Source organism: Ruegeria sp. CH5, from assembly GCF_056537025.1.
Genome location: NZ_JBQFQT010000004.1, coordinates 172,569 through 230,239, shown reverse-complemented (window position 1 = coordinate 230,239; position 57,671 = coordinate 172,569). Strand labels below are relative to the sequence as shown.

At 61.2% G+C, this 57,671-nt stretch carries 41 protein-coding genes (2 of these 41 cut by a window edge); 20 read left to right on the top strand and 21 right to left on the bottom strand.

All coding sequences use genetic code 11. The features are described from left to right. From nirB to ACR0JC_RS14020, 7 genes are all read left to right on the top strand, one after another. Nucleotides 1–1,349 carry the 3' portion of a nitrite reductase large subunit NirB gene (gene nirB, locus ACR0JC_RS14050; protein WP_480763975.1) on the top strand. 1,087 nt of this gene lie to the left of the window's left edge, so only the last 1,349 of its 2,436 coding nucleotides appear in the window; its start codon lies beyond the left edge, outside the window; the stop codon is at nt 1,347–1,349. Beyond that, nucleotides 1,346–1,678 (top strand): nitrite reductase small subunit NirD, encoded by a 333-nt coding sequence (gene nirD / locus ACR0JC_RS14045; protein ID WP_170341413.1) that lies wholly within the window; start codon nt 1,346–1,348, stop codon nt 1,676–1,678. Before nirB ends, nirD begins: the two co-directional genes overlap by 4 nt. Beyond that, nucleotides 1,678–4,338 carry a nitrate reductase gene (locus ACR0JC_RS14040; RefSeq protein ID WP_170341411.1) on the top strand — a complete coding sequence of 887 codons (2,661 nt, stop codon included), beginning with the start codon at nt 1,678–1,680 and terminating at the stop codon, nt 4,336–4,338. The genes nirD and ACR0JC_RS14040 overlap by 1 nt, the downstream gene beginning before the upstream one ends. A 226-nt stretch (nt 4,339–4,564) precedes the next feature. Next, nucleotides 4,565–6,664 (top strand): hydantoinase/oxoprolinase family protein, encoded by a 2,100-nt coding sequence (locus ACR0JC_RS14035; RefSeq protein WP_480763974.1) that lies wholly within the window; start codon nt 4,565–4,567, stop codon nt 6,662–6,664. Beyond that, nucleotides 6,661–8,310, top strand: coding sequence for a hydantoinase B/oxoprolinase family protein (locus ACR0JC_RS14030; protein WP_170341408.1), 1,650 nt, complete (start codon nt 6,661–6,663; stop codon nt 8,308–8,310). The genes ACR0JC_RS14035 and ACR0JC_RS14030 overlap by 4 nt, the downstream gene beginning before the upstream one ends. Then, entirely contained in the window at nt 8,307–9,389 is a 1,083-nt protein-coding gene (locus tag ACR0JC_RS14025) for a pyridoxal phosphate-dependent aminotransferase (RefSeq protein WP_170341406.1), read from the top strand. Before ACR0JC_RS14030 ends, ACR0JC_RS14025 begins: the two co-directional genes overlap by 4 nt. Further along, nucleotides 9,386–10,144 (top strand): maleate cis-trans isomerase family protein, encoded by a 759-nt coding sequence (locus tag ACR0JC_RS14020; protein WP_170341404.1) that lies wholly within the window; start codon nt 9,386–9,388, stop codon nt 10,142–10,144. The genes ACR0JC_RS14025 and ACR0JC_RS14020 overlap by 4 nt, the downstream gene beginning before the upstream one ends. Nucleotides 10,145–10,193: 49 nt before the next feature. Here ACR0JC_RS14020 and ACR0JC_RS14015 read toward each other — a convergent pair whose 3' ends face one another. Beyond that, complete coding sequence (locus tag ACR0JC_RS14015) at nt 10,194–13,070, bottom strand: ATP-binding protein (RefSeq protein ID WP_170341402.1); 2,877 nt, start codon at nt 13,068–13,070, stop codon at nt 10,194–10,196. A 151-nt stretch (nt 13,071–13,221) separates the two neighbouring features. On the opposite strand from ACR0JC_RS14015, the gene ACR0JC_RS14010 reads away from it, so the two are divergent. Together ACR0JC_RS14010 and ACR0JC_RS14005 are read left to right on the top strand one after the other, a co-directional pair. Next, the gene (locus ACR0JC_RS14010) at nt 13,222–13,503 is read left to right on the top strand and encodes an Os1348 family NHLP clan protein (protein ID WP_170341400.1); all 282 of its coding nucleotides are present in this window, start codon (nt 13,222–13,224) and stop codon (nt 13,501–13,503) included. Between the two features lie 6 nt (nt 13,504–13,509). Further along, on the top strand, nt 13,510–15,477 hold the full coding sequence (locus tag ACR0JC_RS14005; protein ID WP_170341398.1) for a RiPP maturation radical SAM C-methyltransferase: 1,968 nt from the start codon (nt 13,510–13,512) through the stop codon (nt 15,475–15,477). A gap of 43 nt (nt 15,478–15,520) precedes the next feature. Here ACR0JC_RS14005 and ACR0JC_RS14000 read toward each other — a convergent pair whose 3' ends face one another. From ACR0JC_RS14000 to ACR0JC_RS13970, 7 genes are all read right to left on the bottom strand, one after another. Further along, nucleotides 15,521–16,666: an iron-containing alcohol dehydrogenase gene (locus tag ACR0JC_RS14000; RefSeq protein ID WP_170341396.1), complete on the bottom strand. Its 1,146-nt coding sequence runs from the start codon at nt 16,664–16,666 to the stop codon at nt 15,521–15,523. Nucleotides 16,667–16,732: 66 nt separating this feature from the next. Continuing rightward, nucleotides 16,733–18,115: an aldehyde dehydrogenase family protein gene (locus tag ACR0JC_RS13995; RefSeq protein WP_170341394.1), complete on the bottom strand. Its 1,383-nt coding sequence runs from the start codon at nt 18,113–18,115 to the stop codon at nt 16,733–16,735. Nucleotides 18,116–18,209: 94 nt separating this feature from the next. Beyond that, a complete protein-coding gene (locus ACR0JC_RS13990; protein WP_170341392.1) occupies nt 18,210–19,562 on the bottom strand; it encodes a glutamine synthetase family protein in 1,353 nt (450 codons plus the stop codon). A gap of 86 nt (nt 19,563–19,648) precedes the next feature. Beyond that, nucleotides 19,649–20,680: a TRAP transporter substrate-binding protein gene (locus ACR0JC_RS13985; RefSeq protein ID WP_093963096.1), complete on the bottom strand. Its 1,032-nt coding sequence runs from the start codon at nt 20,678–20,680 to the stop codon at nt 19,649–19,651. 70 nt (nt 20,681–20,750) lie between these two features. Next, entirely contained in the window at nt 20,751–22,076 is a 1,326-nt protein-coding gene (locus ACR0JC_RS13980; protein ID WP_170341390.1) for a TRAP transporter large permease, read from the bottom strand. Continuing rightward, complete coding sequence (locus tag ACR0JC_RS13975; RefSeq protein WP_170341388.1) at nt 22,076–22,594, bottom strand: TRAP transporter small permease subunit; 519 nt, start codon at nt 22,592–22,594, stop codon at nt 22,076–22,078. The genes ACR0JC_RS13980 and ACR0JC_RS13975 overlap by 1 nt, the downstream gene beginning before the upstream one ends. A 16-nt stretch (nt 22,595–22,610) precedes the next feature. Next, nucleotides 22,611–23,396 (bottom strand): N-formylglutamate amidohydrolase, encoded by a 786-nt coding sequence (locus ACR0JC_RS13970; protein ID WP_170341386.1) that lies wholly within the window; start codon nt 23,394–23,396, stop codon nt 22,611–22,613. A gap of 104 nt (nt 23,397–23,500) precedes the next feature. Here ACR0JC_RS13970 and ACR0JC_RS13965 point away from each other — a divergent pair, with 104 nt between their 5' ends. The 3 genes from ACR0JC_RS13965 (at nt 23,501) to ACR0JC_RS13955 (ending at nt 27,606) form a co-directional block, all read left to right on the top strand. Then, complete coding sequence (locus tag ACR0JC_RS13965) at nt 23,501–24,376, top strand: MurR/RpiR family transcriptional regulator (RefSeq protein WP_170341384.1); 876 nt, start codon at nt 23,501–23,503, stop codon at nt 24,374–24,376. Nucleotides 24,377–24,577: 201 nt separating this feature from the next. Then, nucleotides 24,578–26,302 (top strand): type I secretion system permease/ATPase, encoded by a 1,725-nt coding sequence (locus ACR0JC_RS13960; protein WP_170341784.1) that lies wholly within the window; start codon nt 24,578–24,580, stop codon nt 26,300–26,302. After that, nucleotides 26,299–27,606 carry an HlyD family type I secretion periplasmic adaptor subunit gene (locus tag ACR0JC_RS13955; protein WP_170341382.1) on the top strand — a complete coding sequence of 436 codons (1,308 nt, stop codon included), beginning with the start codon at nt 26,299–26,301 and terminating at the stop codon, nt 27,604–27,606. The genes ACR0JC_RS13960 and ACR0JC_RS13955 overlap by 4 nt, the downstream gene beginning before the upstream one ends. Nucleotides 27,607–27,611: 5 nt before the next feature. Here ACR0JC_RS13955 and ACR0JC_RS13950 read toward each other — a convergent pair whose 3' ends face one another. Then, complete coding sequence (locus tag ACR0JC_RS13950; RefSeq protein WP_254430771.1) at nt 27,612–29,651, bottom strand: dockerin type I domain-containing protein; 2,040 nt, start codon at nt 29,649–29,651, stop codon at nt 27,612–27,614. Between the two features lie 229 nt (nt 29,652–29,880). On the opposite strand from ACR0JC_RS13950, the gene ACR0JC_RS13945 reads away from it, so the two are divergent. The 5 genes from ACR0JC_RS13945 (at nt 29,881) to ACR0JC_RS13925 (ending at nt 39,362) form a co-directional block, all read left to right on the top strand. Continuing rightward, on the top strand, nt 29,881–33,705 hold the full coding sequence (locus tag ACR0JC_RS13945) for an Ig-like domain-containing protein (protein ID WP_480763973.1): 3,825 nt from the start codon (nt 29,881–29,883) through the stop codon (nt 33,703–33,705). Nucleotides 33,706–33,769: 64 nt separating this feature from the next. Then, on the top strand, nt 33,770–34,594 hold the full coding sequence (locus ACR0JC_RS13940; protein ID WP_170341376.1) for a SapC family protein: 825 nt from the start codon (nt 33,770–33,772) through the stop codon (nt 34,592–34,594). Next, nucleotides 34,536–35,918, top strand: a complete 1,383-nt coding sequence (locus ACR0JC_RS13935; protein WP_367647295.1) for a TolC family protein — start codon at nt 34,536–34,538, stop codon at nt 35,916–35,918. Before ACR0JC_RS13940 ends, ACR0JC_RS13935 begins: the two co-directional genes overlap by 59 nt. A 32-nt stretch (nt 35,919–35,950) precedes the next feature. Next, on the top strand, nt 35,951–38,068 hold the full coding sequence (locus ACR0JC_RS13930) for a type I secretion system permease/ATPase (RefSeq protein WP_480763972.1): 2,118 nt from the start codon (nt 35,951–35,953) through the stop codon (nt 38,066–38,068). Then, nucleotides 38,052–39,362 carry an HlyD family type I secretion periplasmic adaptor subunit gene (locus tag ACR0JC_RS13925; RefSeq protein ID WP_170341370.1) on the top strand — a complete coding sequence of 437 codons (1,311 nt, stop codon included), beginning with the start codon at nt 38,052–38,054 and terminating at the stop codon, nt 39,360–39,362. Before ACR0JC_RS13930 ends, ACR0JC_RS13925 begins: the two co-directional genes overlap by 17 nt. Here the strand turns inward: ACR0JC_RS13925 and ACR0JC_RS13920 are convergent, their stop codons facing one another. The 12 genes from ACR0JC_RS13920 to ACR0JC_RS13865 all read right to left on the bottom strand — a co-directional run bounded on the left by ACR0JC_RS13920 (nt 39,363) and on the right by ACR0JC_RS13865 (nt 54,587). Continuing rightward, nucleotides 39,363–41,129: an ABC transporter ATP-binding protein gene (locus tag ACR0JC_RS13920; RefSeq protein ID WP_170341368.1), complete on the bottom strand. Its 1,767-nt coding sequence runs from the start codon at nt 41,127–41,129 to the stop codon at nt 39,363–39,365. Nucleotides 41,130–41,342: 213 nt separating this feature from the next. Further along, the gene (locus ACR0JC_RS13915; protein WP_170341365.1) at nt 41,343–42,044 is read right to left on the bottom strand and encodes a response regulator transcription factor; all 702 of its coding nucleotides are present in this window, start codon (nt 42,042–42,044) and stop codon (nt 41,343–41,345) included. After that, nucleotides 42,044–43,909 (bottom strand): PAS-domain containing protein, encoded by a 1,866-nt coding sequence (locus tag ACR0JC_RS13910; protein ID WP_437342837.1) that lies wholly within the window; start codon nt 43,907–43,909, stop codon nt 42,044–42,046. The genes ACR0JC_RS13915 and ACR0JC_RS13910 overlap by 1 nt, the downstream gene beginning before the upstream one ends. Nucleotides 43,910–44,016: 107 nt before the next feature. Beyond that, nucleotides 44,017–44,775, bottom strand: a complete 759-nt coding sequence (locus ACR0JC_RS13905) for a methyltransferase domain-containing protein (RefSeq protein WP_170341360.1) — start codon at nt 44,773–44,775, stop codon at nt 44,017–44,019. Further along, a complete protein-coding gene (locus tag ACR0JC_RS13900) occupies nt 44,772–45,389 on the bottom strand; it encodes a pimeloyl-ACP methyl esterase BioG family protein (RefSeq protein WP_170341358.1) in 618 nt (205 codons plus the stop codon). Before ACR0JC_RS13900 ends, ACR0JC_RS13905 begins: the two co-directional genes overlap by 4 nt. Next, nucleotides 45,386–46,672, bottom strand: coding sequence for an adenosylmethionine--8-amino-7-oxononanoate transaminase (gene bioA, locus ACR0JC_RS13895; protein WP_170341356.1), 1,287 nt, complete (start codon nt 46,670–46,672; stop codon nt 45,386–45,388). Before bioA ends, ACR0JC_RS13900 begins: the two co-directional genes overlap by 4 nt. Continuing rightward, entirely contained in the window at nt 46,669–47,289 is a 621-nt protein-coding gene (gene bioD, locus ACR0JC_RS13890; RefSeq protein ID WP_170341354.1) for a dethiobiotin synthase, read from the bottom strand. Before bioD ends, bioA begins: the two co-directional genes overlap by 4 nt. After that, complete coding sequence (locus ACR0JC_RS13885; protein ID WP_170341352.1) at nt 47,286–48,416, bottom strand: 8-amino-7-oxononanoate synthase; 1,131 nt, start codon at nt 48,414–48,416, stop codon at nt 47,286–47,288. Before ACR0JC_RS13885 ends, bioD begins: the two co-directional genes overlap by 4 nt. Continuing rightward, nucleotides 48,413–49,393 carry a biotin synthase BioB gene (bioB, locus tag ACR0JC_RS13880; protein ID WP_170341349.1) on the bottom strand — a complete coding sequence of 327 codons (981 nt, stop codon included), beginning with the start codon at nt 49,391–49,393 and terminating at the stop codon, nt 48,413–48,415. The genes ACR0JC_RS13885 and bioB overlap by 4 nt, the downstream gene beginning before the upstream one ends. A gap of 116 nt (nt 49,394–49,509) precedes the next feature. Beyond that, nucleotides 49,510–51,126 carry a bifunctional aspartate transaminase/aspartate 4-decarboxylase gene (locus ACR0JC_RS13875; RefSeq protein ID WP_170341348.1) on the bottom strand — a complete coding sequence of 539 codons (1,617 nt, stop codon included), beginning with the start codon at nt 51,124–51,126 and terminating at the stop codon, nt 49,510–49,512. 19 nt (nt 51,127–51,145) lie between these two features. Further along, complete coding sequence (aspT, locus tag ACR0JC_RS13870) at nt 51,146–52,831, bottom strand: aspartate-alanine antiporter (protein WP_170341346.1); 1,686 nt, start codon at nt 52,829–52,831, stop codon at nt 51,146–51,148. A 220-nt stretch (nt 52,832–53,051) separates the two neighbouring features. After that, nucleotides 53,052–54,587 carry a sulfatase-like hydrolase/transferase gene (locus ACR0JC_RS13865; RefSeq protein WP_170341344.1) on the bottom strand — a complete coding sequence of 512 codons (1,536 nt, stop codon included), beginning with the start codon at nt 54,585–54,587 and terminating at the stop codon, nt 53,052–53,054. A 197-nt stretch (nt 54,588–54,784) separates the two neighbouring features. Here ACR0JC_RS13865 and ACR0JC_RS13860 point away from each other — a divergent pair, with 197 nt between their 5' ends. The 3 genes in view from ACR0JC_RS13860 to ACR0JC_RS13850 are tightly spaced (at most 5 nt apart) and all read left to right on the top strand, a layout consistent with a single transcriptional unit that may run on beyond the window. Further along, nucleotides 54,785–55,909: an ABC transporter permease gene (locus tag ACR0JC_RS13860; protein WP_170341342.1), complete on the top strand. Its 1,125-nt coding sequence runs from the start codon at nt 54,785–54,787 to the stop codon at nt 55,907–55,909. 1 nt (nt 55,910) lies between these two features. Then, nucleotides 55,911–56,726 carry an ABC transporter ATP-binding protein gene (locus tag ACR0JC_RS13855; protein WP_170341340.1) on the top strand — a complete coding sequence of 272 codons (816 nt, stop codon included), beginning with the start codon at nt 55,911–55,913 and terminating at the stop codon, nt 56,724–56,726. Nucleotides 56,727–56,731: 5 nt separating this feature from the next. Then, a protein-coding gene (locus ACR0JC_RS13850; RefSeq protein WP_170341338.1) for an MlaD family protein crosses the window boundary here: on the top strand, nt 56,732–57,671 show its 5' portion. It continues 377 nt past the right edge of the window; 940 of the gene's 1,317 nt are visible here — the first part of the coding sequence; its start codon is at nt 56,732–56,734; its stop codon lies beyond the right edge, outside the window.

Here is a 57,671-nt window from a genome sequence, read left to right as displayed (position 1 = left end):
TCATGTATGGCGACACCGCCGATGGCAGCTGGTTTTTCGGCCTGATCAAGGACGGCACCGACATCGACGAGATGCGTGACACGCTGATCTTTGGCCCGGCCTACCAGGGGGGCGACACCGCGGACCCTCTCTCAGCCGTTGCAGCATTGCCGCCTGAGGCGGAGATCTGCGGCTGCAACGGCGTATGCAAGGGCACCATCGTCGAGGCGATCGCCGCCGGGGCCACCGATCTGGCCGCCGTGCGCGCCAGCACCAAGGCCAGCGCATCCTGCGGAACGTGCACGGGTCTGGTCGAACAGGTCCTGCGGGTCACGCTTGGCGATGAGTTCCAGATGCCGGCGGCGCAACCGATCTGCGGGTGCACTGACCTGACCCACGAGGACGTGCGCCGCCTGATCAAGGCGCAAGAGCTGAAAAGCCAGGCCGCAGTCTGGCAGGAGCTGGGCTGGGAAACGCCCAATGGCTGCCATGTCTGCCGGCCGGCGATCAACTATTATCTGCTGGCCGACTGGCCGCTGGAATACCGTGATGACCCGCAAAGCCGGTTCGTCAACGAACGCAAACACGCCAACATCCAGAAGGACGGCACCTTCAGCGTCGTGCCCCGCATGTGGGGCGGCATCACCAACCCGGCCGAGCTGCGCGCCATCGCCGACGCGGCCGAGAAATATGACGTGCCCACCGTCAAGGTCACCGGCGGTCAGCGCATCGACCTGCTGGGCGTCAAGGGCGAGGACCTGCCCGCCATCTGGGCCGACCTGAACAAGGCCGGCCTGGTCTCGGGGCACGCTTATTCCAAGGGTTTGCGTACGGTCAAAACCTGTGTCGGCACCGATCACTGCCGCTTCGGAACCCAGGACAGCACCGGCCTTGGCATCAAGCTGGAACAGATCCTGTGGGGCTCGTGGACACCGCACAAGCTCAAGCTCGCGGTCTCGGGTTGCCCGCGCAACTGTGCCGAGGCGACCTGCAAGGATATCGGCGTAGTCTGCGTGGACTCGGGCTATCAGATCGGTATCGGCGGGGCGGCCGGGATGGACGTCAAGGAAACCGAGCTGCTCTGCCAGGTCCCGACCGAGGACGAGGCGATCGAGGTTGTGATGGCCGTCACCCAGGCCTATCGCGAGGGCGGCAAGTATCTGGACCGGTTGTACAAATGGCTGGCCAAGGTCGGCATGGACTGGGTCAGGGCCAATGTGGTCGACGACCTCGAAAACCGTCGGGCATTGGTCGAGCGGTTCGAACTGTCGCAGAGCATCTATCGCAAGGATCCCTGGGCCGAGCATGTGCGCGACAAGGCGCCGAGCTATGCCCCGATTGCAGATTTCACCCTGGAGGCCGCGGAATGAGCTGGATCGACATCGGACATATCGACGACGTGCCGCTGCGTGGCGCGCGTCTGGTGAAAACCCGTCTTGGCTGCATCGCCATCTTCCGCACGGCCGAGGCCGAACTGTTCGCGGCCAGCAATGCCTGCCCCCACCAGGGCGGCCCGCTGTCCGAAGGCATCGTGCATGGCCAGTCGGTGACCTGCCCGCTGCACAACTGGGTGTTCGACCTGAATACGGGCGAGGCCCAAGGCGCGGATGAAGGCCGGATCACCACCTATCCGGTTCGGCTGGAGGGCGGGCGCATCCTGCTGGACGCCCGCGCCGTCACCGAGCGGAGCGCCGCGTGATGGACGGCTCGAACCTGCCCGAGGTGCGATCCACCTGCGCCTATTGCGGCGTGGGCTGCGGCGTGCTGCTGCGCCCGGACGGGGCGGGAGGTCTGACCGTGCGGGGCGACCCGGACCACCCGGCGAATTTCGGACGGTTGTGTTCCAAGGGCACAGCTTTGGGTGAAACGGTCGGGCTGGAGCACCGCCTGCTGACCCCGCGCGCCTTTGGCAGGGACGTGGGCTGGGACGACGCCCTGCAGCTGGTGGCCGACAGGTTCCGCGAAACGATTGCGGCGCATGGTCCCGACAGCGTGGCCTTCTATGTCTCAGGGCAGTTGCTGACCGAGGATTACTACGTGGCCAACAAGCTGATGAAGGGCTTCATCGGATCGGCCAATATCGACACTAATTCGCGGCTGTGCATGGCCTCGACCGTGGCCGGGCACAAGCGGGCCTTTGGCACCGACACCGTGCCCGGCACCTACGAGGATCTGGACCAGGCCGATCTGGTGGTGCTGGTCGGGTCGAACCTGGCGTGGTGCCACCCGGTTCTGTACCAGCGCGTTCTGGCGGCAAGGCAGGCGCGCGGCACCCGGATCGTGGTGATCGACCCGCGGCGCACCGCCAGCTGCGATCAGGCCGATCTGCATCTGGCGCTGAACCCGGGCAGCGACGTGGCGCTGTTCAACGGGCTGCTGACCGAGATTCATCGGCGCGGGGCCGTGGACCCGGACTTCTCGGAGCAAACCTCGGGTCTGGAAGCCGCTCTGGAAACGGCCGGAAACGACCAGATCTCGGAAACCGGCCTGACCGCCGAAAAACGCGCCGCATTTTTCGATCTATGGATCAATACCCCGCGCGTGGTGACGCTCTTCAGCCAGGGAGTGAACCAATCTTCCAGCGGGACTGACAAGGTCAACGCCATCCTGAACTGCCATCTGGCCACCGGTCGGATCGGGCGGCCGGGAATGGGCCCGTTCTCGGTCACCGGCCAACCCAACGCGATGGGCGGGCGCGAAGTGGGTGGTCTGGCCAACACGCTGGCTTGCCATCTGGACATCGAAAACGCCGATCATCGCGCCGCGGTTCAGGCGTATTGGCAATCCCCTGCAATACCGCAGTCTCCGGGGCTGAAGGCCGTGGACATGTTCCGTGCGGTCGAAGATGGGCAGATCAAGGCCCTTTGGATCATCCACACCAACCCGGCGGCAACCATGCCCGAAGCTGACAGGGTCAGCCGCGCAATCGCCGCCTGCCCGTTCACGGTCGTCAGTGATCTGACGTTGAATACCGATACGGCGCGTCTGGCCGACGTTGTGTTGCCGGCCGCTGGGTGGGCCGAAAAGAACGGAACGGTCACGAATTCGGACCGAACCATCAGCCGGCAACGCGCCGTTTTGCAGTCACCGGGCCAAGCGCGCCCGGATTGGGACATCCTGGCCGAAGTTGGCCGCCGCATGGGATGGAAAACCGCGTTCGACTACGCTTCACCGGCCGAGATATTCCGGGAATACGCCGCAATGTCCCAAATCGCCGCGCAGTTCGGGAAAGACTTCGACATTTCGGGCTTCTCCGACATTGACGAGGCGGGCTATGCCGAATTGGAACCCACCCGCTGGCCATTGGGTCGCAAGGGTGCAGGTGGGAGATTTTTTGGTGACGGACACTTCTTTCACTCCGACAGGAAGGCCCGGATCGTTCCCGTTGCTCATCGGCGTCCGGCAGCCCTGCCCGGACCGAAATATCCCTTTGTGATGAACACCGGACGCACACGGGATCAATGGCACACCATGACCCGGACCGGTCTTTCAGCCCGCCTGTCCGCGCATCTGGCCGAGCCGTTTGTGGACATTCATCCCCAGGACGCCGCCCGCAAGGGGATATCCAGCGCCGACCTTGTCGAGGTCACCAGCCGCACTGGGCGTGGTATTTTTCGCGCGCGCATCACCCAAGATGTTCGCATCGGTCACGTCTTTGCTCCCATCCATTGGACTGCGGAAACGGCCCCTTCGGGCCGGGTGGACATGCTGGTTCCCGGCACCACTGATCCGTTTTCCGGACAACCCGAAAGCAAGGCCACACCCGTTTCGATCTCGGTCATGCAGGCAGCGTGGTACGCCTTTGCCGTCTCCAGGAAACCCCTGAAACCCTCGGTCGCCTACCGCGCGACGGTCCGAACGGACAACGGTTACCGGACAGAGCTGGCTGATCATGCCCGGATACAGGATTGGGAACAAACCGCCCGCGAGTGGTTTGCGCTGACCGATGCGGACGCGGTCTCGGCAGGTGATCCGGCCCGCGGGTCATTTCGCATTGCGTTGTCGCAGAACGGATGCACGCAAGCGGCACTGTTCGTGTCGCCACGCCCCCTGCCCCTGATGCGGGACTATCTTGCGACGATGCCGGACATACCACCTGCACAGGTTCTGACCGGCCGCGCACCCGCAGATGCCAAGGACACCGGACCGATCATCTGCGCCTGTTTTGGCGTCGGGTTGAAGACGATCGTTGACGCGATCTCGTGCGGGAAAGCGATCAGTGTCGACGCTATCGGCGCGGCGTTGAGCGCCGGAACAAATTGCGGGTCTTGCCGGCCTGAATTGGGTGCCCTGATCGACCGGTATTCCCCGGATGCCGCGGACAACCTAAGCCGTCAATTGCAGGGAGACGTCGCCTAGCCCGGTCGCATTTCTGTTGACAGGTGATCCCGCTATGGGCAGCATTTTTCCATCGGATCGACAACCAGAGTGATCAAGCCGTGATTGACTGCACCAAAGATACCCAAGGCCGCCGGGCAACCGGTTGCAACCTCGTCGTCTGACGAGGGACGGGTTTTTTCGCAGTCTTCGGATGCTGAACCAGCAGCCCGAAACGATCTAAAACTTCTGCCCATGGCTTCATTTTATGCACAATCACGCTGGGCTTCGGCTGGCCGTCGATATTGGCGGCACATTTACCGATACCGTTCTGATGGACGGGCAATCCAATATCCTCGCAACGACGAAAACTCCGACGACACCGGACAACCCAACCGTCGGCGCCTTGATTGGTGCAAAGCGCGTTCTGGATGACGCCAATGCCGGTTTCTCGCAGGTTTCCGGGTTCATTCACGGCACCACTCTGGCCACCAATGCCCTGATCGAGCGGCGCGGCGCCACGGTCGCGACAATAACCACCGACGGGTTTCGGGACATACTCGAGATTGGGTATGAACGTCGCTACAGCCAGTATGACATCAATCTGGTCAAGCCCGACCTGCTGGTCCCACGCGCTCGTGCCTTCACGATCGGCGGGCGCATGGATGCACGTGGTGACGAACTGACACCGCTGGATGTCGCCGGAATGGACGATCTGGTACGCCAGATTGAGGATAGCGACGCCCAAGCCGTGGCGGTATGCCTGATGCATTCCTATGCCAACCCAAAGCACGAGCTGGCTCTGCGGGACCAATTGCTCAGGGCGCTCCCCGACCTAGCCATCTCGCTCTCGCACGAAGTCAGCCCCGAGGCGCGCGAATTTGACCGTCTGTGCACCACCATCGCCAACGCCTATATCCAGCCCCAGATGGCCGGGTATCTGGCCGAGTTCCAATCCCGCTTCGCCGCAGAGGGGCTGACCTGTCCCATTCTTATGATGACGGCCGGCGGTGGCATGACAACATTGGAAACGGCCGCCCGCCTGCCGATCCGGTTGGTCGAATCCGGCCCGGCCGGCGGGGCTATCCTTGCCGCACGGATCGCGGCTGAAACCGGTGCGCGCGCCGTAACCAGCTTTGACATGGGGGGGACGACGGCCAAGCTGTGCCTGATTAATGCTTTCCGCCCGCAGACAGCGCGCAGGTTCGAAATCGCAAGGGCCGCGCGCTTCATCAAAGGTTCAGGCATGCCGGTGCGCGTCCCCGTGATCGAGATGATCGAAATCGGCGCAGGCGGCGGCTCGATTGCCAGGGTCGATCGGCTGGGCCGCCTGCAGGTTGGCCCCGAAAGTGCCGGCGCACAGCCAGGCCCTGCCGCCTTCGGCAATGGCGGCAGGGCGGCGACCGTGACAGACGCCGATGTGGTGCAGGGCCTGATCGAACCCGGCCGGTTTGCCGAAGGCCGACTGACGATTGACACAGCTGCCGCCGAACAGGCCATCACCGTGGAAATCGGGAGCGCGCTGGACCTGGCACCGGACCTGGCCGCACGTGGTCTCAGCGAAATCGTCGACGAAAGCATGGCCGCCGCAGGTCGGATGCATGCGGTCGAGTCCGGAAAAGAGTTGGCAACCCGAGTGATGATCGCCTTTGGCGGCAATGGGCCATTGCACGCAACGCGAGTGGCCCGGCGATGTCAGGTCGACCAAATCGTGATCCCGAAGGACCCGGGCGTGGGGTCAGCGGTCGGATTTCTATATGCGCCGGTCGCCTTCGAAATCGTCCGGTCGCGCTATGCCACGCTGGACCAGCCGGATCTCGACGGTCTCAACGCCTTTTTTGACGAAATGACAGCCGAGGCGCTGACCGTGGTCCGTGCCGGTGCACCTGAAGCCGAGTTGTCGATCCGAAAACAGGCTTTCATGCGGTACCACGGCCAGGGTCATGAGATCGAGATCGCGCTTCCGGATCGGGCACTTGGGCCTGCAGACATCGAAACCCTGCGCCGGGATTTCGAATCCGAGTACAGCCGGTTGTTCCGCCGCGCGGTACCGGGAATGTCGATCGAGATTCTCAACTGGTCCGTCGAGGTGTCGTCACCCGCCCCTGCCCTCAGCCGGGTTCCTGACGCAGCCCACCAGCGCACGGTGCGCCCGTACGGCCATCGACGCATTCTGTGTGATGTCAGCGGGCATTGGTGCGACGCCGGTATCTACGATCGATCCGGGCTTGAACCCGGCGATAGCTTGCGCGGACCGGCGCTGATTACCGAGCCTCAAACCACCACATTCGTCAGCGCGGATTTTCAGGCCAGCGTCGATGGCGGCGGCAATCTCTGGCTCAACCGGATACAGGAGGACGCCGAATGAACACGACGAATACCCGTCTGCAGGTCATGTGGAACCGGCTGCTAGCGGTGGTCGAAGAACAGGGCCAGGCGCTGATCCGCGCCGCCTTTTCTCCGATCGTTCGTGAATGCGGCGACATATCCGCCGGCATTTTTGATGTACGCGGCCGTATGCTGGCCCAGGCCGTTACCGGAACGCCGGGCCACATCAACACGATGGCCGAAGCGGTTAAGACCCTGTGCGGGCGATACTCCAGCTCCGAAATGAAGCCGGGCGATATTTTTCTGACCAATGATCCTTGGATCGCATCCGGCCATTTGAACGATTTCCTGCTGATGATGCCGGTTTTTCATCGTGGCAACGTGGTTGGGTTTACGGCCTGCACCTCGCATCTGGTCGACCTTGGCGGTTTGGGCATGGGTCCCGAAGGCTCGGATATCTTTGATGAGGGGCTTCGAATCCCACCGTGCAAACTGGTCGACCAAGGTCAGTTGAACGCGCTGCTGATGGATATCGTCAAAGCCAACTCGCGCGAGCCCATCGCCAATGAGGGCGACATCTACGCATTGATCGCATGTTGCGAAACGGGCGCAGCGCGTCTGGCCGACATGATGGTCGAATTTGGCATCGACACTTTGGACAGTCTGGCCGATTACATCATCGAAACCTCGCGCCGCGGCACGATCGAGGCCATTTCGGCGCTGCCGAAGGGCACGTGGCACAATGTGCTGACCGTCGATGGATACGAGTGCGAGATCGATTTGCACGCAGCCCTGACCATCAAGGATGACCGGGTTCTGGTCGACTTTTCGGGCACATCGGGCCTGTCGCGCAAAGGCATCAACGTGCCGCTCAACTATGCAACGGCCTATACGGTATTTGCCCTGCGCTGCATCATCGGCCCAGACATCCCCAACAACGCAGGCTCTTTGGCGCCATTCCACGTGACGGGACCGGCGGATTGCATCCTGAATGCGCAGCCACCCGCTCCGGTGGCCATGCGCCATACGTTGGGACAGATGACCCCGGATCTGGTCTATGGCTGCCTGTCGCAGGCTCTGCCGGGCGCCGTGCCGGCCGAAGGCGCATCATGCATGTACGACCTGCCTCTGCGCCACGCACCCGAGGCGGTTTCCCGCGGTGGCACGCAGTTTGCTCTGGAATTGGTGTTCAGCGGCGGAACCGGCGCAAGGCCAAGCCTGGATGGCCTGTCGGCGACGGCCTTCCCCTCGGGTGTCTGGGGCAGCCAGATCGAGACAACCGAGGCTGTCGCGCCTGTCCTGATCACGCGTCGCGAATTGCGCCAGGACAGCGGTGGCCCCGGTCGCCTCCGCGGCGGATTGGGGCAGAACATCGAAATACGCTCCTCCACCGGCGAGGATTTTATGCTGTTCCTTTCGGTCGAACGCATCGCAAACCCAGCCAAGGGACGGCACGGCGGACTGGCGGGCGCGCCCGGTCGCATCCGTCTCGGCCCCGACGGCCCGGACTTGCCGGGCAAGGGCGAGGTGCGAATTGGCGGCGGCGAAACGCTGATCTTCCAAACTCCGGGCGGCGGCGGATTTGGGCCACCCGATGAAAGGTCACCCTTGGCTGTTCGACAGGATGTGCGGGACGAGCTTGTGAGCGCCCGGGCCGCGCAGCATGTCTATGGAGTAAAGCCATGATCCGTCCCGTTTCCCATGTCGCTGCCATGTCACCTTACGCGTTGGCTCAGCTGGATCCGCCGGCAGGACAGCGCCTTGTGTCGCTGTCGCAGAACGAAAGCCTGCGCCCGCCGAGTCCCTTGGTCGGACAGGCCGTCGCCGAGGCGGCCGCAAACGGGCACCTCTACCCGGACCCAGACTGGACGGCATTGCGTGCGCGACTGGCCGAGCTTCATAATCTGCCCGGGCAAGGTGTGTTGTGCGGGAACGGGTCGATGGAGTTGATTGCGGGTCTGGCGCTTGCCTTTGCCGGACTAGACGCCGCCGTTCTTGCCCCTGCGAACGCATACCCGTTTTTTCGTACCGTGGCTCAGTTGGCTCGCGCCCGTTTCGACACCGCCGCCGAGGTGGACGGATTCGTATCCGTCGACGCGCTTCTGGCAGCCGTGCAGCAGGATACTAGGGTGGTATTTGTAGCCAATCCCGGCAACCCGACAGGCACCCGTATCTGCCGCCGCGATCTGCTGCGGCTTCGGGAGGGGTTGCGGGACAACACCCTGCTTGTGATCGACGAGGCCTATGGCGAGTTCGCCGATGATTTGAACGAGCCGATGTTCGACCTTGTCGCGCGGGGGGACACGGTCGTTCTTCGAACTCTGTCCAAGGCCTACGGGCTGGCCGGGTTTCGCGTGGGTTGGGGCCTGTTCCCACCGCAGATCGCCGTCCAGATACGCAAGGTGATGAACCCAAACAACGTGTCGGTGTGCGGACAGGCGGCCGCCTTGGCCGCACTGAACGATCAGGACTACATGCACGAAACATGTGCCCTCACGGTCGAACTGCGCGACCGGTTCGCCGATCGCCTTCGGTCCGCCGGGTTCGACGTTCCCAAAAGTCATACCAACTTTCTTCTGATCCGCTTTGCGGACCAATCCACCGCGACCAGAGCCGACAAAGCCCTGCGGAAAAAAGGCGTTTTCCTGAGGCCGCAATCCGGCGCGGGACTGGCCAATTGCCTACGTGCCACCATCGGTCAGACTGCCGACCTCGAACTTATGGCCGCGATTCTGGAACGTTGGGCAGAGGAGTTTCAGCCATGACACAGCCAAATTTCCACCCATCCAGGGGCCGGGCCCGTTTCGGTATTCTCGTGCCGTTCACGAACACCAATCTCGAACCCGACATGACGATGCTGCGGCCCGAGGGCGTTTCGCTGCACTTTGCCCGGATGGGTGGCTATGATCAGGAAGAAATACCCGATGCTGCCCAAATGCACGGTCTTGGCGCTGCCGATCTGGAGGAGCCGCTCAGGCTTTTGCTCGGTGTCCGGCCGGATGTCATTCTTTATGGGTGTACCTCGGCAACGCTGACCCATGGCCCGGCCTTCGATCGCGAACTTGCCGACCGTATCAAGACCAGCAGCGGGGCGCAGACCGTTACGGCCGCGGGCGCCTTGGTGCATGCGCTGCGTGCGCTGGGGGCGACACGTATCGGCTTTGCCTCTCCCTATGTCGCGGACATCAATGACTTGGCAATCCGGTTCCTGGCCGAGACTGGCATTTCAACCGTGTCGCGGTCCGAAGTGACAGGCCAGCTGGACAATTACGGCCAAGGCGCCCTGACCCCGCAGGCGGTGTTTGACCTGGGTTTGGCTGCAGACTGCCCCGAGGCCGAGGTGTTGGTTTTGTCCTGTACGGACATGCGCAGCATGGAAATCATCGACCGGCTTGAAAAAACTGTTGGCAAACCCGTCGTCACTTCAAATCAGGCGATGGCATTCCAAGCAATGCAAATGGCCGGGATCACCACACCACCGGCCGGATTTGGCCGGCTGATGCTGAACCTGCAAGACTGAGGTCGAGCGCCAGAATGCGCAGTATTTTCAGCCGAGGCTTTTGGGGTGTTCAAATCTTAAACGCCCTCAATGCCTTGGATTGCTCGTGCTGGAAATACCCGTTGCGGTCACACAGGTCGTTCAAATCGGATTGCAGTTCCTTGGCCTCTTTCGTTCTGCCTTCCTGCACCAGAACCTGCACTTCGGCCGACAGCAGCCAGGCGACGAAGGCTTCCATCTCCATGTCACGCGCCAGTTCAAGACCTCGGTTCAGGACCAGCCGGGCATCCGGAAGTTCACCCAACACCGACTGCACCCGAGCCAGGGGAGCCGCTGCGAAACAGCACAAAACATCGATTCCAGCATCGTCCGACACGCGCAAGGCGCGGCGCAACGCAATGGCGGCGTCAGCCGGTTCATTTCGCTGCCAGCACCAGATCCCCCGCGCGATCAGCGCAAAACTCAGGTCATAGGCCTTGCCGGTTTCTTCGGCGATCGACAGCACCTCGCGGATACCTGCATCCGCTTCGTCAAACCGATGCATCATGCTGTTGGCGTTGGCACGGGTCGCAAGCCCGAGCACCGAAATCGACCCGGTGGTGCCCGCTTCGGCCACACGGAACATCGTCTGGAACAGATCCGCATGTTGATCAATCGCCGCCCGTGCTGCCGCGAAGTTGCCGTGAAACCATGCAGCCTGGGCCAGCGCAAAGGCCGCGTTTGCCTGCAGGCGCGGATCTTCGGCGTCGGTTGCGGTCCGCAGCGCGCGCTCAGACACCTCCATTGCTTGCCGCACATCCGCCAAGATCGTCAGCATGATCGCCTGGTCGACCTGAAACGCAACGCGCGCGGATGTGTCCCCCAACGCGTCGGACAAGGCTTCCGCCTCGCGTGAGATGGTCAGGATACGGTTGAAGTTCCCGCTGGCCACCAGCGAAACGCGCAGACCGCGCCGGGCGCGTAGCCCGAGGTCAACAGCCACCTGAGTGCCGGTCCGCTTTTGAACTTGGTCGATGCACCGCAGGGCGTTTTCGAAATATGAGACGGCGGCCTCAAACGAAAACAGCTTGATCGACATCTCGCCGCACCGCGTATAAGCCTCGGCAGCCTCCAGCCATAACTCGCCTTTGTCCGCGTGACGGGCGATGGACTGTGCCACGTCCAGATCGTCGGATGTGCCGCGGCTCAGCAGCGTTTCATGGATCGCACGGTGCAGCCTTGCGCGGCGCTGGCGTGGAATACTGCGATACCCGACCTTCTGCACCAACGCATGGCTGAACCGCAGCTGCTGGCCGTCCTGAGATTCCGGCAGCTCAAGAAAACCGCGCTCAACCAAGGTCGAAATCTGGGTTTTGGCGTCGAAGCCCAGCCGTTGAAGCGTGTCGGCCAGAACGCCCCAGGTCCACTGCAACCCGCCGACGGCAACCAGCTGCAGAGCTTTGCGGTCCTCGCTTTGCAGGGCATCAATCCGGGAGGCGATCAACGGTTGAACCCGGGCGGGGATCTCGATGTCGCCCAGGCTGTCCATCGCTCCGTCCTTGAACCCGGCTTGCGACATGCGGTCCCGCATGTGGTGGGCAAATTCTTCAACGAAAAGCGGCGTGCGGCCGCTCATGGCTTCGATGTATGAGCCCAGCTGACCATCGATGTCGCTCTGACCCAGCAAGCGCGTGATCAGGTCCTTGCAGGCCGCCTCGCCCAGCGGGGCGACCGGAACGACCTTGAGCAAGCCCACCGGGTCATTCGTGAACAGGTTCGCGTTGCGCGATGTCAGGAGGATCAGAACATTCGTTCCCCGCACCTGCCCCAGCAGGTTGTCGATGACGTCCAGAGTCCCCTGGTCGGCCCAATGCAAATCCTCGAACAACAGAAGCAGGGGCTTGTCCTGCTTTATCGACAGAACCAGCCGCGACAGCATCTGGTTCAATTGCCTCCGTCGGCGAGACGGGTCCACTGCCGAAAGCGCCGGTTCCGTTTGGAAACGGCTGAACAGCGAATACAGGGCCGATCGGGTATGCGCATCCAGGAACTTGGTTCCGCCCAGAACCTCGGACAGCTTCTGGTCCAGTTCGGCATCGGATTTGGTGTCCGACAATCCCAACCGGGCATTGATCACGCGGGTGATCGGCAGATACGCAGCTTCCTGATCCAAGGAAAAGCAGTTGAACTCCAGAACCTGGTGCGCGCCTAGGGGCCAGTTCTCGACCAGCTCATGCAGCAGCCTGGATTTGCCAACGCCAGCCGCCCCCAACAACAGAACCGAGTTTCCTTTGCCGTCACGCGCCTGGTTCCACGCCGCAACAAGCTCGGCCAGTTCCCTTTCGCGCCCGACAAAAGGCGAACGTTCGCGACGCGCCCGCGCCATCCAGCGCGACACCTGTTCTTTGCGGCCGGTGATTTCGAACAGCTTGATCGGACCCGCACCCCCGTCCAGCTCGAGATCGCCCACATGTGTATGGTCGAACATATCACCGGCATTCTCCAAAACCTGACCGGACACCGTGACCACGTTCTTTCTGGCGGCGGCCTCGATCTTGCTGGCGATGTTCATGACAGGTCCTAGAAAGGCCTGCTCTTCCCCTAGGGTGTGTTGCAACTGGCCCACCAGCAATTCGCCAGAATGAACGCCAACCCGCACATCCAACTGCCGATCGTCCAGCCTGCGGATGCGGTCGATGATCCGCTGGGCGCTGGCTATTGCCTTGACCGCGTGATCCTCGTCCGCGTTCGGTGATCCAAAAACCGCGAGCGCGCCATCGCCGGTGAACAACGTGGTTGCGCCAAACTTTTCGCAGATCGACATGATCAGTTCGATGGCAGGGCCCAGATGGCTGACGGCGTCTTCGGGATCCAAACTGCCGATCATCATGGTCGAACGAACAATGTCGGCGAACAGAACCGTGCACATTCTGCGCTCGGTCGGTTCGATCTGGACCTGTTTCCTCATGTTCAAGCGCCCCCCGACTGCCCGAGTTCAGTATGTCGCTGATCAAGGCCTTTTTCCAGACACCACGCAAGGGTGGCGCGGACCATCCACGGCATTGATATTGAGTAAAAAAACTATTAACAATTGGCCTTGTATTGCGAAAGGAACAATTATGAGTGACCACCATACTCGGGGTTTGACCCTGGAAGATGTTCAGCAGATCATTGGCCGCGGCATCCTTGACGAGGCCTTTCGAAAAGAATTCATCGACAACCCCGAAGGCGTAGTAAACCGCTTGGGAATCTCGCTCGATCAGGATGGCGAGGCGCGCAAGCTGTTGGCCGCGATTGGGAACGTCTTTTCCGGTGAATCCGACCTGAAGTCGGCGATGCAAGACATCAAGAATGCCTACGAAGATACGTCCGACGGTGTGATCCGGCCCCGCTGCGCGTAACTTCGCATGAGCGAAAGCGCGGCCGTCTCCAGTCAGGACCAAGGCGCAGCCCTGCATCAGCTGTGTCTGGTGTCTATGCCGTTTTCTTCGCTGCAACATCCCGGGCTTGGGATGTCTCTTCTCGCACAGCTGGCGCGGGACAACGGCTTTGCGACGACCGAGAAATACTTCAGCTTCGACTATGCCGAGGCGATCGGTCTCGATGAGTATTTCATGCTGTCTGATGGCCGCTGCTATCAGGCGCTGCTGGGTGAATGGATATTCAGCGATCTGATCTACCCGCGCAGCGATCTGGACGCGATGGACTACCTGACCACGGTGCTTGGTGACTATGTATCCGGAGTCGAGTGGCTGGCGTTCATGCAAAACGCCATCGCAGCCCGAAAGCAAGCCGGAGCGTTTGTCGAACGTTGCGCCGATGCGGTGATGGAACAGAACCCGACCGTGATCGGGATTACGTCGTCGTTCCAACAGGTCATGGCCTCGATCGCACTGGCCCGGGCTGTGCGGAAACGGTCAACCGACGTGATCATCGTCATGGGCGGCGCCAACTGCGAGGGGCCGCTCGGGCGCGCGCTTTTGAAGGCGCATCCTGAATTGGACGCGGTCTGCATTGGCGAAGGCGACCATGCCTTTCCCGAGTTTCTGAAAGCTCTGAAGCCCAGCAGACCCTTGCCTGTGGTCGAGGGGTTTCTGAACCGAAGCCAATTGGACAACCCGCTGGAGGATTCTCGACCGCGCCTGACCACGGATCTGGACACGCTGCCCATCCCGGACTTCAACGCCTTCTTTGAACAATTTCAAAGCACTACGGGGCTGTCAGCGCGCCTTGTGCCATCTGCGACGATCGAAACATCGCGTGGCTGCTGGTGGGGAGCGAAACACCATTGCACTTTCTGCGGATTGAACGGTCAATCGATGACCTACCGGAGCAAGTCAGCCGAGCGGGCTTATGCCGAATTCTGCACGCTTGCCGATCTCTATGGCCCGGATCTTGTCGTGGTCGACAACATTCTGGATCACCGCTACCTCAAGACCCTGATCCCGAAACTTGCGCAGGACACCAGACCATTCCTGATGCACTACGAGGTCAAATCAAACCTCTCGCCGACCGTGATCGCCCGTCTGGCCGACGCCGGCGTTCGAAAGATCCAGCCGGGGATCGAGACCTTCGATACTCCGACCCTTGCGCATATGAGGAAAGGGGTCAGCGGAATTCAGAACATCCAGACGCTGAAGCTGTGTGCCGAGGCCGGAGTTTTTGTCGAGTGGTGTTTCCTCTACGGGTTTCCCGGTGAAAGCCCCAAGGCCTTCGAACGGATGGCAAAGCTCATTCCGCTGCTGCATCACCTGCAACCACCCGGCTCGATTGGCCCGGTGCGAGCGGACCGGTTCAGCCCGTATTTTGAACACCCCGAGGCATTTGGGGTCGAGGTCGAACCAGCGAAGCCGTATTCATTCATATTCGACCTGCCGCCCGAAGAAGTCTGGAATTTCGCCTACCATTTCGACATCGTCGACAACGGTCCAAGCCCGCCAGCGCAGCGCGCGGCGTCGACGTTGGATGCTCTTTCTGCATGGCAGAACGAGGCCGGCACGTCAGCCCTCTACATCGAGGGCGACACGGTGATCGACCGGCGAGCGTCAGGCAAACGCGTTGTTCACCAATTGGACCAGGCGGCTCGGGCCATCCTTGACCTGAGCCCAGTGATCATCGGCAGGGCGCTTCTTGGTGATCAGGTATCCGACTTGTACGGGGTGGACGCTTTTGACTCTGCGATGGACCGCCTTGAGAAGCTTGGGCTGATTTATGTCGAGGACAAATCCGTGCTGTCCCTGGCCCTCAGATCGCCTGGCTTCCAGCGGGCGCCGACCTGGTCCGAGATCCGCAATGAGCCAGAACGTGCTTTCGCCGCTCAATTTCCCGCAGAATTCGCAAGTGAACAGGTAGCGGGACCACAACCCGCGGAATGAGATCGGACCCGGAGCGTATCAATTCCCCGGATCCGACTAACACTTATAGAGCGGCCCTGAACAATCCGGTCAGGTTTTCCTCGGTCAACTCGATGGGGTTGCCACCGCACGAGGGGTCGATGATCGCACCCTTGACCAGCTCCGGGATCGCATCCTCGGTCACGCCCAGATCGGACAGCTTGCGCGGGATACCCAGCGAGTCGTTGAACTCCTGCACGAAGGCCCGGAACCCGTCGAACCCGCCCGAAATGCCCAGATAGGCTGAGGCTGCTTCGAACCGGTCGGCGATCACAGGCGCGTTGAACTCCAGTACCGCAGGCATGCAGACCGCGTTGGTGGTGCCGTGATGGGTGTTGAACACCGCGCCGATCGGGTGGCTCATGGCGTGGATCGCGCCTAGCCCCTTCTGGAAAGCCGTTGCACCCATGGCGGCCGCGCTCATCATCTGGGCGCGGGCCTCGATGTCGGTACCATCGGCATAGGCGCGCGGCAGGTACTCCTTGACCAGCCGCATCCCCTCCAGCGCGATGCCCTGGCTCATCGGGTGGTAATGGGGGCTGGAATAGGCCTCAACGCAATGCGCAAAGGCATCCAGCCCGGTCCCGGCGGTGATGAATTTCGGCATGCCCACGGTCAGTTCAGGGTCGCAGATCACCACGGTCGGCAGCACCTTGGGGTGGAAGATGATCTTCTTGGCATGGGTTTCCGAATTGGTGATGACGCTGGCGCGGCCGACTTCCGAGCCGGTGCCGGCCGTCGTCGGCACCGCGATGATCGGTGCGATCGCCTCGGCATCCGCGCGGGTCCACCAATCGCCAATGTCCTCGAAATCCCAGACCGGGCGAGTCTGACCGGCCATGAAGGCAACCATCTTGCCCAGATCCAGCCCCGAACCACCGCCAAACGCGATCACCCCGTCATGCCCGCCCGCCTTGTAGGCGGCCACGCCAGCCTCGAGGTTCTTTTCGTTCGGGTTCGGGTCGACCTCGCTGAACAGGCCCCGGCCCAGCCCGGCGGCCTCGAGAATGTCCAGCGTCGCGGCGGTGATCGGCAGATCGGCCAGGCCGCGGTCGGTCACCAGAAGCGGGCGCTTGATCCCCGCCGCCGCGCAGGCCTCGGGCAGTTCCTTGATGCGGCCCGCGCCGAATTTGATCGTGGTCGGATAGGACCAGTTTCCAACAAGACTCATGTCAGCTTTCCTTGTGTCTAAGGCCTGCCCCGGCGAGGGGGTCGGTCCGGGGCAGGCAAATCGTCCTCAGCCCGTCACCTTCTTCAGGTGATAGGATTTGGGACGTGTCAGGTTGTGATATCCGATGATCGACAGGCCGCCACCACGGCCGGTATTCTTGCACCCGGTCCAGCACAGGCCCGGGTCAAGATAGTCGGCCCGGTTCATGAACACGGTTCCGGTCTCGATCCGGTCTCCGATGCGTTCGGCCCGCGCCACATCGCGCGTCCACAGCGAGGCGGTCAGGCCAAACTCGCTGTCGTTCATCAGGGCGATGGCCTCTTCATCCGAGGACACCTTCATGATCCCCACGACTGGGCCAAAGCTTTCGTCGCGCATCACGCGCATGTCGTGTGTGACGTTGGTCAGGATCTGCGGCGTGAGATAGGCGCCGCCGTCATCCTCGGCAAAGGTCTCGATATGCGCCACAGCACCGACGGCCACGGCCTCGGTGATTTGGGCGCGCACCTCGTCGGCAAAGCGCAAGTTGGCCATCGGCCCTAACGTCGTCTCCGGATCCAGCGGATTGCCCAGCTTGTAGCCCTTGACGATCTCGACCGCCTTGGCGACGAAATCGTCATACAGGCTTTCATGCACGTAGATCCGCTCGATCCCGCAGCAGCACTGGCCCGAATTGAACATGGCGCCGTCGATCAGAGTCTCGACCGCCGCATCCAGATCAGCGTCATCCACGACATAGCCCGGGTCCTTGCCCCCCAACTCGGTGCTGACGGGGGTAAAGGTTCCGGCCGCCGCACGCTCCATCGCCTGCCCTCCGGCGACCGAGCCGGTGAAATTCACGAAATCGAACGCCTTACCGGCGATCAGATCGTTGGTCACGTCATGGCTCAGGAACAGGTTCTGGAACACGTCCTCGGGCACGCCTGCCGAGTGGAAGGCCCGCGCCATCCGCTCACCCACCAACAGGGTCTGCGTGGCATGTTTCAGCACAACCGTGTTGCCCGCGATCAAGGCGGGCGCCACCGTGTTGATCGCCGTCATGTACGGATAGTTCCAGGGCGCCACGACGAACACCACACCATGCGGCACGCGCTTGATGTAGCGCTTGAACGTCTCGTCCTCGCCCACGGCAATATCGGCCAGCGCATCGCGCGCGATGCCCGCCATATAGGTCGCGCGTTCGTTGAAACCGCCGAACTCGCCGCCATAGCGCACCGGCCGGCCCATCATTTGGGCCAGTTCCGGCACGATCTCGTCATTCATCGCACCCACGGCCGCGACGCCGGCCATCACCATATCGATCCGCTCTTGCAGGGGCCGCGCCGCCCAATCCGCCTGCGCCGCCCGCGCCCGACCCGCAGCGGCGAATGCCGCGTCACGATCCAGGGTGTCCCGCTCGGCAAACACCGATCCGTTGATCGGCGAGATACATTTCAACACCTGACCCATTGGTCACTCCATCCTCAAGAAAAGCAGGCCCGCTGCTTCATCTGGCCAAAAATATCCCGGGGAGCGTGAGGGGCTGGCCCCTCACATCCACCCTCTACGCCCGCTCGAACCCGCGGGCAATCTCCCAATCGGTCACCACGCGCTCGAATTCCTCGATCTCGACCTCGGCGGCACGTACATAGTGATCCACCACGTCATCGCCCATGGCCGCCCGCAGCATGGTCGAGCCATGCAATGCATTCCGCGCCGCGCGCAGGTTGCCCGGAATCATGCCCGTATCCCCCTGATAGACATCGCCCTTGGTCGGCGGCTGCAGCTCCAGCCCCTCCTCGATGCCCGCAATCCCTGCGGCCAGCATGCCCGCGATGGCCAGATAGGGGTTCATGTCCGAACCCGGAATCCGGCATTCCACCCGCACCGCCTTGGTGCCATCGCCACACAGCCGGAACCCCGCGGTGCGGTTGTCCACCGACCAGATGATGCGCGTCGGCGCGAATGTGCCCTTCATGAACCGCTTGTAGCTGTTGATGTAGGGTGCCATGAAACAGGTATAGTCGGGCGCGTATTTCAGCAGGCCCGCCATGTAGTTTTTCATCAGGTCCGACATGCCCAGCGGATCGGCCTTGTCAAAAAACGCCGGTTGCCCGTCCGTCCACAGCGACTGATGCACATGCGACGAACTCCCGACCCGGTCATGATGCCATTTCGGCAGGAAGGTCGCAGCATGGCCGTGCTGCCACGCGATCTCCTTGACCGCGTTCTTGGCGATCGAGTGATACTCGGCGGTCTGCATGGCCGGGGCGTATTTGATGTTCAGTTCTTCCTGTCCGGCCTCGGCCTCGCCCTTGGAATTTTCGACCGGAATGCCCGCATCCCACAGGTGATTGCGGATCGGCCGCATCACATGCTCTTCTTTGGTGGTCTGCAGGATGTGGTAATCCTCGTTGTAGCCCGAGATCGGTTCCAGATCGCGGAAACCCTCCTTGCGGATCTGATCAAAGCTCTTCTCGAACAGGAAAAACTCCAGCTCGGTCGCGCACATCGCCTCATAGCCCATGGCCTTCAGGCGATTGACCTGCTTCTTCAGAATGGCGCGCGGAGAATGCGGGACCTCCTCATGCGTGTGGTGATCCAGCACGTCGCACATCACCATCACCGTGCCCTCCAGCCACGGCACCGGGCGCAGAGTGCTGAGGTCGGGCTTCATGACATAGTCGCCATAGCCGCGCTCCCAGCTGGTCGAGGCATAGCCGTCCGGCGTCGCCATCTCGAGATCGGTGGCCAGCAGGTAGTTGCAGCAATGGGTTTCTTCCCAGGCCCCTGCCACGAAATGACCGGCGTGGAATCGTTTGCCCATCAAGCGGCCCTGCATGTCCACCATGCAGACCAGAACCGTATCGACCGAGCCTTCGGCAACCTGGGTCTTGAGCGTGTCGAAGTTGAGCATGAGCCACCTATTTCTGCGCCGGCGCCACCTGCCGGACTGACGTTTTCGACGGCCTGCCCCCGGTATGAGGGCAGGCCGGTTTCACCTTAGCCGTACCGGTAGGGACGGCCAGCCTTTTGCATGTCGGCATTGTACTTCTTGATGATCTCTACAACCTTGGCCTTGGTCTCGGACTCGGCTGCAATCTCATCCCAGAAGGCCACTGCGGCGGCTTCGACCTGCGCCCATTCTTCATCGGGGATGGAGGTCAGCTTCATCTTGTCGCCATTGACACGCAGCGATGCCTCGCCGCCCCAATACCACCACTGGCGGTAGTAATGCGACTGGTCGGTGCAGACGCGGAACAGGGTCTGCAGATCTTCGGGCAGTTCGTTCCAACGGTCCATGTTGGCAAAGAACGACCCTGCCCAGGCGCCCGAGATGTTGTTGGTCAGGAAGTAGTTGGTCACATCCGCCCAGCCGACGGTGTAGTCCTCGGTGATGCCCGACCACGCGATGCCGTCCAGCTCGCCGGTCTGCACGGCGACCTCGATGTCCTCCCACGGCAAGGTCACCGGGACCACGCCGAACTGCGACAGGAACCGGCCCGCCGTCGGGAAGGTGAAGACCCGCTTGCCCTGAAGGTCCGCCAGGCTGTTGATCGGGTCCTTGGTGGCGAAATGGCACGGATCCCACGCACCGGCCGAGATGTGCTTGACGCCCACCTTGGAATACTCTTCGTCCCATATCTCGTTCAGACCGTACTGGTTGAACAGGACGGGAACATCCAGCGAATAGCGCGACGCAAACGGGAAATAGCCGCCGAACACGGTTACTTCGGTGGGCGAGGCCATTGAGTCGTCATCCGACTGCACCGCGTCGATCGTGCCGCGCTGCATGGCGCGGAACAGCTCGCCCGTGGGCACCAGCTGGTCGGCATAGAACAGCTCGATCTGCATCCGGTCGCCGGCGATCTGGTTGAACATCTTGATGGCCGGGTCGATCACATGCTCGGCCAGCGCGGGGCCGGCATAGGTCTGCATGCGCCAGCGGATCGTGGATTGCGCAAGCGCCGGGGTGGCCAGCGCGGCTGCCGGGGCAGCGGCGGCCCCTTTCAGGAATGTGCGTCTGTTCGTCATCTTCTCTCTCCGTTGTCGGTTTCGATGGGCGAGAGACCAACCTCTCGCAGGTGCCCCGGTATGTCCGGGGTCATTTGTTGTAGATGTAGTCGGGCAGCCACAGCGCGATCTGCGGGAAGGTCATGATGATGGCCAGCGCCAGCGTCATCACCATCACGAAGGGCAGGATCGAGCCGTAGATGTCGCGCAGCGAAATCTCGGGCGGGGCCATCGCCCGCATCAGGAACAGGTTATAGCCGAAGGGCGGCGTCATATAAGCGATCTGCGTGGTGATCGTGTACAGCACCCCGTACCAGATCAGGTCAAAGCCCAGTTCCCCCACCAGCGGCACATAGAGCGGCGCCACGATCACCAGCATCGCGGTGTCGTCCAGGAAGGTGCCCATCAGGATGAAGCTCAACTGCATCAGGATCAGGATCACCCAGGGGTTCAGACCCAGCCGTTCGGTGAACAGGGTCTCGATCGCGCGCACGGCGCCCAGCCCATCGAACACCGCACCAAAGGCCAGCGCGGCCAGGATGATCCACATGAACATGCAGGTGATGCCCAGGGTCGAGCGCACCGAGACCTCAAACACCTTGCGCGTCATCCGCCCTTTCAGCACGGCGGCGGCAAAAGCCGTCAGCGCGCCGATGGCAGAGCTTTCGACCAGCGAGGTCCAGCCATTGACGAATGGCACCATCATCGCCGCGAAGATCGCCAACGGCAGCAGTCCCGCGCGCAGCAGCCGCAGTTTTTCCGCCATCGGCACGTCGCGCTCTTCCTTGGACAGGGCCGGGCCGAGTTCCGGGTTTATCCGGCAGCGGATCACGATGTACAGGATGAACATGCCCGCCATCATCAGGCCCGGCAGGATGCCCGCCAACCACAGCTGCCCCACCGGCTGACGCGCGATCATCGCATAGAGAACCAGTACAACAGAGGGTGGCACAAGTATCCCAAGTGATGATCCGGCCTGGATCACTCCGGTCACCATCCTCTTGTCGTAGCCCCGTTTGAGCAGTTCGGGCAGCGCAATCGTGGCCCCGATCGCCATGCCTGCCACGCTCAGCCCGTTCATCGCCGAGATCAGCACCATCAACCCGATCGTGCCGATGGCCAGCCCGCCATTCAGTCCACCCATCCAGACATGAAACATCTTGTACAGGTCGTCGGCGATTTTGGACTCGGCCAGAACATAGCCCATGAAGATGAACATCGGCAGCGTCAGCAGCGGGTACCATTTCATCAGCTTCATCGCGGCCGAAAACCCGATGTCATAGCCGCCACGGTCGCCCCAGAGCAGAAGCGCAGCCACCACGGCCACGAAACCGATGGCGCCGAATACGCGCTGACCGGTCAGCAGCATCAGCATCATGGTCGAGAACATCAGGATGGCGATCAACTCATACGACATCAGATCACCTCGCGCGGGATGTCATCGCCCTTGAGGCGCAGAATATCTTTGAACAGTTCGGAAATGGCCTGCAGCAGCATCAGGATCAGCCCCACGACCATGATCACCTTGATCGGCCACAGATAGGGGCGCCACGCGGTCGGGCTGCGCTCGCCATATTGCAGGGAATAGCTGAGCGAGTCGAACCCGCCATAGATCATCACGCCGAGGTAGAAGATCAGGAACAGCACGGTGAATGCGTCTGTCCAGGCCCGCCGCCGGTGCGACCATTCGCTGTAAAGAAGGTCCATCCGCACGTTCGAACCCATCTGGATCGAATACGGTCCGCCCAGGATGTAATAGGCGACCATCGCAAACTGAGCGACTTCGAGCGTCCAGAGCGACGGCAGGAAAAAGGTCTTCGAGATCGACGACCACAGCAGAATGCCCATCATCACGAAGATACCGTACATCACGACCCGCCCGATCCAGCGGTTCATGCGGTCGATGACCGCAATATATCCCCGCATGAAGCTCATACCTGCACCCCTGCCCTCATGTGTTCTGCCCTGCGTCGGAAAAGGTTTCGACCGTGGCGGCCAAAATTGGCGTCAATAGCCCCACGATCCGATTGACCCCGGTCGGCGTGTCGATCAGATCATTGCGGATCTCGATCATCACGTTGGGCAAGCCCCGCGCGATACCGTGCTCGCGCAGGGTGTGCGTGACACCATCCTCTGGCGAATAGGGTTCGTTCAACGCCACTCTCAGCCTGCAATGCGCCGCATGATTCAGCATGGCCTGAGCCGCACGGTCATCAGAGTCATGCAAAATCCCCAGTTCGACCGCCCGGGTCTTGCCGTTGTAGATTGGTGTGAAACTGTGGATCGTAATCAGAACAGGCGGTTCTGGGCGGCGGTCCAGCGTTTGCGACAAGAGACCCCGGAACGGTTCATAAATGTCGCGAACTCGCTGGGCGCGCTGTTCCGCCGTCAGACCCTGATTGCCGGGCACCGCAAACACCTCGCTGCGCGGAGGCATCGAATCTTCCCGTTCGGGCGGACGATTGCAGTCATAGACCAGCCGACTGACCCGCGAGTGCACGAGAGGCGCATCCAGGGCGCCGGCCAGTTCAACCGCAACCTCCAGTGCCCCTATATCCCAGGCCGCGTGTGAACAGGCCGCCACGTCGTCCAGCCCCAGCCCATCCAAAGCCGCAGGAATGAACCGGCTTGCGTGTTCGCACACCAGAACCGCGCGTGCTTCGCCACGCGCGTTCAAAACGCGTGCGGCGGGCGCTTCCAGCGGGGATAACAGGGATGACTCGGTCTTGGACTGCATGCGTAGCATTTGTTACAGCGGCCTTGGACCTGTCAAGAAAATTTCTGTAGACAAAATTACAATCACTCATATCCTGTAGCAAATTGAATAATATGAGGGCGCCGATGGCCTCTGTCGCCAAAACGGTCAAACAACGCATTCAGGACGAACTTGAAGGCCTGACCCGCTCGGAACGGCAGCTGGGATCGGTCCTGTTGCAGGATTATCCGATGGGTGGGCTGCAATCGATCACCAAGCTGGCAGCGGCGGCACAAGTGTCCACCCCGACGGTCATTCGCATGGCGCGGAAACTGGGTTTCGATGGGTTTCCAGCGCTGCAGGAGGCGCTGCGCGAAGAAGTCGCGGCACAGATCCAAAAGCCGATCTCGAAACGCGATGCCTGGATCGTGGATGATGAAACCGAGCATCCGATCACGCGTTTTGCCCAAGCCGTCTGGACCAATATGCGCCACACGCTAGAGCGGCTGGACAAGTCGATGTTCGACGCGGTGGCGCAGTTGCTGGCCAATACCGAGCGCCATCTGTATGTCGTGGGCGGCCGCATCACCCGCTCGAACGCCGACTATCTGTTCAACCACATGCAGATCATCCGGCCCAACGTGACCATGCTGGGCAACTCGGCCAACGTATGGCCGCAATACCTGCTGGACATGGACGAAAGCTCGGTTCTGGTCATCTTCGACATCCGCCGCTACGAAGCGCATCTGGAGAAGCTGGCGCAAGTTGCGTCCGATCGCGGAGTGACCGTCGTGCTGTTCACCGACCAATGGGGGTCACCCATCGGCAAATCGGCCAACTATACCTTTCACGCTCTGGTCGAAGCTCCATCAAGCTGGGATTCGACGATCGCCCTTCAACTCATTTCGGAAACCCTCATCGCCGAGGTTCAGGAAGCGCGCTGGGAAGAAAGCAAAGAGCGTATAGAGGAGTTGGAGCGCTATTTCTCGACCACACGGATTTTCCGCAGCCACGAGGCGTGAGCCTTGGCTGCCTTCAATCCCATTGTTCCATTGGACCGCGACCTGTAGGGTGTCGGCCAACGCGAGTCTGAAACCTGCTTCCAACCCTTGATGAATCTCTGTCTGGTGGGTTGGGTCCGACAGTGACGGACATCGCGGCGAAACGACCCGGGCAAGTGGTCGAAAAACCAAGAGGCCGAGCCAGTGGAACGCCGCAATTCAATGGATGCATTGCGCACCGACGAAGTCAGGGATGCACGGAACCGAGGGGTTACGTTTCTCGGGATTGCGTTCCTGTTCAGCATCTTCGTCAACCTGCTGATGCTGACGGGGCCGTTGTTCATGCTCCAGGTCTATGACCGCGTTTTGGGGTCTCGCGCCGTTGAAACGTTGACCGCACTATTTTTGCTGGTTGCGCTGCTGTACGCTCTGATGGCCATGCTGGATTTTGCGCGCGGTCGCATTGTCGCGCGATTTGGTGCCCGGTTTCAGTCGACTCTGGACCAACGTGTGTTCGATGCAACCTTGCGCGATGCACTGGTGCCGCAAATCCGTGCAGCTCCGGCAAGAGCGCTGCGCGATTTGGAAGCCATTCAAACGCTGTGCTCCTCGCCCGTTTTGCTAGCGGCCATGGATATCCCGTGGACACCCGTTTTCCTCGCGGCGATCTTTCTTTTTCATCCACTGCTCGGATGGTTGGCCGTAACAGGCGGAGCGGTGCTGATCGTGATCGCAATCCTGAACCAGATGATGACCCATCGCAAAGTGGCTCAGGCACAGGCTGCGTCCGCGTTGGCGAATTCAATGTCCGAAAATGCACGCCAGGCAGCCGAGGTCATTCGCGCCCAAGGCATGCGAAAGGACATAACGCGGCGTTGGTTGACACAAAGATCGGCCGCGCTGTCCCAGAGTATTGCCGCCAGCGACTGGACTGGCAGCTTCACCTCACTGACCAAATCGCTCAGGCTGTTTCTGCAATCGGCTATGCTCGCCTTGGGAGCCTGGCTTGTACTGCAAAACGAAATGACCGCCGGTGCGATGATCGCAGGCTCTATCCTTTTGGGCCGCGCACTCGCGCCGATTGAGCAGGTCGTTGGACAATGGGGCGCGATCGAGCGGGCCCGTAGCGCCTGGTCATCGCTTAGCCACTATTTGGCCCATGTCCCTGTCGAACCCTCCAGAACCCGCCTGCCCACACCGGAAGCCCGTTTGTCGGTCCGGAACCTGACGATCATACCCCCTGGATCCGAAACCCCCACTATCCAAAACGCCTCGTTCGTGTTGGAGCCCGGCCGTGCCCTTGGAGTGATCGGCAAAAGCGGTTCGGGAAAAACCACGCTCGCCAAAGCGCTGTTGGGCCTTTGGACACCTGCTGCCGGAGAGATCAGATTGGGCGGCGCAACTCTGGATCAATACGACCCTGATGAGTTGGGGCGCCACATCGGCTATCTTCCGCAGCATGTCACACTTTTCAACGGAACGGTGGCCGAGAATATCGCTCGCATGTCGCTGAACCCTGATGAACTGGCTGTTGTTGCGGCAGCGAAGAAGGCCAATGCACATGACCTGATCCTCTCACTTGAAAAAGGCTATGACACCGTCTTGGAAGGAGCCAACAGTCAGCTATCCGGAGGCCAGCAGCAAAGGATAGGGCTGGCCCGGGCATTGTACGGCGATCCTGTCCTGCTGGTACTGGATGAACCGAACTCGGCGTTGGACACCGAGGGCACCGATGCCCTGAATGCGGCAGTCCGGGAGTTCAAAGCGGCCGAGCGCGCCGTGATCATCATGACGCACCGACCGATGGCGATTTCAGAGTGCGACCACCTGGCCGTAGTCGAATTGGGTCGGATCGCCAATTTCGGCAGCCGTGACGAAGTGTTGAACGCCATGGTCCAAAATGCGGGTGCAATCCAGAAACAGTTTCGCAAAGCGGGTGAGGCATGACCGAGGTTTCAAGCCCGCCGCCATGGCGGATCACTTTCCCCGCTCTTGTTGGATTCGCCGCGTTGGCCATTCTGGTCGGCGGGCTTGGGGTTTGGAGCGTCAGGACCCATCTGGCAGGTGCAATCGTGACCCAAGCCGTTGTCGAGGTGCAAAGCAATCGGCAAGTTGTGGAACATCCGGATGGCGGTGTCGTAGGCGATATTCTGGTTCGTGATGGCGACCGGGTCGAGCAGGGTGATTTGCTGCTCAGGTTCGATGACACGTTTCTCAAGTCGGAAAAAGTCATCGTGGAATCGCAGTTGTTCGAACTCTTGGCGCGGAAGGTTCGGCTGGAGGCCGAAAGAGACGGGGCAGACGCGAACGCGCTTGCCGACAGGATGCAAAAGCTGGCCGCCGCGGAACCCATCGATCGTGAATTGATTGATGGACAGACCCGGTTGTATTCCGCTCGGTTGGAAACCCTGTCCAAGAAGATCGATCAACTGGGCAAACAAAGGGTTCAGATCGAAAGCGAAATCGACGGGACGAAAGCGCAGCTGGTGGCCCTGCGCAGGCAGCTTGAGCTGATTGGAAACGAGTTGGAGGATCAGCAGAACCTTTTGACACGCGGGTTGACCCAAGCCAGCCGAGTGTCAGCCCTTCAACGTGAAGAAGCCAGCCTGACCGGCGAAATTGGGCGCCTGGAAGCTGCAGTTGCTCGCTTGAATGGACAGATTGCCACTACGGAATTGCAAGTCGTCGAATTGGCCGCCGCTCGTCGGGAAGAGGCCATTGCCGAGTTGCGGCAGGTGCAGTCCGAGGTCGTCGAACTGGCCCAACGCAGGTTATCCTTGAATGAGAGGTTGGCGCGTCTCGACATCCGGGCCCCGGTCTCAGGAACCGTTTTCGGCAGCCAGGTCTTTGCGGTGCAGTCGGTCGTCCAGCCAGCGGAACCTATGATGTATGTCGTCCCCCAAAACACGCCGCTTGTGGTGGCCGCCCGCGTCGGAGCAATACACGTGGACCAGTTGCACGTCGGCCAACCTGTCGCCCTGCGCTTTCCGGCCTTCAATCAGCGTGAGACACCGGAAATCGAAGGTCGGGTCATCAATGTTTCGGCAGACACGCTCAAGGATGAACAAACCGGATTCACCTATTATCGCGCCGATGTTGTTCCCGTTGAGGGCGAGTTAGAGCGTCTGAACGGACAGGTACTCCTGCCCGGCATGCCAGTTGAGGCCCTGATTAAGACCGACGAGCGTACGCCGCTTTCATACCTGATCAAACCGATGGCGGACTATTTCAACCGGTCGTTCCGCGAATAGCCAGCTTAGACCGCCTCGAGATTCCCAAGCAGGATTGACGTCATGTCCACACTGAACACCCCATCCATGGCGGTAACCGCAGCGCCGGTTTGATAGTCGACATTCGTGGGTGTGATTGAGGAAAGATCGGCGGTCTGGTCCAGGTAGACCCATTCCGGCTCATGTGCGGTGGGCAACCCAACGGCAATCTGCAGGATCGCCAGGGCATCCAGTGCATTGACGGTGCCATCCTGGGTGATATCGGCCGCGATGAGGTTTTCGGGGGCTGCAGGTCCCCAGGTTGGTCCCAAACCGACCGCTATCCGCAAAACCTGCAGCGCATCGAGGGCCGTGATCTCTCCGCTGGCATTTGAATAGGACTTGATGATGTCCACATGACCCGGCAACGAACCTGATGGCAAATCAAGATCGAATTGGCCCTGATCGTCGGCCTGTACCGATATCGGGCTGTTTCCAACTAGCGTGAACACGATCTCAGCATCGCTCAGCGCGGGGTTTGAACCGGAAGACTCTACCGTGATTGGACCCGTCACACCGGCCGAGGCCTCGGGCCCCGTGAGCACGCCAAAGTCAACGGGGATATGATCCGGCCCCTCAAAACCGGACCCGAAAATTTCGGCGCTGGTGAGTGTGCCACCGTCGGTCGAAAATAACTCAACGGTTTCATCCATGAACTCAATACGAGCCCCTTGTGCCGTTGACGTCACGGTCAGCTGGCCGGGGTTGCGCAACATCGGGTAGTCGAACAGATCCAACCGATCAGTTCCGGCCTCGAAATCCGTGATCGTCGTCAATCCACTGCCGAACCGCATAACGAAGATGTCCGCGCCGGAGCCGCCCTGCATGGTGGTTTCACTGCGACCGGCAATCAGAATGTCGTCACCGGCACCGCCCTGCAAATCAGTGTCCAGGACGCCTGCGCTCAGCATGTCGTCCTGAGCGGTTCCGGTTACGATTCCATTCCCCTCGATGACATTGCCCAAGGAGTCCAAAGACACTGTCAGCTGGGTTAGCCCTGCATCCTGCTGCGATGCCACAAAGATCTGAAGGTCGCCGCCAAAATGGGCCACCTCGATGGTCTCAACATTCTGAATACCGCTATCCACGGTATCAGCAAAGCTGTCCAGGTAGATCAGCTTGCCATCAGGGGTCATTGTCAGCAGGGTCACTCCGTTGTCTCCGCCGCCGGCAACGACAAAGACACGTCCATGGACTTCGACGACCTTCATGTCCTGAACTGCGCCAAAACGGGTACCCAACGTGTCCAACGCATGATCCTTTGGAACCAGTGTTCCGTCTGCGCGCAGCTCTATCACACTGATGGAGTTGCTGCTGGACCCGGCCACTAGAACCCAGGTTTGTCCATACGCATCAACCGTCTCCAGCGTTGTCGGAGAACTGATCCCAAGCGTTTGGGTCGTCGTGTTGTCCACTTCGATCAGCGTCCCGCTTCCTTGATCGGCGCTGAACACCCGGATCGCATTGTCGGTGGCATTGGCGGTGACGACATACTGGTTGCCGCCCACCGCCGCGGTCTGCATCGCCCCGGCATTACCCGCGACCGAGCCCACATGACTGAGCGAACCATTCGAGTTCACCACGGAGGTGCCGATGAGCCCACTGTCCTGATGGGCCACCGCCAGGTAGTCGACCGCCCCCACCGAGTACTGGACCAATGCGGTGACATCACCGCCTCCGGGAATCGCCGCCGTTTCCTGCAGCGCCCCGATCGTGCCATCCGTATTCAACTCGTACCCGACAAGGCCTGAGGCGTTGTCGACGTCCAGTGCCAACAGGTCGCTTGCGCCCAATACGACCAGAGCACCAAGGCTGCCGACCTGCAACGATATAGTGCCGCTGAAATACTGATCGTCGTGGAATTGCGGAGCCCCACCATCCACAAGCTGCCAGACCACGATGCCGCCGCCAGCCCGGGTCGTGCTGTACAGATACGTAACACCGTTAAACGTTTTTAAAGCCGTATCGCCGATACCTGAATCGAGCGCCGGACTCCCCGTTGCAACCACTCTTTCGAACTGAAGCATCAACTCAGATCACCCCCAATGCCATCGCTGGCAGTCCTTTCAAGGGTGACGCGGTGCCAAGGCAAAGACGAGAACGAAATTGTGGTGAAAACGAGGAATTTGGCTCCAGATTAACTCAATTTTTCAAGGTCCGACCGCATGAAAACCTCGGCAGCAGGAAAGAAGAACAGAACTTGGCTTCTTCGGTCTTGCCGCGCGGGTATCCGCGGCCACCAATTGTGAGGACATGATGACGATGAAACCTGTTTCGCACGAAGTCTCCATCCAGAAGGACTCACCAGATGCAGGGCATGAGAAGCATGTCCGCAAATGGGTCAAAGCGCGTCTGCGCCGATGGGCCGGATCGGGAGTCGGCGGTGGTTTGGCCTCTGCCCTTCTGGCCTTGCCGGCGCTGGCCCAAGCCACTGAGGAGGAGTTGAGCGCATTTCAGTTTGCCGATGTCCTGCCCGGTGTCCAGTCGGTCAAACTGCTGCCCAACGGTGACGTCCAACTGAAGCTATTGGACGGTCGCACAGTCCTGGTTTCCGCGGAAAACGTGCACGTTCTGGACAACGGTTCGATCATGATTGCCGAAGACGTGGCCGTTGAAGTCGCGCAGCTTGCAGTGGCCGCTGAAGCCGCCGGGGCAGCGGCAGCTGGTGGTGGCGGCATGGGAGCCGCAGGCGCGGTGCTGGGTGGTTTGGGTCTGGCCGGTGCGGCCGCCGCTGGCGGCGGTGGCGGCGAAGATGCCGCGACGCCCGAGGAATCTCCGCGCCCGCCCAGTCTGAACCTGTCACAGTTGCAGGGAAATTCGCTCAACAGCACCACCGCCATGGCGTCAGCACCTGACGGCACCGTTTCGGTCGAAGTAACCATCGGGTCGGTCACCAAAACCGTTTCAGCGGGGCCGGACGGCAGTTGGAGCGTTTCGCTTAGCCAAGTCGAGGCGGCAGGGTTGCCTCAGGGGGTCACATCCGTGACGATCCGACACCTGGATGGAGCCGGAGGTGAGATCGATGTCGAAACAGCCACGTACAACATCGACACCATCGCTCCGACCATCGCGGTAACAGGATTTTCCCACGGGGCGGTCATGAATGCGGCCGAGAGCGCGTCATATCTGGAAATCAGTGGTACGACCGATGCGGAAAAAGGTCAGATGGTGACTGTGGGGTTGAACGGTCAGATCTATACCGCAACCGTGTCCGGCGGCACTTGGAGCGTCACGGTTCCGGCCGCCGATCTGGCGTCTCTGCCCGATGGCGCGACCGTCACTGTGACCGCTGATGTGGTGGATCGGGCAGGGAATCCGGCGGCTCAAGCCACCAACAGCTTTGATACTGACTTTTCCGCCCCAGCCATAACAATAGACCCTGTCGCAGGCGGCCAGATTGATCTTGTAGACGTCGGATCGGACCTGACGATTACCGGCACGACGACCGGCGAAGATGGCCAACCGGTTGTGCTGACCTTCAATGGCCAGACTTACAGCGGCATCGCCTCAGGCGGTGCTTGGAGTGTGACCGTTCCCGCAGCCGACCTCGGCGTTCTGGTCAGTGGCAGCCCCATCAGCATCAGTGCCGCGATCAGCGATGCCGCCGGAAACCCGGCCACGCCTGCTGCGGTTTCGGTACCCGTGGATCTGAGCGGACCGTCCATCTCGATTTCGCCTCTATCCGTCGGTGCGGTGTTGAACGCAGTCGAAGTCGGGGCGGATCTGACGATCAGCGGCACGACCGGAAATGTCACCGATGGCCAGACAGTCACCGTAACTTTGGACGGGCAGACCTACACGGGCCCTGTGTCCGGAGGGACGTGGAGCGTGACCGTGCCGAGCGCGGATTTGATTGCCTTGGCCGACGGCGCAACTTTCACCATCACCGCCGACGTGAAGGATGCCGATGGCCTCGTGGCCCCGCAGGCGAGTGCAGGAGTTTCCAAAGACGCAACCGCCCCAACGATCAGCATCGACACGTTTTCGGACGGCGTGGTCATGAACGCGGTCGAACAGGGAACCAACCTCAGCATATCCGGAACGACGACCGCCGAAGACGGCCAGACCGTGACCATAGGAATGAACGGCCAAACCTACAGCGCCACCGTTTCAGGTGGAAACTGGAGTGTCAGCATTCCCGCAGCCGATCTGGCCGGCCTCTCTGACGGTGCCACCGTCACCGTGACCGCCGATGTTTCGGACCTTGCCGGGAACCCGGCCGCACAGGCCACTGGCAGCTTCGACACGGACTTTACGGCCCCCGCCCTGTCAATCTCGACGGTATCGGCCGGGGGCACCATGAACCTGGCAGAGCAATCCGGCGGAATGACGGTCTCCGGCATTTCCGACGCGCCTGATGGAACGGTCGTCTCGATCCAAGTTCAACGAGCGGATGGGACTGTGGATGTCTCCGGCACCGCAACAGTGACGAGTGGCGCGTGGACCTACACCGCTTCACCCCTCGACCTGAGCGGCCTGCAAGATGCCGAATCCTACACGGTTTCCGCGTCAGTCAGCGACGCAGCTGGAAATACACAAACGACTTCGACTGGGTTCAACACCGATTTCAGCGCGCCTACCATCTCAATGAACCCGCTGGAAACCGGATCTGTGCTGGACGTCACCGAAAAGGACAGCGACCTGACAGTATCGGGGACAACGACAGCCGAAGATGGGCAAACCATTTCTGTCGGGCTGAACGGGCAGACCTATACTGCCACCGCTTCGGGTGGGGTCTGGTCGACCACCATTCCTACAGCTGATTTGAACGCTCTTTCTGACGGAACAACTTATTCTATCACCGCATCGGTTTCGGACATGGCTGGCAACCCCGCTTCTCAGGCGGCAGACTCGGTGACCACCGACTACCGACCCATCCTGACCTTGAATGAGGTCGGTGCCAACGACGCGGTTTCGCTGAGTGAAGCGCAATCCAGCGGCCTGACGGTCAGCGGTTCATCTATCGGTCTCGGGGCGGGACAAACCGTTGAGGTGATTCTGAACTCGGTCTCTGTCGGCACAGCCACGGTTGCGGCCAACGGCACGTGGAGCCTGAACGTACCTGCCACGGCGTTTTCGGGTACAACGGCGGGTGACCTTTTGGATTTTTCGGTTTCAGCGACGGTTGCCGGAGGACCGAACCCCCTACCCGCGACAGACATGGCGACGGCTCACGTTCCAGCGGCCTATTTCGTCTCAGAGGCAGATCGCAGTGGGTCGACGATAACCTTCGAAATTCATGCCGAGGCGGACCGGGACACATCCAGCGGGATGGCTTTCACGGCCAACTTGGGTTTTGACCCTGCGGTCGTGACCTATGACACGGGATCCGAGGTCGAAAGCACCGATTTTGATCTGTTTCTGGCAAACCCGAACGGGGCGGCGGTAATCGGTTTTGCCGGCGCCGCGACAAGCGTCAGCGACCTGACCCAGCCTGTCGTAACGTTCACGATGACGGTGTTGGACCTGACGAAGCCGATCGAGTTGACGATCAACACGCCTGACGGTGGCCCGACCCATTGGGTATTGGGAACAGACGGCGCGGACACATTGGCGGGCACGGATATCGACGATGTCATCCGCGGTGGCGACGGTGACGATGTGATCGATCTATCCGGCGCTGGCCGAGATCTTATCGTTTTCGAAGCGGACCCGACAGCGAACGGCACCGACATCGTAACGGGTTTCACCCTGGGGCCTGCAACCGACATGGCCGACGCCATTATGTTCAGCGGGTTGGATGTCTCATCGCTTCGCGGTGATGGAACAGGTGCCGAAACACTAGCGATTGGCGACATGATCGCGACCGACACAGGTTTTGTAGGGCTGACAACCACACTCACCGATCTGACAACCGATACTCTGGAAGCCGCTGCCGAAACGCTTACTGGGGCTCAAGCCGGAGATGAGATCTATCTGCTGGCCAGCGATGGAACTGACAGTGTGCTGGTCAAGGTGGACTATTCCGCCCCAACCTCTGCCACGGTCAACACGGTCGCGCAGTTTGACGGCCTGGGTGATCTGAGCGGTCTGAGCAGCGACAACATACTGCATACCGATCCGACAGGCGCGTCAAGTTGATCCTGACAAACATGAAAAGGTGGGGCCGCCCCGGCCCTTTCTTAACGGACCAGCGGAGACCTCAATGGCAAAGAACGGCCCAGTACCCGTCACTCTCGACAGACATTCCGATCGCTCGTGGCACAGATTTACATCCTACGATTTCGCGCGCTGCAGATTGGAGTGCGAGATCGTAAGTGCGGAAGTCTCAGAAGCAGCCGCCTCATTTCCAATTGCGTTTCGATCCTCTGGGGGCGGGGTATCGCCACATGCAATTCTGGCGACCGCAGCTTCTCCGGAAACACCATTTGTTTCGTACCAAGGACGCTGGCGGGCCACCTATGTTCCTTCCTTGCTGAGATGCCATCCGTTCTCAATCGAAATGGTCGGTGGCGAAGATGGATCGCGCACCAACTCAGGCAAGCTTGTTGTAGATGAAACCACCGGACTCGTGTCCTGTGACCAATCCGGCAGCCCGTTCTTTGCAAAGGACGGCTCGATCTCCTCTGAACTGGAAACGCTGAAGGGCTTCTTCAAGAGCTTTCTGGCCGATCGCAACGCAACCCGACGTGCCTGCGCGCTGATAAAGGAATTGGGCCTATTCGTCGAATTGACCCGTTTTCGGGATGCGGAGTTGCTCGACGGTTGGATGAGCGTGGACTTTCGACGCTTCAACCAACTTGGGCCGGCGCAGACAGCGGTTCTGCAATCTAGCGGAGCGATGCAGTTGATTTACGCTCATCAAGTCTCGCTCAACCATCTTCTGTGGATGCACCACTGCCAGACGCATTCTCCCAAGGTGATCAGCACTCCTGCAAACGGCAGGGACCCCGACCTTATGAGGTTCTTGGATGCCATTGCCGCGGAACGAGACTTGTCGGACGCGGAGGCCAAATATGCCTACCTTTGATCGACTCATCTTACCTCTACTGGTCGGTTCGGTGGCCGTGCTCACTGCGGCTTGTGAGCCGGTTCCGGATCTTGCCCCGATTGAGATGGCTTTTTCAGAAGGATCAACGGGCGCTGGCGCGACAAAGCCGTCGGGTCATCTGACTCGCAGTTCATTCGGCCAGAGAATACGGCGCGCGGTAGAAACCAGCCCGAACCTGGCGCAGAGCGAGACCGGCGTTGACGCAGCCTTTGCAGATATGGACGCGGCAGAAGGAGCCTTTCTTCCGCAGGTGTCACTTGGCGTAAATGCCCGATCGGAACGGGTGGACTCGGATATTGCGGATGTATCGCCATATCTGCGGGTATCACAGCTTGTATACGACGGGGGAGCTGCCGCCGGAGACTTGGCAGCGGCGCGGGCCCGTGTCCTCGTAAGCCGCGGCGATCAGCTTCAAACCGCAGCCGCGACGGCCCTTGCTGCAATTGAAACCTATGTGTTGGTCATCGACCGGCGGAAAATCGTTAAAATCGCTTGGGAAAACGTCCGCCGCCATGAGGAGATCGAGAAACAGATCTCCGACCGCGCCGCGCAAGGGGCCGGTTCCGCTGCCGACGTTCTGACGGCGCGTTCTCGGGTCGCGGATGCCAGGACCAAGTTGGCGGATGCCCGGGCTCAGGCTGATCGTGCCAATGCGCGGTTCCAAGAGGTGTTCGGTACCCCACCAGGCAAACTGGATCCCCCTGTCCCAGCGCCCAACCTGTCGAGAAGCGACGCCGTCATCGTGATGGACAGCCCGCAGGTTCGACGCGCAGACGCTGCGGTTCTGGCGGCACAGGCAGACCGCTCTGCCGCAACTGCGAGGCGTCAGCCGGACGTGCGGGTTTCGGCATTTGCCAACCAGGACGACAGCAGGGACGCGAATTTCGGCGTAGACCTCTCGGTCAACTACGAGCTGGACAGCACCGGTCAACGGCGGGCTGCAATTGCCGCCGCCGAAGCGCGGGTCAAACAAGCGGAATATGCCCGTGAGGTTCTTGTTCGGGAAATCCAGCGCGAGCTAGGTTTCATTCGATCCGACCAAAAGGCCGGCGCCCAGCGTCTGCGCGAGGCCCGCATCGCAGTTGCCGCAAATGCCGACAGCGTTGCCGCCACTCAAGAGCAATTCCAGATCGGGCGCAGCAGCCTAATCGAAATACTGGACGCGCAGCGCGATTTTGTGAACGCCCAAGAGCGACTGATCCTGGCGGAGCAGAATTTCTTCCTAACGAACTACGCCGCGCTCAGCCTTACGGGCGACATCATTGATCTGCTCGGCATCCAGCTCAGAACATGGGGCAACTGACCATGACCCAACGCAGCCAGCCTCGTACATCCTTGCCCCTCACCAACTTTGAGGAATGTCTGCTGCATGTGGCGGCAGAGCTTGGCCGGCCATTGACCAAAGCCAGCCTTTTGGCGGCCCAATCCTCGGTCTCTGGTGGGTTGAAGGTGCAGGACGCGATCGCACTGGCCCATGACCATGGATTGCAGGCGGGCTTCGGGCCGCGCCGGCTGTCGGAGTTTGATCCCAGCCTCGCACCGGCGATACTGTTGCTCGAGGACCAGCGGGCCGTGGTCTACCATGGCCGTTCGAAGTCTGGCCGTCTGTTGATCCACGACCCAGAGCTTGGAGACAGCATTAGTGAGATGGATGAATGCCAGCTCGACGCCGTCTATTCCGGCTATGCGATGTTGTTTCGTCGAGCATACTCCGAGGAAATCAAAAACAACCCAAGCCAACCAAGCCGTCACTGGTTCCGATCAGCGCTTGTGGCCAATCGGTGGTCGTATTTGCAGGTTGCTCTGGCCGCGGCTCTGACGAATATTCTGGGGCTTTCAACCTCGGTTTTCATCATGACCGTTTATGACCGGGTTCTGCCAAATGAAGCCGTGGAATCTCTGGTCGCCTTGACCATCGGTGTCGGCATCGCGCTGTTTTTTGATTTTGTGCTGAAGATCTTGCGCGCCAGTTTCATCGACAGGGCAGGACAGAATGCGGACATGTTGATGGGACGGCGTGTTTTCGATCAACTTCTGAATATCCAGATGAAGTCCCGAACCGGCTCAACCGGCGCCATGGCGAACACGGTGCGTGAGTTCGAAACACTCCGCGAGTTCTTCACGTCGGCTACGCTGGTCATGGTGGTTGATTTGCCGTTCATCGGTCTGTTTTTGCTTACGATCTACATGGTCGGCGGACCGCTGGTTCTGATCCCAGCTCTCGCCGTACCAGTCGTGCTGATCGCCGGGCTCGCCATTCAGCCGCTTTTGTCCCGCTTGGCGGAACGCAGTTTTTTGGATGGCCAGTCAAAGCAATCCGTGCTGATCGAAACTCTGGCCGGTCTGGAAACGATCAAGACGACCACTGCGGCCGGCACGATGCGGCGACGCTGGGAAGAGGCGATCGAACGACAATCCGGCAACAGTGTTCGGTCGCGTGCCATCACTCAATTCGCATTGAACCTGACCGGTTTCACTCAGCAGGCGGCCCAGGTCCTGATCGTATTTTATGGTGTTTTTCTGATAGCGGACGGCCTGACCAGCATGGGCGCTTTGGTCGCCTCAGTGATGCTGACCGGACGGGCTTTGGCACCTCTTGGTCAGCTGTCTCAAACACTGACTCGGTTCAACCAGGCGCGCAGTGCATACCGGAACCTAGACGCAATGATGCAAGCCGACAGTGAGCGGCCGTCGGGGCGCACCTGGATCAGCCGCGCCAACTTCAAAGGGCGTATCACGTTCAACAACGTGTATTTCGCCTACCCAGACCAGGATGAGGACACACTGAAAGGCGTGTCCTTCGACATCAAACCGGGGGAAAAAGTTGCGATTCTCGGCCGGATCGGATCAGGAAAAAGCACCATCGCAAGACTGCTTCTGGGATTGTACCAGCCCCGTATCGGTTCGGTTCTTTTGGATGGGATTGACATCCGCCAGATTGATCCGGGGGACCTTCGGCACAACATTGGGTCGGTCCTGCAGGATATTTGGCTGTTTTCGGGCTCGGTCCGCGAAAACATTATGGCCGGTGCGGTCCGCCCGTGCGACGAAGATGTAATCCGGGCCGGGCGCATTTCGGGCGTCGAAGACTTTGTATCGCGGCATCCCAGCGGGTACGATCTGATGCTGGCCGAACGTGGCGAGGGGCTCTCGGGCGGGCAACGTCAGACGATCGCCCTAGCCCGGGCATTGATCGGGCAGCCGCCTGTCCTGTTGCTGGACGAACCCACCAGCGCGATGGATCTCAAGAATGAGGCAAACATCATTCAGCGGCTGAAAGCAGCGGCTGCGGATACGACTATGGTCATCGTTACGCATCGGGCCAGTCTGTTGGAACTGGTCGACCGGGTCATCGTGATCGAAAACGGCAAAGTGGGCGTTGACGCCGTCAAGTCAGTTCTCACCAAACGAGCCAAAGACGCGCGGGGGCACATGAATGTCGCGGCATCCTGACCTTGCAAGATTGGCCAGCGAAATGAACGGCGGCTCGGGGTTTCGCGGTTCGGTATTGCTGCTGGCCATAATGGGCTGCATGCTGACGGCCGGCGTCTGGGCTTTCGTCACCGAACTGGACGACGTGGTCCGCGCGGACGGTCGCGTCGTACCGTCAGGCGACGTTCAGGTGATCGAAGCAACCGAACCTGGGGTTCTTCAAGCTGTTCATGTTCAAGAGGGTCAAATCGTCGACAAGAACGCTTTGCTGATGGAATTGGACGCGACACAAGTCGGCAGCGAGTTGGACACAGAGCGGCAACGGGCATTGGGACTAAGGTCGCGTATCAAGCGATTGCAGGCCGAAATTGACGGATCCGATTTGCGGTTTGAGCCCGAGCTTGTGCAACAAGCACCGGACGTCGTTCGCTCGGAAACGGCTCTTTATCTCGGCCGAAAATCGGAGTTGGCCGACGAGATCGCCATTCTGGAACGCCAACGTGAGCAGAGGCAGCGCGAATTGGAAGAGGGGTTGGTGGACCAGGTCACTGCAGAAGAAACACTCAAGGTCCTGTCCGAAGAGCGCGCTTTGATGGAGCCTCTGGTCCGCCGCAAGATGGAACCTGCGACAACTCTGCTGGCCCTGCGACGCAGCGAGGCGGAATGGAAGGGGCGCAAGGTAAGGGCCGAGGCCGCTGCAAACCGTCTGGAAACCGGGCTGAGTGAAATCGATGACCGCATCACGGCTACCAAAAGCCGGTTTCGCAGCGCGGCACTGACCGATCTTGCCATTGCCACTGCACAGCTTGCTGCGCTTGAGCCCGCCCTGCCCGCTTTGGAGAACCGCGCGGCGCGCGCGCAGGTTCGTGCGCCAGTCCGGGGCATCGTAAACCGAATCCACCGCACGACTTTGGGCGGTTTGGCTCGCAGCGGCGAGGATCTGGTCGAAATCGTTCCGCTGGACGACAACCTGCTGGTCGAAGCCTACGTCCGTCCTGACGACATCGCATTCCTGCGCGCGGGTCAGCAGGTCAAGGTCAAGATCACCGCATATGATTTTGCCAGATACGGCGCGCTGGATGGCGAAATTGTTCGCATCGGTGCGGATACGATTACACGGTCAGAGCGGCAGGACGAGGAAGTCTTCGTGGTCGAAATCCGAACCAGCGGAACCTTGTTGGACACCGATGGCTTGGCGGTAGAAATCATACCGGGGATGATCGCACAAGTTGACATTCTGGCCGGCCGGAAGACCGTTCTCGACTACCTCATCCAGCCTGTTCTCAAGGTAAAGAACCAGGCTTTGCGGGATTGATTATGCGGCCGGTGTCTTGAATTGCTGATCAAACAGGCGGCGGAAGCTACCGTTCTGTTCCATCAACTCATCCAACTTGCCCTCTTCGATCACCTGACCATCCTGGACAACCATGATCTTGTCTGCCTCAAGCACGGTCGACAACCGGTGAGCAATGACGATCGTGGTCACGTTCTCCGTCAGCTTATCCAAAGCCTGCTTCACCAGTGCCTCGGACTCAGCATCCAACGCGCTGGTGGCTTCGTCGAGCAGCAGAATTTCAGCCTTCCGAAGAATGGCGCGGGCAATTGCCAGACGCTGTTTCTGTCCTCCAGACAGAAACGCACCGTTCTCACCGACTTCGGTGTCGTATCCCTTGGGCAGCGACATGATAAAATCATGCGCATGCGCGGCTTTGGCCGCATCGCGAATCTCGTCCTCGGTCGCATCGGGACGGGCATATCGCAGGTTTTCCATGACCGTCGCGGAGAACAAAAACGTATCCTGGCCAACATAAGAAATCTTGCGCCGCAATGAGGCAAAGCTGACATCCTGCAAATTCTGTCCGTCGATCTCGACATAGCCTTGGTCAGGATCGTAGAACCGCATGATGAGCCCGAAGATGGTCGACTTGCCTCCACCCGACTGCCCCACCAAAGCGGTTGTCTTTCCGGCCTCGAAGGTCAGGTTCATTCCATTGATCACAGGCATGCCGCCGCTGTAGCCAAAGGTGACGTTCCGCAGGCGTACCTCGCCGGGACCGGACCGCAGCTCTTGCGGTTGCGGGCTTTCGCGCATTGGGTCTTCCTGATCCAGCAGTTCGAACATCATCTCGATCGGAACCAACGTGGATTCGATGGTCACGCGCATCCGGGACAGCCGCTTGGCCGGTTCATAGGCCATCAGAAGCGCCGTGATGAAGGACATCAGCTGACCCGCGGTCGGCGGTTCAGTTCCGGCAATTCCCATAGTGCTGACGACCAACACGCCGGCAACGGCAACTCCGGCAAGGAATTCCATCATCGGGCTGGCGATGGACTGCAGCTTGGCAATTTCGTTCGATCGCTTTTCGACGCTTCTTATGGCCGAGTTCATCCGCTCGGTCATTCGATCTTCGAGTGCGAAGACCTTGATGATTTTGATCCCGGCCGATGTTTCCTGCAGAACCCGGATGATTTCGGCCAGTGATTTGAGCTCAGATTGCATGATCGAGCGGACGCTTTTCAACAGATAGCGCACGCTCAGCAGCGCGACCGGCCCAACAATGAAAAACAGCCCCGAAAGCACAGGCTGCTGGTAAACCATCACAAAAATGAGACCCACGAGCGTCAGCGCATCCCGAACGAACGTGGTCACGATCACGTCGACCAGCGTCCGCGCTGCCCCCGCGCCCCGGGTCACACGCATCAGAAGGTCTGAAGACTCGCTTTTGGAAAAGAAATCCACCCCACGCCGAAGCAGTTTTTTGTACAACTTCTCCTGCTGCTCGGCGATGATGCGGTTGCCGGCGCGCGCCAGAAACACGGACTGGACGTAAGATGCCAGCGCCTTGACCAGGAACAGCACGATTACTGCCGACGCGATGATATGAACCTGAGACCGCATGTCAGGCGACGTCATGGCATCGACGATGTTTTCCATCATCCAGGCCGTCCCTGCGGTGGTCGCGGCAACGATCATCATGGCAAACATGGCAACCGCATATTTCTTGCCTTGCGCCCGTAGGCTGTCACCCACCAGCCGACCGATATGGCCGGATCGCCACTTGGCCCAGGTTTTCCTGATCATAAGGGTCTCCAAATCAAGCTGACGCTTTCTTGCGCGTCAGCGCAGAGTTTGCAAGCTGCCATAGTTACGCGCTTCAATACCGCACCGCAAAGTGTAGCCGGCAGAAGTTAAGGTCACTTCAGCCAGATTTCCAGAGGCAGCCCAAGAAACAAGACCGCGTCACCAGTGGTCTGGTTCGTCGTCGTGCAGGTCAAATCCAGCCCGCGGAATTGGTCAATCCCATGCGACATCCCCCAGAAAGATATACCCCGCGCCGTATATCGTCTTGATAAGGCGCGGGTTTTTCGGGTCTTCACCAAGCTTCGTGCGCAGGCGGGAAATACGCACGTCCATCGCCCTGTCAAAGCTTTCACCGGCTGCGCCACCCAGTGTTTCCTGCATCTGCGCGCGGCTGATCAAGCGTTTGGGACTTTCCAGAAACAACCGCAACACTTCGCCTTCGGCATGGCTGAACGGCGTTTCAGCGCCGGTATCGGACTCCAACACATAGCGATCGAAATAGGCGGTCCAGCCGTTGAACCGGGCCACATCCGAATGGTGTTGCTGTGCCTTGGGCGCACGCAGACGGGCGCGGATGCGGGCCACCACCTCGGCCGGGTCAAAGGGTTTGGTGATGTAGTCATCGGCCCCCAACTCCAGTCCCGTTACCCGGTCTTGCACCTGCGCTCGCCCCGAGATTATGATGACCGCCGCCCCCTGTTCCAGCGCTAGCCGGTGCACCAGTGCCAACCCGTCTGTATCCGGCAGCGACAGGTCCACCAGGCAGACATCGGGCGTGACCCGTTTCAGAGACGCTTCGAATTCACGGGCGCGGGCAAAGCTCTGCGTTCTAAACCCGGCATCCTCAAGCGCCTCAGTCAGAATCCGGCGGATTTCGGGTTCGTCGTCCAGAATGGTCACCAGGGGTTGGGTCATCAGGCGGCCTCGGTTCGGATCAGCGCGGACAATTGCGCGCGGGTGAAGGGTTTGCGCAAGACCGGCGCCTTGGCAAGAGCCTGACGGTGCAGCGGATCATCATAGGGCAACGAGGTCATCAGGATCACCGGGATCGGCAGAGCAAGCCGTTCGATCAGATCAATGCCGGTGGCAGCGCCCTCCAGCCGGATGTCCGACAGGATCAGCGAGATGTCGTCCAGGCTGGTGGCCAGGACCAGCGCCTCATCCGCCGAGGTCGCCTCGATCACCGACAGACCCAGATCGACCAGCATGTCGCGGAACTGGTGGCGCAGATCGTCGCTGTCTTCGACCAGCAATGCCAGGCCCGACTGGACAGGCGGCGCGGGCCGGTAAGGCAGCCGCAGCATTACGGATGCGCCCGAGGGCGTATTGCGCAGTTGCAGGTCTCCGCCTGCCAGCTTGACCGTGTCATAGACCATCGGCAGGCCCAGCCCCGACCCCTTGCTGCCCTTGGTGGTGAAAAACGGGTTCAACGCCTTGTCCAGCGCATCCGGCGAAAACCCCGGACCGGTATCGGATACGGTGATTTCCACCCAGATCCGGCCGATCGCATGGGCACTGATGGTGATCTGGCCGCTGCTTCCGCAGGCGTCGCGGGCGTTCAGCACCAGATTCAACAACGCGTCCTGAACCATGCCCGGGTCCAGCATCAGCGCCTCGTCCGGCAGATTGTTGACCACCGACAGCCCCACCCCACGCGGGAGCGAAGGCGAGGCCAGCACCCGCAGATCCTCAAGCAGGCCGCGCATGTCGGTGGCCTGCGGCTGCGGGGTGCGGTTGCCGGTCATGTCGGCGATGCGGTTCAGCAGCTGCCCGCCGCGCCGCGCGGTCTGCTGGGTTGCCGCGACAAGCTCGGCGGCGTCTTCGGGTAGGTCCATCTTCTCCAGTTTGGCCTGCATGCCCAGGATGATGGTCAGCAGGTTCGAGAAATCATGCGCCAGCCCGCTGGTCATTTGCGCGGCCATCGCCCGGCGCCGGGTCTGCTGCAGGGCCACGCGGGCCTGTGTTTCCTCGGTGATGTCCACCGACATGATATAGACGCCGCCCGTGCCATCGGGCGTGAACGAAACACGGATACGGCGCGAATCTTGATCCTCGGTGAATTCGAACACCGAGGCCTGCCCGCCATAGGCCTGTTGCAGATGCGGTCGGACCCTCTCGTAGGCATGCGCGCCAAGCGCCTGCGAAATGTGCAGCCCCAGGATGTCAGACGGCCGCCCCGGCAGGACCGAACTGAGCCGCCGGTTGGAATAGTCGTACCGTCCCTCAGCATCCAGATGCGCGATATGGGCCGGCATCATCTCGGTGGTCATGCGGGTGCGCGCTTCGATCTCGGTCAGCTGGCGCTTGGCCTCTTCCAGCGCGCTGATCGTGGCCGCCAGTTGCCGGTTGGTCGCCGAAAGCTCTTCGGCATGGCTCAGCAACTGGTCCGACAGCTCCTCAGACCGGCTGCGCAGCAGCTCTTCGACCCGCTTGGTGCTGGTGATGTCGGTATAGACGGCAACCCAGCCACCGGTGGGCAGCGGCGCGCCCTCAATCGAGATCACCTGTCCGTTGGGGCGCACGCGCTCCATGTAGTGCGGCTCGAACGCCAAGGCCTGTTCGACCCGGACGCTGACCAGATCCTCGACCGATTGATCGTGGCCATATTCGCCCCGGCTGGCCAGAAAATGGATCGTGTCGCTGAACAGCGCACCGGGCTGCACCAGGGCTTCGGGCAGGTCGAACATTTCCTGAAAGCGCTTGTTGCTGACCACAAGGCGCAGCTTGTCGTCATAGATCGACAGGGCCTGACCGATCAGGTTCAGCCCTGCGGTGGTCATCTCTTTGATGCGCTGTTCGGAAATGTCCAAGCCGATCCTCCCCTGGGCACAGGCCTATCACCAGTTTTCGGGCAGGTGTAGGGGGGCCGGATGCGACCGGTTGGCCCCTAACCGGGTTTGCGGGCGATAATCCAAACGGGGTGATAGGTCAGGCGCACGCCTTCGGGGCCGGAAAACGCGGCGCGATAGCGTGTGCTGAAATCGGTCAGGTCGGCGCGGGTCCAGACCTGCGCCGCACGGCCGTTCACCCCGGTCTCACGCAGGTGGCGCAGCACGTCCAACGGCGTGTCGAACCACAGCGGTTGCCGATCCTGCCACAGGTCAAGGATTTCAACCTCGGGGCCGATGCCTGCGGCCAGATCATCAGGGGCGCACAAGCCGGGCGCGCGGGCGGCCGACCCCAGCGCGGAAAGCTCGGCGTACTGGTCCGGGCCGAATCCCGAAATGGCCACCCAGCCTTCGGGTGCGACCTCGTGCATCGCGCGGCGAACCACTGCCGCCGGATCGTCCAGCCATTGGACCGTCGAGGCCGAGGCGATCAGGTCAGGCCGCGCAGGCCATGTCACATTTCGGATATCGCCTTGCAGGAAATCCGCGCCCCATCGCCGCGCGGTGCCCCGGGCCTCGGCCATCAGGTCGTTGAGCGTGGACCGGGTGAACGAAAACTGCTGGTACAGCGCCTCGGTCAGATGGCCGGTGCCGCAGCCGATTTCGAACAGGGTGCCAAATTGGCGGGGTGCCCCGAGATCGACCAGCCGCTGCGCCAACGCGCGGGCGATCCGGGCCTGCGGGCCAGCGGCGCAGTGATAGCTGCCGAAGCTGCGGCTGAAACTGCGCCGGATGCGGTCCGTCGGCATGGCGTTCATGCGAACCACTCCGCCCAGGTCTGCCCCGCCGCGAAAGGCTGGTGCGGGCCGGGGATGCGGCGCACGGTGTCCGATTGGCCCCAGGCCATTTCCTGCGCGGCCGTCGGCACGATGCGGTCCGAGGCGGAAATCCAGACCCGGTCGAATTTGGGATCGGGCGCAGGTCCGCGCGCCGCGATGGCCCGCAGTTCCTCGGCCGCCGCGGCGAAATCGATCCCGGGCGCGGGGCCATCCAGCCCGGCCCGGCGGCAGAACCGGGCAAAGCTGGCCGCGCTCAGGCCATCTGCCGTGGCTGCCACCGTCTCGGGTGCGATGCCCCGGTCGGCATCCGCCGGAAACAGCGTACCGTTGACCGCAACCTTGCGGGCGCAGGTCAGCCCGTGACCCGCCAGCCAATGCGCGGCCGACGCGACCCCGAAAGAATAGGCCAGCAGCCGGACCGTGTCGTAATCGCCGGTTTCGGGCAGGGCGTCATCGAGGTTGCGATAGTCGTCAACCACCAGAACATCCCCCGCCCCGGTCAGGCCCGCAAACGGCGCAGGCCCCAGCGCCCATCCGCCGAAGACCAGCGTCAACTGCGCTGCGCCGTCTCGGTTCAGCCAGTGCCGCCTCATGCGTCGCCTCGCGCGAGTTCGACCATGGCCGCCGTCACCCGGCTCAGCTCGTCGCCCGAGATCACATAGGGCGGCATACAGTAGATGTTGCGCGCGAAGGGACGCAGCCAGACACCGGTTTCCGGCGCCCGCCGATGGGCAATGCGCGGATCGACCGTGTGCTCCATCTCGATCACGCCGATGGCGCCCAGCACCCGCACATCGGCCACGCCGGGCAGGCCCCGCGCTGGCTCCAGTTCGGCCTTCATCTGCGCCTCGATGGCCCGCACACGGGCCTGCCAGCCGCCGTCTTCCAGCAGCCCCAGGCTGGCGATGCCGGCAGCGCAGGCCAGCGGGTTGGCCATGTAGGTGGGGCCGTGCATGAACACGCCGGCCTCGCTGTTGCCGATGCCATAAGCCACCTGTTCGGTGGTCACGGTCGCAGCGAAAGAGACATGTCCCCCTGTCAGCGCCTTGCCCAGGCAGATGATGTCCGGTGTCAACTCCGCATGGGTGGCGGCAAACAACTCTCCGGTGCGGCCGAAACCCGTGGCGATTTCATCGAAGATCACCAGAACATTGTGGGCCTGACACAGAGCTTTGGCCCGGCGCAGAAACTCGGGGTGATAGAAATACATGCCGCCCGCGCCCTGCACGACCGGTTCAAGCACCAGCGCAGCCAGCCGGTGCGCCTTGTCCCGCAGCAACTGTTCCAGAGCGTCGAGCCCGTTCTGCGACGGGTCCTCGGGCCAATCGTCGCCCAGACGTACCGAGGGGCGCGGCAAAAAATGCTGGATCGACAGCGCGCCGCGGAACAGCCCGTGCATGCCGTTGACGGGGTCGCAGACGCTCATCGCCTTCCAGGTGTCGCCGTGATAGCCGCCTCGGATCGTGGCGAACTCGACCTTGTCGGTGCGGCCATGGGCCATCTGGAACTGCACCGCCATCTTCATCGCCACCTCGATCGAGACCGAGCCGCTGTCGCAATAGAAGATCCGGTCCAGCCCGTCGGGCAGCAGGGCCACCATCTTGCGGCCCAAATCAATGGCGGGCCGGTGGGTCAGACCGCCGAACATGACATGGGGCATCCGGTCCAGCTGCTGCTGCATGGCGGCGGTGATCGCAGGGTGACGGTGCCCATGGATGGCGCACCACCACGAGGACATGGCGTCGATCATCTTCACCCCATCCTCGCGGTACAGATACACGCCCTCGGCCCGGTCGATCAGATGCATCGGGCCCGGGTCGGCCACGTTCGTGTAGGGGTGCCACAGGTGGCGGGCGTCAAATTCCAGCGGGGTCACAGGGCACCTCGGATCGTGTCCATGTCGATCGCCTCGAAGGCGTGAAGCAGGGTGTCGGGTGTCAGAGTCTCGATCCGGCCGAGGCGTCCCAGGTGGGGCACCTGCGACATCTGGATGATGGTTTGTTCGACCGCGGGCTCGGGGTCGCCGATAAAGGCCACGCCGACCACCGGGCAACCGGCGCCACGCAGCGCCATCAGAGACAGGGTCGTGTGGTTGATCGTGCCCAGGGCCGTCCGGGCCACCAGGATCACCGGCGCCTGCCAGCGGGCGAACAGGTCAAGGTAATAGGCCTGCCGGGTCAGCGGCACCATGACGCCCCCTGCCCCTTCGACCACCAGCGGGCGATCGGTCTGCGGCAGGGTCAGCCGGTCGAGGTCGATCTCGACCCCCTCGGCCTCGGCCGACAGGTGCGGCGAGGCGGGTAGGTTCAGCAGATAGGCCTCGGGCAAGACCGGTTGGCCGGACAGGCGCGCCACGATCTGGCTGTCGGTCTCCTCCTCAAGCCCCGATTGCACGGGTTTCCAGTACTGCGCCCCGAGGGCCGCGGTCAGCCCGGCGGAAAACACGGTTTTGCCGACGCCGGTGTCGGTTCCGGTCACGATCACTGTGGTCATGCGGGTCCTGCCTGTTGTTCGGCGATGGCCTGAAACACCGCCGTGATGTCCTGCGCGCCCACGTTGCCGGTGATCGAGACCCGCAGCCGCGAGCTGCCACGCGGCACGGTGGGCGGGCGGATCCCGCGCACGTCAAACCCCAGCTGCTGGAGTTTCGCCGCGCGATCCATCGTGGCCGCATCTTCGCCCACGATGACGGGCATGATCTGGCTGTGAAAACCGGTCAGGCCGCACAGACGCGCGGCCTCGGCATGGGCATGGGCCATCCGGTCGCGCGCGGACAATGTCAGGCCCGGGTCCTGCCCCACGGCCCGCAACGCGCCCCGCACGATGGCGGCGTCCAATGGCGACGGAGCTGTCGCAAAGATGAACGGCCGTGCCCGGTTGATCAGGGTGTCGATCATTTCACGCGGTCCGCAGATCAGCCCGCCGCTGGCGCCCAGCCCCTTGCCGCAGGTGTGCAGGGTCAGCACCTCGGCGTCCAACCCATGGGCCAGCCCTTGCCCATTCGAGCCGAAGACGCCAGTGGCATGGGCCTCGTCCGCCACTAGCACTGCCTGCTCGGTTCGGGCCAGTTCGGCCAGGGCGGTCAACGGGGCCAGATCGCCCTCCATCGAATAGACGCTTTCGACCGCGATCCAGACCTGGCCCGTGCCGCCCTGCGCACGCCAGTCGGCCAGCACCGCGCGGGCCGCCGAAATGTCGTTATGCGCAAAGCCACGGGTCTCGGCCCGACCCAGGCGCATGCCTTCATGCGCGCTGGCATGGACCAACTCGTCATGCAGGATCAGATCCCCGGCCGCGGGCAGAGACGAGAAAATGGCCTGGTTGGCCTGAAACCCGCCACCCATGTACAGCGCCGCCTCGGTGCCGAAAAAGGCGGCTGCCTCGGCTTCCAGCGCCTCGTGCTCGGGGTGGTTGCCACGCAGCAGGCGCGACCCGCCCGAGCCCAGCGGAACGCCCCGGTCCAGCGCGTCCTGCGCCGCGCGTTTCAGAACGTCGGACCCGGCCAGACCCAGATAGTCGTTGGACGCGAAATCCAACCCCGTACGGGGTGCAAGCCTGCGCAGCCGATGGCGCGTTTCCAGCACCTTCAGCGCATTGCCCAGCCTTGCGGTCGCTGTCATTCGGCCGCGTCCACGCGGGCCTCGGACTCCGCCTCCATCGGCTGGATGCCCAGCTTGGCGAACAGGATCGCGTCCTTGCTTTCTTCGGGGTTCTCGGCGGTCAGCAGCGTGTCGCCGGCAAAAATTGAGTTGGCACCGGCAAAGAAGCACATGGCCTGCATCTCGTCGCTCATGTCGCTGCGGCCAGCGGACAGGCGGACATGGGATTTCGGCATCATGATCCGCGCCAGCGCGATGATGCGCACGAAATCGATCGGGTCGATCGGCTTGGCGTCAGCCAACGGGGTGTCGGCCTGCGGCATCAGCATGTTGATCGGAACCGAGTCCGGCGCCTCGGGCAGGTTGGCCAGCGTCACCAGCATGTCGATCCGGTCCTCGCCATTTTCGCCCATGCCCAGAATGCCGCCCGAGCAGACCTTCATCCCCGCCTCGCGCACGCGGTTCAGCGTGTCGATCCGGTCGGCAAATGTGCGGGTGGTGATGACCTCGGGGTAATAACGCTCGGACGTGTCGATGTTGTGGTTGTAGTAATCCAGCCCGGCATCACGCAGCTGCACCACCTGGGTGTCGTCCAGCATGCCCAGCGTCATGCAGGTTTCCATGCCCATTTCCTTGACGCCCTGAATCATCGCCACCAGCGCATCCATGTCGCGCGCCTTGGGCTCACGCCAGGCGGCGCCCATGCAGAACCGGGTCGAGCCGGACTCGCGCGCTTTGCGGGCCTCGGCCAGAACGCGCTCGACCTCAATCAGTTTCGAGGCGCTCAGCTTGGAGCCGTTGCGCGCGGATTGCGAGCAATAGGCGCAATCCTCGGCGCAGCCGCCGGTCTTGATCGACAGAAGCCGCGACATCTGCACCTTGTTGGGGTCAAAATTCTCGCGATGTACGGTCTGCGCCCGATACAGAAGATCCATCAGCGGCAGGTCATAGATGGCCTGAGCGGTTTCGCGGGTCCAGGTGTTCGATGTAGCCGACATTTTATAGATAATTTTTCCCGATGATTCAGATTTACCCGGGTTTATCAATAAAGCCGAAAAACGCAACATCCGCGATGTCACAGGCGCAGAAAATGACCGTGACCGCTAACGGCGATTCAACCGTGAAGTGGCTTGTTGTTCGCCGCCCGATAGGCCTGCACATAACCGCGCGCGACCGAACGGACAGCGCGGCCGATCTGGGTGTAAGCTTCGTCCGGCAAATTGGCGAACGATACCCGCGCGGACCAGTTCGGCGCATCGAAACCGCTGCCGTTCAGCAGCACGATCCCGTAGTCCTCGGCCAGTTTGAACGCGATGTCCAACGGGTGGACGTTCTTCTTGATCCAGTCCACGACCTCTTCGCCGACGTATTTGCGCAGCCAGAATTCGAAGTCGATGATGCCGTAGTAGGCGTCATAGTGATCACCCGGCTGGACCTCGATCCCCAAGGCTTCGGTCAGTAGGTGGAACCGTCGATGCACCAGTTCGATACAGGCGGTCTGATAGGCTTTCTTAGTGTCGACCAGTTCGCAGAGCGAGAACAACGTCATCATGACCTGCTGCGGCAGGGACAATCCGGCAGTGTGGTTCAGGGCCACATCCCGGCTGTCGGCCACCAGCCTATCGACGAATTTGATTTCGCTGGGGTGCAGGCTGAGCGTGCCGTAACGCTTGTCGAGCTTCTGCTTGATCTCGGCCGGGTGCGCGGCGAGCTTTTCGTCGAAGGTATTATCCTGCGCGACGGCGATCACGCCGAGCCGCCAACCGGTGCAGCCGAAATACTTCGAATAGGAATAAACGCCGATCGTGTTGCGGGGCATGTAGCCCATGACCGAGGTGAAATCATGTACGAAAGTGCCGTACACATCATCGGTCAGGACAATCAGGTCCGGCCTGTGGTTCTCGACCAAATCCGCGAGTTTGCGCAGAGAAGCATTGCTAAGGGCCACCGACGACGGATTGCCCGGATTGACCAGAAAGAAGGCCTTGACCTTGGGGTCCTTCAGCTTTTCGACTGCAGCATCGGTCAGTTGGAACCCATCTTCCTCGTCCGTTTCAACGTGAACGGACTCGAGGCTGTAATCCTCAAGTTCGGGCATCTCGAGATAGGGCGTGAAGATCGGCGTGCACAGGGCAATCGTGTCGCCCGGGTTCAGCAGCCGGTTGGCCTTGAGCGATTTGAAGATATAGCACATGGCCGCTGTGCCGCCTTCCACCGCAAACAGGTCGAACTGCGCATCGGGACGGTGTCCGGCACACATGGCCCACATCAGGTATTCGTGGGCGATGGCGGCGTTGTGTTTCAGAATACGGTCGGGAACAGGGTAGTTGTCGCCGATGATCGAGTCCGTCAGCTCGTGCACGAATTCGTCGGCGTCAAAACCAAAGGCCCGGATGGCGTGGTCGACCACATCTAAAAGCGTGTCGGCGCCCGGCATCTCGGAATTTGCCTTGCCCCACTCCAACAGACGGTCATGGCAACCTGCCATTGCCGGCATCCCCCCTAGACCCGCCGGATGATTCATGACGCGGCGCGACTCGGTCACGGCAAACTGGCCAAGCGCAAAGAACGCTTCACGCGGGCGGGTGGCGACCCAATTGGGATTGCCCCGGCCGGCATTCAAAAAGGCGCTGTTGGATTTCCGCGCCTCGACCGAGGCCAGCTTGATCAGTTCGTCCTTGATCTGAAAGGGGCTGAGGGCTTCGTAATCGTGCAGCTTCAATCTGTCCATGACTCAAGACCTTTCCAAATCAACTGAGGATCAAAACGACGACCATCCCGAATATCGTCAGCAGGGTGTTTCCGATCGCGTAGGGCATGCCGTAGCCCAGGGCTGGAATTCGGCTTTGCGCGGCCTCCTGGATCATGCCGAGCGCAGCCGTCGTAGTGCGGGCGCCCGCGCAGGCGCCAAACAGGATGGCAGGGTGAAATTTGAATACGTAATGCCCGACATAAACCGAGAAAATCATCGGCAAAGACGTGGCCACAATGCCCCATAACAACAGCGCGACACCCGCCTGCTGCAAACCGGCCACGAAACCGGGCCCGGCCGATATCCCGATGACCGCGATGAAGACATTCAGGCCCAGCGTATTCATCAACCACAGCGACGGTGCGGGAATGCGACCGAAGGTCGGGTGAACGGTGCGCAACCACCCCAGCAGCAGCCCGGCCAGCAACGCGCCACCAGTGGTCGACAGGCTGATCGGAAACCCGCCCATAGTAATTGCGAGCGTGCCGATGACACCCCCGATGAAAATGCCCCAGCCCACAAAGGCCAGATCGGTCGTGTCAACGGGCCGGTCGGCGTACCCGATTTCGGCGATGGCCGCCTCGACATGGCGCTTGCTGCCCAGAATGGTCAGAATGTCACCGCGATGTAGAACCGTACCCGGCAGCAGCGGCAGATCAATCATGTTGCGCGTCAGCTTCGACACATACACGCCACGAGCCCGAGGCATCTTGCTGAGCTCATCCAATGTCTTGCCGTGCACGTCCTTGCTTGTGATCAAAACGTCCAGTTTTTCCGATGGGATGCTCAGCAGTTCGGGCGCATCGGCTTCCTTGAGGCTGGGCTCGAGCGCTCCGACAAGATCACCGCGCCGGCCTGAGAACATCACGACATCACCCGCTTGCAGCACCGTGTCCGCGTCAACCTCGACGATCTTGCCACCTCGGCTGAGGCGTTCGGCATAGACGCGGACGCCCGGCAACAGATCCTTGACCGGCTGGCCGAGCAATTCGCTGCTTTCGGGAATCTCAAAGGCGCGCGCCTCGATCGCGCGATAGGCCGAAACGATGCCGCCGCCGGTCTCGACATCCTCGCCGCCACTCAGCTTGGCCTCGTATTCCTTGCAGGCTGCCACCAGGTCAACACCGATCAGGCGCGGGCCGATCTTAGCCAGAATGATCGCCGACCCGATCGTGCCGTAGATATATGTCACCGCATAGGCGACCGGGATCTGGTTGGAATAGGTTTTGGCCTGCTCGGCCGACAGACCCAACTGGTTGATCTGGTCGGTCGCCACTCCGATCGCCGCAGAAATCGTTTGCGAGCCGGCATACAGGCCCGCGGCGTAGCCAAGCTCGAGCCCGGCGATCTTGGCCGACACGACCGGCACGACCAGACACAGGGCGAGAACGCTCAGCGCAAAAAGCACCTCGCGCGCGCCGTCGACCTTGAGGCCGCGAATGAACTGTGGCCCAACGCCGTAGCCAACTGCGAAGATGAACAGGATGAAGAAGGTGGACTTCACCGCTGAATCGATACTGATCTGTGCCTGCCCGATCACGACGGCCGCCAACAGGGTGCCCGTTACCGAACCCAGACTGAACCCCATGACCTTGATTGGTCCGACCAAAAACCCGATGCCGATGGCGAGGAAGACAGCCAGTTCCGGATAGGTTTGCAGGATATTCACCAGCCAATCGACCATACTGCGCCTTTCGGGTTTGTTGCGTCGCTCAGTCCACCCTGAACGTCAGTTGTCCGGAGGCCCGGACGAGTGCGATCAGCGCGGGAATTTCCAAGGTCACGATACCCCACGGAAACCGTTTGTCCATTGAATTATCTGAATTTGTTTGGCGTCCGAGCCGCGCGGAACTGTGTCCGCCAGCGGCGGCACAGGTTAGTTAAATCGTCGGCAGCCGCCTGGATCAATCGAACCTGCGCACTGACTTCGGCCCCTGCGATGTCACGGAATGCAGGGACAGGGAATGATCCATGTTCCGCATACGGTGGCGCAGCATTTCACGACCAAGCCGCGCCAAATCAGCTGCGTACTCAGGGTTTGCGGCGACATTCTCGGCCTCGCCCCGACCATGGTGGTCGAACAACAACGGCGGCAGGTCGGCTGCAAACTCGACCAGGGTAAAGCGTTCGTCACGCAGGATGCCCAGACACGAGTCGCTGTTACCCGTCCCTAGTTCCCTCTGAAACTGAGTGGGCGTCAGCGGATCGGCAAAGTCCAGCTCACTGAAGGAATACCGGCGCCAGTCCTGTGGCACGGCACCACGCAGCAGCGGCAACAAGGATCGACCATCCATCGAGTTCGGGATCTCTTTCCCAACCCAGTCCAGGATCGTGGGTGCGACATCAATTGACTCGGTCGGCACTTCGACACGCTGGCCGGCCATCTGAGCGTTGCCAGGCATACGAATGATCAGCGGCGTGTGGTAAGCCGCGTCATACACCGACATTTTGCCCCAGGAATAATGATCGCCCAGCATCTCGCCATGATCCGCGGTGATCACCACCAGCGTGTCATCGTACTGGCCGCTGTCCTTGAGAAACCGGATGACCCGGCCGATATGATGGTCGACCTCGGTTGCCAATCCAAGATAGACGGCCCGCAGGGTCTGAGTGTTCTCATCCGTCGGCTCCACCTCGGCAAAACCTTGCACGCAGTCTTTTGGTGTATTCGAGGCCAGAGCGGGTCCAAAGAACGGGTGCACGACCTTTTCGTCCTCCGGGCTGGGCAGACGGTTTGGCAAAGGCAACGCGTTGGGATCGTACATCCGGTTGTAGGGCGCGGGCGCCACCAGTGGCGGATGCGGTCGGATATACGTCAAATGCGCGAACCATCCCGAGTTCCGATAGGCGGCAATTCCGTCCAGAAAACCGTTGGTTAGAAATGCGGTGTCGCTGTCCTCGGCCGTGTAGAGGGCCGGGTCGTTCAATTTTGGGGCCGACCCATCCGGCGAAACCGGCTTGTAGAGATCCCAGTAGTCTTCAAACTCGTATCCCCGGCGCATCAAGTAGGACCGCCAAGGATAGGACTCCTCAAGGCGCATTTCGAGCACTTCGTGAAACCCGTGCATCGGGTTTTCGTAGGTCTTCACCGACGGATCATTCGGATGATGAACCCGTGGATCGGCCGAGGTGTCCGTATAGCCGAACAGCATCGGCAGATAGCCGGCTTTTCGCATCTCGGTCGCGATGTTCGGCGTGTCATGACGCAGCGGCGTGCCATTGCGGACCGAACGATGGTTCATCGCATATTGCCCGGTCAGGATCGAGGCCCGGGACGGCCCGCAGGGATTGGTTACGGAAAAATGCCGGTCGAACGAAACGGCCTCGTCCATGAAGGCGCGCAGATTGGGCAGGTTGACATGACCAGCCAGTGCACCGCGCAGACAATCGGCCCGCAATTGGTCGATGATGATGAAAAGAACGTTTCCTGCTTGGCTCATGCCGTGATTCCCATTGGAAAACTGGTGTTCGACGGTGCGGACTGTGTCGGGGTTCCCTCGGGCAGGCAACCGGTTTTGTGCCAATTCTCGCCTCTTGGGCGACCCGGGCCGTGCAAACCGGTAACCCCCGCACCCAAATCGCCGCCCGGTTGAACAAAGCCATTGCGGGTCGGAACAGTTTCCCGTCTGATACCGGCATGACGAAGCCCTCGATCGCAGTCGAACAGGAAGGCGACACAGCGCGCGTGATTGTGTCTGGCGAAATGCTGACACAGTCGTTGAGTGGCGTCGAAGACGCCTTTGGCGCCACCCGCCCGGATGCGGCGCATGTGACGGTCGACATGTCCGAAATCGATGCGCTGGACACCGGCGGCGCGTGGCTGATCGCGGACCTGAAAAACCGGTGCTCGGCCATGGGAGCGACCGTGGCTTTCGACGGGTTGAAACCGGCACATTCCGCGCTGCTGGAAACCGTCTCGGAGAACATTCCCAAGGACATTCCCGCCGAGGCCCCGCCAAAAGGCTTCATGCCATGGCTTGAGAGCCTGGGCCAATCAACTGTGGGCGCCGGGCGCGACACCATGTCGATCCTCGGCTTTCTGGGCCTGACCCTGCACCGGCTGGGCCGCACGATGATCATGCCGTGGCGCCTGCGCCGCGCCGCGGTCGTGTCGCAGATGGAGGAAACCGGGTTCAAGGCCCTGCCCATCGTGGCGCTGATGGGGTTTCTGATCGGCGTGGTGCTGGCTTTTCAGGGGGCCACCCAGTTGAAACAGTTCGGCGCGGAAATTTTCGTGGTCGAGCTGATCTCGATCTCGGTACTGCGCGAGCTGGGCATCCTGCTGACCGCCATCATCGTGGCTGGTCGATCCGGCTCGGCCTTCACGGCCTCGATCGGCTCGATGAAAGTGCAGGAAGAAATCGACGCCATGCGCACATTGGGTCTGGACCCGATCGAGGTGCTCGTCATTCCACGGGTTCTTGCACTGCTGATCATGCTGCCGATCCTGGGCTTCGTGGCCGACATCGCAGGCCTTTTTGGCGGCGCCCTGATGAGCTGGATCGATCTGGGCGTCAGCCCCGGAATGTTCATTACGCGCCTGAAGGAAAACACCAGCGTCTGGCATCTGGCGGTTGGGCTGATCAAGGCGCCGTTCTTTGCCATGGTCATCGGGGTGATCGCCTGTTGGCAGGCAATGCAGGTCAAGGGTTCCGCCCAAAGCGTCGGCCAACGCACCACCGCGTCGGTTGTTCAGTCGATTTTCATGGTTATTGCCATCGACGCGCTGTTTTCCATTTTCTTCTCCGAGATCGGTGTCTGACATGGATGGATCCGCTCAGACATCGACCGCCAAGCTGGACGCGCAACGCGAAGCGGTGATCCGTGTGCGCAATCTGCGCAACCAGTTCGGTCCGCAGGTGGTGCATGACGACCTGAACCTGGATGTCTGGCGCGGCGAAGTGCTGGGCATTGTCGGCGGGTCCGGGACCGGCAAGTCCGTCCTTCTGCGCACCATCGTCGGGCTGAACAAACCCGCGGCAGGCAGTATCGAAGTTTTGGGTGTCGACGTGCTCAACGGCCCCGAGGCCGACCGACGCCGCATCGAGAAACGCTGGGGCGTCGCCTTTCAGGACGGGGCACTGTTTTCCTCGCTGACCGTGCTCCAGAACGTCATGGCCCCGTTGCGCGAACACACCGGCCTGAGCGAGAGCTTGATGCGGGCGCTCGGCAGCCTCAAGATCAGCCTTGTAGGGCTGCCACAGCTGAGTTGCGGCAAGTTCCCGTCAGAGCTGTCAGGCGGTATGCGCAAGCGGGCCGCGCTGGCCCGGGCGCTGGCATTGGACCCCGAGATCGTGTTTCTGGACGAGCCCACCGCCGGGCTGGATCCCATCGGCGCCGCGGCCTACGACGAATTGATCGGAGAATTGCAACAGGCCTTGGGATTGACCGTTTTCATGGTAACACATGACCTGGACAGCCTGTACGCGATCTGCGACCGCGTTGCGGTTCTTGCAGAAAAGCGCGTGCTGGTGGAAGGTCCGATTGAAGACATGACCAAGGTCGACCACCCTTGGGTGCAGGAGTACTTCACAGGCCCCCGGGCCCGCGCGGCGCAACAGAAGGGGCAGGACAGGTAGAAGCGATGGAAACCCGGGCGAACTATATCCTGATCGGCGCGTTTACACTTGCGGGCATCCTCAGTGCGTTCGGCTTCTTCCTGTGGCTGGCCAAGTTCGAAGTCACGCGCCAATACGCGTATTATGACGTGCTGTTCGACAACGTATCGGGCCTGTCAGCCGCCGGTGGCGTCAGCTATAACGGTCTGCCCGTGGGACAGGTCATTTCGCTGGACCTGGATGACGATGATCCGTCCAAAGTAAGGGTCCGGCTTGAGGTTGATGCTGACATTCCGGTGACCACGGACACGATCGCGCAGTTGCAGTCGCTGGGGGTGACCGGCGTCAGCTATGTCGAGTTGTCGGGCGGGTCGCCCGATGCCGAACGGCTGCCGCAGAACAGTGTCATCAAAAGCAAGCGCAGCGCCATCCAATCCCTGTTCGAAGGCGCACCCAAGGTCCTGGACGAGGCGGTGACCTTGCTGGAGAACCTGAACGCAGTGGTGGATGACAACAATCGCAAGGCCGTGTCGGATATTCTCGACAACCTAGCTTCGGCCTCGGGCCGCTTGGACAAGACTCTGAACGATTTTGAATCCCTGTCCAGCGATCTGGGCGGCGCGGCAAAAGACATCGGGGCCTTCACCAAACGCCTGGATCAGTTGGCCGATACTGCAGAAACCACGCTGACCACCGGAACCGATACGCTGAACAGCATCAAAACGGCCTCGGAATCGGCAAAAACCGCACTGGACAGCGCGAACGAGACGCTGGCCACGGCAAACAAGGTCATCGAAGACGACGTCCGCCCCTTCATCGAGCGCGGGTCGCAACTCGCGGACCGCCTGATCGGGTTGTCGGACGAAGCCGCGGTCACCATGGCAACTGTCAACAACACGTTTGCAAACGCCAACCAAACGCTCGACTCGGTGACCTCGGCCATGGATACGGCGAAAGGAACTCTGG

What these genes read in the sequence shown, in the direction of transcription:
- nirD (WP_170341413.1), top strand. Translation starts at nt 1,346, where the DNA reads ATGAGCTGGATCGACATCGGACATATCGACGACGTGCCGCTGCGTGGC.
- ACR0JC_RS14040 (WP_170341411.1), top strand. Translation starts at nt 1,678, where the DNA reads ATGGACGGCTCGAACCTGCCCGAGGTGCGATCCACCTGCGCCTATTGC.
- ACR0JC_RS14035 (WP_480763974.1), top strand. Translation starts at nt 4,565, where the DNA reads ATGCACAATCACGCTGGGCTTCGGCTGGCCGTCGATATTGGCGGCACA.
- ACR0JC_RS14030 (WP_170341408.1), top strand. Translation starts at nt 6,661, where the DNA reads ATGAACACGACGAATACCCGTCTGCAGGTCATGTGGAACCGGCTGCTA.
- ACR0JC_RS14025 (WP_170341406.1), top strand. Translation starts at nt 8,307, where the DNA reads ATGATCCGTCCCGTTTCCCATGTCGCTGCCATGTCACCTTACGCGTTG.
- ACR0JC_RS14020 (WP_170341404.1), top strand. Translation starts at nt 9,386, where the DNA reads ATGACACAGCCAAATTTCCACCCATCCAGGGGCCGGGCCCGTTTCGGT.
- ACR0JC_RS14015 (WP_170341402.1), bottom strand. Translation starts at nt 13,070, where the DNA reads ATGAGGAAACAGGTCCAGATCGAACCGACCGAGCGCAGAATGTGCACG.
- ACR0JC_RS14010 (WP_170341400.1), top strand. Translation starts at nt 13,222, where the DNA reads ATGAGTGACCACCATACTCGGGGTTTGACCCTGGAAGATGTTCAGCAG.
- ACR0JC_RS14005 (WP_170341398.1), top strand. Translation starts at nt 13,510, where the DNA reads ATGAGCGAAAGCGCGGCCGTCTCCAGTCAGGACCAAGGCGCAGCCCTG.
- ACR0JC_RS14000 (WP_170341396.1), bottom strand. Translation starts at nt 16,666, where the DNA reads ATGAGTCTTGTTGGAAACTGGTCCTATCCGACCACGATCAAATTCGGC.
- ACR0JC_RS13995 (WP_170341394.1), bottom strand. Translation starts at nt 18,115, where the DNA reads ATGGGTCAGGTGTTGAAATGTATCTCGCCGATCAACGGATCGGTGTTT.
- ACR0JC_RS13990 (WP_170341392.1), bottom strand. Translation starts at nt 19,562, where the DNA reads ATGCTCAACTTCGACACGCTCAAGACCCAGGTTGCCGAAGGCTCGGTC.
- ACR0JC_RS13985 (WP_093963096.1), bottom strand. Translation starts at nt 20,680, where the DNA reads ATGACGAACAGACGCACATTCCTGAAAGGGGCCGCCGCTGCCCCGGCA.
- ACR0JC_RS13980 (WP_170341390.1), bottom strand. Translation starts at nt 22,076, where the DNA reads ATGTCGTATGAGTTGATCGCCATCCTGATGTTCTCGACCATGATGCTG.
- ACR0JC_RS13975 (WP_170341388.1), bottom strand. Translation starts at nt 22,594, where the DNA reads ATGAGCTTCATGCGGGGATATATTGCGGTCATCGACCGCATGAACCGC.
- ACR0JC_RS13970 (WP_170341386.1), bottom strand. Translation starts at nt 23,396, where the DNA reads ATGCAGTCCAAGACCGAGTCATCCCTGTTATCCCCGCTGGAAGCGCCC.
- ACR0JC_RS13965 (WP_170341384.1), top strand. Translation starts at nt 23,501, where the DNA reads ATGGCCTCTGTCGCCAAAACGGTCAAACAACGCATTCAGGACGAACTT.
- ACR0JC_RS13960 (WP_170341784.1), top strand. Translation starts at nt 24,578, where the DNA reads ATGGATGCATTGCGCACCGACGAAGTCAGGGATGCACGGAACCGAGGG.
- ACR0JC_RS13955 (WP_170341382.1), top strand. Translation starts at nt 26,299, where the DNA reads ATGACCGAGGTTTCAAGCCCGCCGCCATGGCGGATCACTTTCCCCGCT.
- ACR0JC_RS13950 (WP_254430771.1), bottom strand. Translation starts at nt 29,651, where the DNA reads ATGCTTCAGTTCGAAAGAGTGGTTGCAACGGGGAGTCCGGCGCTCGAT.
- ACR0JC_RS13945 (WP_480763973.1), top strand. Translation starts at nt 29,881, where the DNA reads ATGACGATGAAACCTGTTTCGCACGAAGTCTCCATCCAGAAGGACTCA.
- ACR0JC_RS13940 (WP_170341376.1), top strand. Translation starts at nt 33,770, where the DNA reads ATGGCAAAGAACGGCCCAGTACCCGTCACTCTCGACAGACATTCCGAT.
- ACR0JC_RS13935 (WP_367647295.1), top strand. Translation starts at nt 34,536, where the DNA reads ATGCCATTGCCGCGGAACGAGACTTGTCGGACGCGGAGGCCAAATATG.
- ACR0JC_RS13925 (WP_170341370.1), top strand. Translation starts at nt 38,052, where the DNA reads ATGTCGCGGCATCCTGACCTTGCAAGATTGGCCAGCGAAATGAACGGC.
- ACR0JC_RS13920 (WP_170341368.1), bottom strand. Translation starts at nt 41,129, where the DNA reads ATGATCAGGAAAACCTGGGCCAAGTGGCGATCCGGCCATATCGGTCGG.
- ACR0JC_RS13915 (WP_170341365.1), bottom strand. Translation starts at nt 42,044, where the DNA reads ATGACCCAACCCCTGGTGACCATTCTGGACGACGAACCCGAAATCCGC.
- ACR0JC_RS13910 (WP_437342837.1), bottom strand. Translation starts at nt 43,909, where the DNA reads ATGACCACCGCAGGGCTGAACCTGATCGGTCAGGCCCTGTCGATCTAT.
- ACR0JC_RS13905 (WP_170341360.1), bottom strand. Translation starts at nt 44,775, where the DNA reads ATGAACGCCATGCCGACGGACCGCATCCGGCGCAGTTTCAGCCGCAGC.
- ACR0JC_RS13900 (WP_170341358.1), bottom strand. Translation starts at nt 45,389, where the DNA reads ATGAGGCGGCACTGGCTGAACCGAGACGGCGCAGCGCAGTTGACGCTG.
- bioD (WP_170341354.1), bottom strand. Translation starts at nt 47,289, where the DNA reads ATGACCACAGTGATCGTGACCGGAACCGACACCGGCGTCGGCAAAACC.
- ACR0JC_RS13885 (WP_170341352.1), bottom strand. Translation starts at nt 48,416, where the DNA reads ATGACAGCGACCGCAAGGCTGGGCAATGCGCTGAAGGTGCTGGAAACG.
- bioB (WP_170341349.1), bottom strand. Translation starts at nt 49,393, where the DNA reads ATGTCGGCTACATCGAACACCTGGACCCGCGAAACCGCTCAGGCCATC.
- ACR0JC_RS13875 (WP_170341348.1), bottom strand. Translation starts at nt 51,126, where the DNA reads ATGGACAGATTGAAGCTGCACGATTACGAAGCCCTCAGCCCCTTTCAG.
- aspT (WP_170341346.1), bottom strand. Translation starts at nt 52,831, where the DNA reads ATGGTCGATTGGCTGGTGAATATCCTGCAAACCTATCCGGAACTGGCT.
- ACR0JC_RS13865 (WP_170341344.1), bottom strand. Translation starts at nt 54,587, where the DNA reads ATGAGCCAAGCAGGAAACGTTCTTTTCATCATCATCGACCAATTGCGG.
- ACR0JC_RS13860 (WP_170341342.1), top strand. Translation starts at nt 54,785, where the DNA reads ATGACGAAGCCCTCGATCGCAGTCGAACAGGAAGGCGACACAGCGCGC.
- ACR0JC_RS13855 (WP_170341340.1), top strand. Translation starts at nt 55,911, where the DNA reads ATGGATGGATCCGCTCAGACATCGACCGCCAAGCTGGACGCGCAACGC.